The organism is Aeromicrobium sp. HA (genome assembly GCF_027171405.1).
GTDB lineage: Bacteria > Actinomycetota > Actinomycetes > Propionibacteriales > Nocardioidaceae > Aeromicrobium > Aeromicrobium tamlense.
Genome location: NZ_CP114372.1, coordinates 843,674 through 901,344 on the forward strand (window position 1 = coordinate 843,674; position 57,671 = coordinate 901,344).

A 57,671-nucleotide genomic window follows, 5' to 3' on the forward strand; every position below is an offset into this window, starting at 1 on the left:
CTCGGGTACGTGCTGTTCGAATCAGACGCTGTCCCGCCCATCCAAGAGGCAGTGGGACGCAAGTTTGTCTCGCGGCGCTCGTGTCACCGCACGTTTCGGCCAGGAGCCCGTCGGCCGAAATCTCGAGTATGGGCTCGCTCGGCGCACAGGTTTGCCATCATCTGATGTCGACGACAGTTCATCGAGGCGGACGGATCGCGCATGAGAGTAGAAGAGGCGAATCGAATCTGGGCCTCCATTGAGCGTCGCGCCGAAAAGGCAGAAGGTGCAGGCGCTCTTGCGAACCTTGTTGAACTCGATGATGTGAACCCAATCTTCGATCCAGCCTCGATGGTTGTATTCGGCCGACGCGGTGCGGGCAAGACCCACACGCTTCTTCATCTGCGACGGAAGGTCGAGGACCTGGAGGACGTTGGAGTTTACGTTGACATGCGGAAAATTTCCTCCAACGCAGGGATCTACGACGACGACGAAATCGCGTTCGGAACTAGAGCCACGAATATGCTCGTCGACGTCATCGGCGAAGTGCACGAGGAGCTCTATCGATTGGCGGTGCTGGGTGAGAGCGAACTCCTGAGTGCAAATCTCCATCGATTTGGACCTGCCCTCGATAAGCTCGCCGAAGCCGTGACCAAAGTGCGGGTTGTGGGCGAGACAACTCTCCAGATCGAAACGCGATCGAGAACGCGAGATGAGTCTTCGAGCGGTGCCGAAATTGAGGCCGGGAAAACGCTGGGTGCAAGGGCTCACAGTTCGAGGAAGTCGGGACGAGATGCCGAGTTTGGAACAACCGAGACACGATCGGGAAGACCAAAAATCTACGTCCACCTCGGCGAACTCGATGCCGCTCTGTCAGCGATCGTCCAAGCACTGGATGGACACAAGCTGTGGCTATTGATCGACGAGTGGTCCGCCGGTGTGCCTTACGAGCTTCAGCCAGTCCTCGCTGACATGCTGCGTCGTACGTTCGTTTCGACTCCCGGAATCATAGTGAAGATTGCGGCAATCGAGCACCGTGCAAAGTTCATAACGTCAGCAGACAATGTCGAATACGTCGGTCTCGAACTCGGCTCGGATACGGCTGAGACCCTCAGCCTCGACTCACGGCTCGTCATAGGTACGAACCCGCGCCCCGCGCAGACGTTCATCCGTCACCTACTCGCGGAACACTTCCGATCCGCCGCCGGTCAATTAGCGGTAGAGGACGTGGCCGACCCAGTAGCTCTCTCGTTCCACGCAAACGCCTTCCCGCTCCTCGTCCTAGCCTCAGAGGGGAACCCGAGGGACGCCATCAATCTTGTTTCGAAAGCAGCGCGGAAGGCTCGCGCTGAAAAGGTGTCTGCCGATGACGTGCTGAGTACCGCGGAAGACTACTTCTGGAACACGAAGTACAAGAACGTAGAGGGCGACCGACCGCTTGAGCGCATGTTCGAGGAGTTCGTGAACACCTCACTGGAGCGCGGGCTCAGAACCATCCTCTTTGAGCGCTCCGACAAGCGTCGCCCTCTAGTTGACAAGCTGAATGACCGAAGGCTGATCCATCTTCTTCGGTCTGGGCTCCGTGCGCGCAATGGGGGCTCGCTTTACGACCTATACGCCGTCGACTTCGGGTCATATGCGGAGCGGATTCGTTTGGGTCAGATGCGTTGGGAAAACGACGGATTCGCAAACCCCATGCGTTTCCATCTCGGAGACGACACGGAGAGTTGGCGCCAAGCGGTGATTCGTCGCCGATCGAGCTGACATCACCGGTCAGCGCGGGTCAGAGCGCGCGAACCGTGCCGTCTGGCGCAGCCCGGGCGACTTCGAGAGCTGCGTCGAGTTGTCGTCGGGTGTGCTCATGCCCGTCGTCCGTGCCACTGTTGCCTCGGATCGCACGCAACTCGCTCCGCGCAAACGCAACTAGACCCGCAGGCGTGCTGGACCGGATGGGCTCGTACGTAACCGCTTGGCCTTTAATCGGTCCGCCCTTGCTAAGGTCGATTTCCGGGAGGGGAACACGCTCGAAGAAGAGCCGCTCCTGTGCGCCGAGTTCAATGATTCGGCCGATTCTGTCGTCCAGTCGCGTGAAAAGTCTCGCCAAGTCTTCGCTCGCTGGGGTCGAGTCGAGACGATCCTCGCGGGTCAGCGCGTTGGTGTACTCGGCTGCGATATGTGCCCGCGACACCGCTTCCGCGCCGCGGCCTGTCTGGCCGTAGACGTCGCGGAGTCGTTGTTGCAGCTGGCGGTAGGTTTCCTCCCGTTGCCGGCACGTGTCACGGAGGGGGTCGTTGCCGTCCGAATCGCCAGCAATTGTTCGTGAAACGGTGAGTTGCGACGCGACGATTCGACGCAGGTCCTGCGCGTTGGGGATCGAGTGGAGTGAGACGAACAGGTTGTGATGGGCCTGCAGCACGCCCGCCAGTCCTGGAGAGAGCGGTCCGGTGATCAGATGCGGTTGTGGTCGCCAACCGCGTGAATCGACTGTGGGGTCGACGCCTGCCGCGTCGGTGAGTGTGATGCACCGGTCGGCCGCGTCCGCCAACCTGCCTCGGTTCGTCAGGGGTCGCCAAGCTGGGGTGCTGGCGTAGCGGCGATCGAGGACGACTAGAGCGCGCGTGACGGTGGCGGCGTCTTTCAGTACCGTTCGGACTTGAGATGTGGTGAGCGAGCTGAAGCTGATAGTGGCGCCGAAGTCGTGCTCACCCAAGGTGGCGGCGCGGGCGGCGGTCTGCCATGCGATCAGCATCGGATAGCGCTGCGCGCCACCGAGTTCTTCGATGGAGGGACGTGGTCCTGATTCGCGGACCGCTTCGGTGAGACGTGCCTGGAGTTCGGTCGTGGGGGACCGGTCGCGCCGGTCGGCGAGAGGGATGTGGGGGCGCGGGTCGACGGCGCGTACGGCTTCGAGGGCCCAGACGAGTACTGCGTGGCGGTAGCGGCCAAGTTGGAGTCCGATGAGTCGACGTTCGACGGGCGTGCTTGTGGTCGGCAAAGTAGGGATTCCCGGCCCGCCGATCCGGTGTTGGATGCGGTGTTGGCGCAGCAGGATGGCGAGTTGCTCGCGGATGATGCGGGTGTTCTCCCCGTACATCAGTTGGCGTCCTTCTGGCGTGCGGCGTCGAGCATTGACAGCACGAGTTCGAGTTCGAGCGCGTCGACGCCGAAGTCGGAGAGTTGATCGATCGCGGTCTCGGCGATCGCAAGCAGGACGTCGCTGGGGTCGTCGAGCAGTGGCGTGATCCCGGGCGTGATGTCGTGGTGGGTCCAGTCCAGCTGCAACAGCGCACGTTCGTAGTCGACGGCAGCGTCAGGAGTGGTGGCCCGGTCCGCGAGGGCGGCGATCGCGGACCGGGCCTGTGCCAGGGCGATGGCGTGGGCGAGGAGCATGGGCGTGGACCTTTCGAGGGCTGGTGAGATCACGGTGTGCGCGGCGGACCCGTCATGTGACGTCGTTCGCATCTGGATCTGTGGAGAACTGGGGCCGGCGATGCCGCGTGGTGTCAGATGCCGGCGCGGACGCGTGCCTGCACGCGGCGCCGGGCGTCGACGTCGGCGAGGACGAATTGGACGAAGTCGGCGTCGCGGTCCTCGATCACCGTCTCGAGGGTGGTGACGGTCGCCGGTTCGCCGGGCCACGCGGTCTGGCGGGTGGGGCGGTCGCGGTCGAGTTTGGTGCCGCAGGTCGAGACCCATTCGCGTAGCCGGTACCTCGCGTCGGCGAAGTCACGGTGCCACGCCAACGGCCCGGACGGCGATCCGTCCGGGTCGTAGGAGTTCAGCCAGTGCTGGTGCAGGGCTGACAGCTCCCACACGAGTTCGTCGTGGCGGTGCCAGAACGGTGGGATGACCGTGGGGGGAAGGCCGTAGCTGGTGCGGAGCCAGTTGACCCACGCGTTGAGGTCGAGCCATTCGGCTTCGGCCTCCTCCGCTGTGAGCAGGTTCCAGTTCAACGGCCTCAGCAGACCGGGAGGGAAGGCCGCCATTGGTTCGAACGGCGGCTCGTCGAACTCGTCGTCGGTGAACAGGGGCTCCTGCCTTGCGGTGCTCATGATCGCCGGGCTCAGAGGCCCACGGCCGTGGACGTGTCGGTCACGGCCATCTGGTCGGCCGGCGGATCGGGTTGGTGGGTGGGGGAGCGGTCGACGCTGTAGCGGGTGCGGGCGCAGTCGTGGCCAATGCGACGCGCGACGAACTGCTCGACGGTGCGCTTATCGCTGTCTCGGTCGTACTGGTGGACGTAGCCGGAGGCGACGAACTGGTCGCCGACGCGAAAGCGCGAGTAGGCGCGCTCGGCCGTCTTGTTGAACATCACCAGGTCCGCGAACGCGGGCTCGAGCCTGGTGAACGTCCCGTCAGTCTCCTTGCGGAACTGCTCAATGCCGACGCGGGCATAGAACCGCGCGGCGCCAGCGCCGGTGAAGCTCAACTCGGGAGCCGTGGCGATGAACCCGTGCAGGCTCACCTGGGTGGGAATGGTCATGGCGTCCTCCTGGTCGTTGCGAGTCGTCCTCACTTCACAGGTGCGCATCTCGACCCAATCCCGAAGGCGAACAGGTGTTCGATTGCGACGTATCCTGACGCTCATGGGGGCGAATCCGGGACGGCGCGACGCATGGCCCCCGTACCGGTCCGTGCGGTTCGTGTTGATCAAGCGTCAGCGATGGCAGACGCCGGCGCGTGGGCTGGTGACGGGTTGGCGCCGCGCTCGTCGCGGCGGCTGGGAGGCCAAGGTGGTCTACGTGGTCGATGACCCGGAGCGGATCCAGACCTCGCTCGCGCTCCACGTCGACTGGATCCATGCTGAGCGCCTGGTTCCGGTGTGGGTCGACCCCAACGTCCCGCCCGTCGGCGCGACGCGTGCCGACGTCGCCAGTCAGGACTACTGACGATTCCCTCAGCGACGCCGCAGCGTCGCTTCGATGCTTGCGCGCTGCTGGGTCAGTTGGTCCGCGTCGTCCCGGTTGGTCCACGGCCGGAGCGCCGTGACCAGTGGGGGCGCGCTGCGCAGGAGCACGAGTGCGGTGCCGAACGGCAGAGTTCGAATGGTCTCCGGTGGCAGGACCGGCACACGCCGGATGGACCGCTGCATGGACCGTGAACCGTAGTCGCCGACCGAGATGGTGTCAGAGTTCTCGTCGCGTTCGCCGATCAGCGAGGACAGGTCGCGCAGGTCAGCTGCCGAGGAGCTACCGCCGAGGATGACCTTGACGATCGAGGCGTCCCAGATCGCGCCGGCGGCGTGGTCGCCCCACTTGTCCCGTGCCTGAGACAGGGACTGCAGGACCGGGATGGTGGTGATGCCGGTGCCTCCGCCTTCGGCCATCAGCACTGGCAGCGAGGGCAGTGGCGACAGGTTGCCGATTTCGTCCAAGGCCAGCAGCAGGGGAGGGTCGAGCCGTGCGCCGGGGGACGCGGCGGCGAGATGACGAGCAGTTTCGACGAGATCCTCGATGAACGCGGCCACGAGCGACCAGGACGCGCCGGCGCCAGCTCCAGTGGCCAGCAGGTACAGGGTTCCGTCGTGGGTGAGGAACTCGGTTGGGTCGAAGTGCTCGCCCGGGCCGGGTGTGACCGCGTTCAGGACGCGGGGATCGGCCAGACACGACAGGGCGAGGGACACGCCCATCCAGATCGAGTCACGGGTGCGCGGGTCCGCGTGGATCATCGATTCGAGCGTGTCGGCCCAGCCGGCTGCGGCGTTCGGGTGGCTGGCGAGGATCGCGACCGCGTCGGAGGCTGACGACGGTGACAGCGTCCAGGTGAACAGTTCTCGCGGGGTGCGGTCGTCGAGTGCGGCCGCGTGTAGCAACGCCTGGAGTGCGGTGCGGGTCTTGCCTTCCCAGAAGCCGCCTGACTCCACGCCGCCGGTCGACAGGCCGGTCGCCGAGGCGAGCCCGGTGGCGCGGATCATCGCGGTCAGCGGGTCCTCGCATCCACGGACCGGGGACCAGCGCAGCCCTGCGGGAAGACCCTCGGCGAGGCGTTGCGGATCGAAGATCGCGACGGGTCCTCGTTCCTGACGTGCCGTGAGGGTCGCCGCGACGTTGTCGGGCCGGGTGGTCGTGGTGATGACCGCGCCTGGAGCATCCAGGATCGCGTTGATCACCACGTGAAGGCCTTTGCCGGACCGGGGTGGGCCAAGGACCAGGATCGAGTCCTCCACTGAAGCCCACACGTCCTGCCCGCGAGAGCGACCGAGTCGGTACCCGACGGCGCCGGCCTCTGGCTTGCTCAGGGAGGGCCGCAGGGTGCCGGCTCGCGCGAGTAGCGCCCGCCGGGAAGCCGCTGCCTTCACCTCGCTACTGGTGGCGACTCCATCGAGCCGCCGCGGATCGTGCCGTGACCGGTGGCGCCACGAGTTGACGCGGGTCCACGTCAGCAGTGCGCAGACGGCCACCATGGCGAGCATCGCGGCGACCACGGACCAGTACGCCCACGGTGAGAGTCGCTCCGAGCCGAGGACGGTTCCGGGGTGGCGCGGATCGGTCAGCACGCCAGCGGCGCCTGCCCATCCCGCCGCCGGGGCCTCGGCGCCGGTGAGCCACGCGGCCACACCGCGCGCCGAGCGGAGTACGGCAGAGATGAGGCCGAGGACCGCGACGGCCACGAGTCCGAGGTTCACCAGCGTGTCGTCGATGCCGCGACCTCGTGGATTCACGCTGCACCTTCGGTGCTGTCCGCCGGGTCGGGCACCACGACGATCTTGTCGCCGTAGGTCGCCACGAGTGACGGGGGAAGGTGCAGTCTCACGGTCCCCGCGTCGTCGGCGACCTCGTGCGCGACGATGATCGCGACGGCCACGGTCTGGTGCGGCGTGAACCCTGCGTAGGTCAGCATGCCAGCGGGTGGCATCGACGCGGGTCGCTCCTCGGCGGCAGCCGACGGATCGGTTGAAGGCGTGATGATGTCGGTGAACACGGTCCCGTCGTGCTCGCGCACGTCGACGCGCACTGCGGATCCGAGGTCGGCGGCGATGCTGGTGACGACGCGCTCGAGGTCGGCTCGCTGGAGGTTCTCGCCTGCGAGGTGTGGCTCGGCGTCGACCTGGACGCTCAGCCCGCCGTGCACATCGACGACGACGTTGATCTGAGGAAGGACCGCCGGCACCTCCACGCCGTGCCGCGCGCCGCGCCGGTAGGGCGGGGCCATGTGAATGCTCATGGTCCGGCCACCTCCATGGGTCGGCGATCAGCGGCTTCTGCGGTGCGAGTCGGTCGAGGCGGCAGGGGTGTCCGCCGGTCGAGGCCGGGCGGTGTCCCGTCTGCGATCTGTGAGGTGGGCAGCGCATCGAGGATGGTGACGGCGGCGGCGCGGACCCGCTCGGCGGTGGACTGGACCACCTCGACCGGGGTCTTGCCTTCGACGCTGGACGCCCAAGAGATCACGTACGGGATCGTGTAGCTCCGCGTGTCCAAGTGGTGTGCTGCGCCGACCATGAGCGCGACCGATTCGGCCTCGACCTCCGCGACCCCGCGATGCAGGACGGCGTCTTCGTTGTCGGGTCCGTGCATCCTCACGTGGCCGAGCTCGTGCGCCAGCGTCTTGACCTGGGCGGCATCGTCCATGTCCATCCGGACCGACACCTCCCGGGTGGTGTAGTCCGTCAGCCCGTTCGCACCGCCGATCGCCGCAGCGGTCGAGACGAGCCGCAGACCGAACCCGCGTGCGGTGATCTGGTCGACCAGACCGTCCCACAGCCCTTCGGGCGCGAGCCCGGTGAGCAGCGTCGCGCGAGGCTGCTCGGGCAGCGGCTCGCCGCTGGTCTGCGACACGTCCCACACGTGCGCCGGCCGCAGTCCGATCATCCGGGACCGGACCGCCTCCCCAAGCCGGGGACGTTCACCGCGACCGAGCCGACGCCACGAGTTGCCGTCGCTCGGCATGGAGGAGGCGAACCGGACGGTCACCGGGGCGAGAATCGTGGACCCGGACTGCCCCTTGTCGACATGTCGGCCCAGCGAGAGCCATTGCTTGAACCCCGCGACGTAGGTCGGGGACGGGGCGGACACCCGCCCCGCGGCATACGCGGCCTGATGCTTCGCGTAGATCAACATCGTGTTGTTGAACGAGCGGGACCGGAACCGGGCCGCGAATTCCAGCGCGCGTCTCCAGTCATCGCTGGCCACCAGCGCACCGACCGCCTCGGTGAGTTGCGCATGCAGCGCCTCGAGCTTCGCTTCACGCGCCGCCGCATCGTTCCTCTGCGTCCTCATCGGTCACCATCGCCCCTACTCAAGTCCTCGCTCCTCAGGTGCTCCGGCGGCTGCGTTTGCATGCGCCCGGCGGTGTCGAACAGCTCGAGCTCGGCCGGATGCAGTTGGTGCTGCACAACGAATGAGCGGTGCTTGATCCGCCATAGTCCTTGCCCGGTCCCGAGGGTCGGCAGCAGCGACTGCTCGGTGCCGGTCAGGCCCAGTGCGGCCGCGGCGGAGCCCAGTTGGTCGGACTCTTGGCGGTAGACGATGCGCGTCTCGGCGTTCGCCAACAAGCTCGAGGCCAGGGCGCGCATCGCTGAGCCTTGGTCGCCCACGTTGTCCAGGTCAGACAGTTTGTGGAAGATCAGCATGTTCGCGATCCCGTAGTGCCGCGCGAGCCGCCAGTGAGCATCCATCCGCCGCAGCAGTGCCGGATGTGCCATCAGCCGCCACGCCTCGTCGTAGATGACCCATCGTTGCCCGCCAGCCGGGTCGAGCAGGGCGGACTCCATCCACGCCGACGCGCACGTCATCAGCACCGAGATCAGGGTCGCGTTCTCCGACACCCGCGACAGGTCGAGCGACACCATCGGCAGAGTCGGATCGAACCGGACCGTTGACGGCCCGTCGAACAGGCCTGCCAGATCCCCGGCGACCAACCGCCGCAGGGCGTGGCCGACCAAGCGACCGTCCTCAGTCAAGCGGCCAGCCGGATCGGATCGAGCGGTCGGGGCCAGCAGTCGGTCGACGACCAGCGGCAGCACCGGCACGTCCGATGATCGGACTGTGTCCTCCAGTGCCACGTCTACGGCGGTGTGCTCCAGCGGAGAGAGGCGGCGTTCGAGCACGGTCTCCGCGAGCGCGCCGAGCAGGTCACGGCGCCGCGACGCGAGTTGGGCCTTCCATTGGGCGTCGTCGACGCCGGCGGGGCGGTGCCCTTCGTCGAGCGGATTCAGTCGGGTCACCATGCCGTGTCCGAGTGCGATCGCTCTGCCGCCCACAGCCTCGGCGACGGCCGTGTGCTCGCCCTTGGGGTCACCGGGCACGTAGACGCGGCGGCCGAAGGGGATGGACCGGGTGTAGAGGCTCTTGGCCAGCGATGACTTTCCGGCGCCGACGATTCCGGCGATCACCACGTTCGGGGCGGTGATCATGCCGCGTGAGTACAGGACCCACGGGTCGTAGACGAAGGAGGTGCCGCTGTAGAGATCCTGGCCGACGAACACGCCCTCGCTGCCCGTACCGCCCTCCGCCAGGAACGGGTACGCGCCGGCCAGGGTCGCTGAGGTGTCCTGGTGACGAGGTAACCGCAGGCGTCCCGGTGTTCGGAGTGTTGCTGGTCCAGGCTCACCGGACCGGGGGAGGAACACGGTTGCGTCCTGTTCGGCCCGCAGGTCCCTTGCGACGGCACGTGCCCGAGCCTTGCTTTCGTCTCTCGCCTCCGAGATGAGACTCTTGGCGGCGGCGCGCCGAGCTTGACGCCTTCTGCGCCGCTCATGGCGAGGCGTGACGAGCACGGCGCTGTGCAGCCGGCGGTCGTCGCGGCGGCTCACAGTCCCAGCCCTTGGCCTGCTGAGCGAGTTCGTGGCGAGAGAGGCGGGGGATCGCATTTCGCGTAGGTGATTTCGGCTTCGGTGCTGTGGGCATGGTTGATCGTCGTTGACACCTGGTGCACAATCTCACCGGCCCGATGCAACTCCCAGGCCACCCGATACCCGCGATGCGGATGTCCTCGACTCGCCGCTACCGCGACCCAATCGGCGGTTACTGAAGGATGCTCGTGGCGGGCCGCGATTTGGTGCAGCGACTGTCTCAGGGACGCAACCGCCGTCGTGAGCGATCCGAGCACCGAGTAGATCTGACGCGGGTCGTCAATCGATCGCGTCGCATGGGCAAGCGCGCGCAGCGCACGCGCGGCTTCGTCGGCTTCTGCCGCCGGGTCATGGGGCGTTTCCATAGGTAGCTCCGAAACGAATCAAGGGATGATCTCGACCCACAGGTGTCTTGAGCGGTCCGTTCGCAAGGGGTGTGCAGCGTCAGTCGGCCCCGGCAGCGGTCGCGTCTAGATCTGTCGGCACAGGGGGAGGGCGGCGCTGGAGAACGCTCGCGCTTGTTGTCCCCACAGGCGCCGCGTCTCGCAGGAGGCCTGGATGGCGGCCTGTTCGACGTCGGCGACGGCGCGTTCGAGCTTGTCAGGGTCGGGTGTGCTGATGGCGATCAGTCCGGTGAGGCGTAGGACGCCGTGGCCGGCGGTGAGGTCTGCTTCCTGTTGAAGGACGTCTTGGTATTCAGCGTGCTGTTGGGCGTCTTCGATCTGCCCGATTCGCTGGCGCTGCGCGGCGTCGGAGATGTACTCGGTCTTCTTGCGGCGGATTTCGCGTGCGGCCTGATCAGTGCGCATCGGTGTGTAGAGCAAGGTGAAGGTCCGCCGGATGCCCGAGGAGAGCAGGACCGGAGCGAGGAATCCGGGATACACGAGGGAGCGTGGCCATTCGCTGATCCACAGCACGCAATGGTGCGCCGAATCGCTGCGCAGGCTGAACCAGTCCTCGCTCACCGCGACCGGTCCGGCGGTGGCGAGGTCACGGCCAAGCTCGCCGTGTCGTTCCAGCGCGGCCGCGACGCCGGGGTCATAGGCCGAGCGCAGGATCACGGCCAGGTCGCCCGGCTCGAGCCAGTCCGTCGGGGAAAGATCGGCGGACCGCAGAGCCGAGGTCAGGGTGGACATCTCCTGGCGCAGCACCGCAGCCGCGCCACGGTTGCCGCCACCGGCGGCGCGGATGGCGCGTGCGGACATCTTCAGGTCGATCGAGAGGGAGATGGTGCTCGCGTGGCGTTCTCCTGCCGGGCCGGCTCGGTCGATGAGTTCCTCATAGATCGTTGAGGTCCACGAACCGTCGTGTCGACCGTGTTGGGTCCACCAATCGCTCAGGCCACGTCCGGAGTCCGGCAAGGTTCGTTCGCTCACTTGGAGTGCCGCGATGCGCCCGGACCGGCAGGCCGTGGCGAGGACGCGTCCCCAGCTGGTGACGCGCCGGTGTTGCTCGGTCGGGTCCAGCAGGATGAACGCGGGATGGACCACGGCGACGACAGCGGTGAGTGTGCCGGTGTGCGGATCGTGAACCATCACCGCGCCGCTGTCGGGGTCGACCCATTGCCGCAGTCGTGCTGCGTCACCGGGAAGCGACAGCGTGCCGGCGGGCCGAGGACGCACAACCCGGCGCCGGAATACCAGCTGCCCGCCGACCATGCGCCACAACCAGACGGCGGCGATCGGCGCCCATTCGATGACCTTGCGGCCGCCGACTCCGACGAACGCCGCGATCGTGCACCCCAGGACCACGGGGGTCACGATCATCAGTGCTGTCGAGCCACCGGAGTAGAGCCCGATTACCAGCACGACCGCGCCGACGCCGACAGTGACGAGCTGGCTCAGGGACAGCCCGAGCAGGATGCCGCGGCGGCTGAGGCGCGAGAATTTGACCGGCTGCAGGTCCGAGGCGGGCGTTCCCGCGGTGGGGGTGCTCATGGTGGTCACCGTGTTCCGGGGGAGTCGGCGAGGGGATCCGCGAGCCTCGGGACAGGGGGCGCCGGCTGCGGGGGCGCCGCCCCGTCGGCCTGCCTGGACGCTGAACTGCCCATGGCCTGGCCAACCGTCCGCCCAGCCTTGGCCGTCTGCACCCCGGCGACAGCAGCTGCGCCGACGCCGCCCCCGGCGGCCGCCGAACCACCTGCAGCCCCGGACCCTGCAGGCTTGGGCGTGGGAGCCGGCGCCCCGGGCTTGGAGCCGGAGTTCGTTCCGCCGAGGACGGCGGGCGGGGCCTGTCCGAGACGCCGGTTCATCGGGATGGGGATGGGGCGGTTGAGTGCGGACTTGGCTTCCTGTTCGGCGGACATCGCGTGGTGCATGTCGAATCCCATGAACCCGATGGCCTTGTAGGTCAGGTACGGCGCGAACCCGGCCATCAGCATCAGAACCACGCCGGAGATGGGTTCGCTGACCGACCGAAGGTCGCTGTCGATGGGGGCCGAGACCTGCGCTGTCGCGAGCAGGAAGATCACGACCAAGACGATCTTGGACAAGATGAGCGCGAGGACGAACGCGGCCCATTTGGACACCCAGCCACGGGTCTGGTCCCAGCTCGCCCCGGCGAGCGCGACGGGAGCGAACACGATCGCGATCAAGAGCAGTGCCTTGCGGATCAGCAGGCTGAGCCAGACGATCACTGCTGCGCCGAGCGCCAGGCCGGCGACGAGGATCGTGATGATCGCGCCAGCCCCGGGCGCTGCGACCTGCAGGGAACCGATCCCGCTGGCGAGCAGGGTGATCCGTTCACCCATCGCGTCCATGTTGGTGCCCGCGGCGTGGACGATGCCGATGCTGATCCGGTCGGTGACCTCCAGCGCGGTCGCGATGAGGGCGAGCGCGACGAAGGACCCCAGGATCGACTTCGCGAGTCCGAGCGCGGCCCGCGACAGCGCCGTGGGCTCACGTCGGATCATCGCGCCGATGACCTGCAGCATGAAGAACCCGAGCATCACGAACACCGCGACCCCGAACAAGATGTTGTACACCCGGGTGAACTGGCCGGAGGTGACGTCGACCATCGTGGTGGAGTCGAAGACCGCCCAGACGGACTCGAACATCCACGCGGCCGCGTTCCCCATGCTCACGGCGAGCCAGTCGAACGGCGCGGCCACCAGACTCGCGGCACCTTCCCCCGCGGTGGCGCAGACCGCCGAGATCACGGGCACGTCACACACATCGGCCATGGCAGATCAGACGGCCTGGCCGACGTTCCAGAAGAAGTTCACGAGCGCGACCGATGCCCCGGTGACGATCGCAGCGCCCAACCCGACGAGCACGCCGAGCTTGCCGCGACCAGCCATGTGCGGGTTGGACGAGTTCGCACCGAGCGCCCACACGATCGCCGAGATGACGACCGCGAGGACCGCCAGGATCAACCCGACGGTCATCGACGCACCGACGATGGAACTGAGCTGACGGATCCCGGGAAGCCCATTGGAGTTCGGGTCGATGTCGACGTTCGCCGGCAAATGGGTTGCGAGTCGAGTCGGGTTGAGATGAAGCACGGTTGCCTCCTGGCGGGTTCGGTCCTGCTCCACAGGTGCGTGCAGCACCCACGGTGCTGGCGCTCAGAGCGTTGCGCCGAGATCGAGGAGCCAGTTCGCCCAGCTGAGCGCGCCTCCGGTGAGGACCGCTCCCGCGAGAGCGACGACGATCCCGGTCTTGGCCTTGGACGCGGCGTGCCAGTTGCCTTGCGCTGAAGCGAGTGCCCACATCGCGGCGCAGACGACCACCATCAGGACGGCGGTCAGCAGGCCGTAGGCCAGCAGGGCCCCGACGAGGTGGCGCAGGGTCGAAGACGAGCCGACGGCCCCGAAGTCCGGCCTCGCCAGTGCTACGGCGAAGGAGAGTTGATGGGTCACGACATTGAGGTGCGCGCGTTGGTCAGGAGACGGTCACGTGCAGGTGGTCGTAGTGCCCGCCGGTGACTGACCGTGGGTCAAACATTCCGCCGCCGTCATACGACCGCCACCCCTCCGCAGCACGTCGAACGGACCAGATTCGGCCCTGCCAGATGAGGTACTCGACCCCGAGCCGCCCGGCGTTCGCCTTGAGCCAGTTGGTCACCGTCCAGCCATCGTCGAGCGCGGCGCCGGTGGCGCGGGTGCCGATCGCGTTGCCGAAGGTCCCGTCACAGGCTCGGCCGGCCGCGTGGTCATTGTTGTCTGGGTTGCCCGGTCGCCAACAAGCCCAGGACGAGGTCGGGAAGCGTTGTCCGATCTGGGAGAGAACGTGCGCGGCTCGTGCCGTGATGCGGCCGGAGGTCGTGGGGTCGGCGACGAGCTGCCCAGGGTTCGCGCCGGCGAAGCTAGCGGCGTCGTCCGCCGGTGTGGCGCAGCGCGCACCCGTCTCAGTCGGGTTCGTTTCAAGTTCGGAGGCGCCACCGGCGGCGAGCCACGGATCGGGGTCGCTTGGTGCTGCGTCGGCGCCTCCGGGGCGGACTTCGAAGTGCAGATGGGCGCCGGTGGAATAGCCGGCGACGCCGACGTCGGCGATGCGCTTGCCGGCCGTCACGTGGTCGCCCACCCGCACGTGAATGCCGTCGGCATACATGTGCGCATACCCGGTCGCGACGAGTTGGCCGGTGACGGTGTGCTCGATCAGGATCAGGTTTCCGTATCCCGCAGCGGTGCCAGCGAAGGCGACGCGGCCGTCGGCAGCGGCGAGGATCGCCGTCCCGGCAGGGGCGGCGTAGTCCGCGCCGGTGTGGAGCTTGTGGACCCCGGTGATCGGGTGGCGACGCATCCCGAACCCGCTGGTGCGCGTCCATGAACCGCGGGGGAGCGGGAACACCACCCGGCTGGACTCGGGTTCGGTTCCGTCCGCGGGACCGGCGTCGTCGGTGAGTGCGGTGATGATCCGGGTCGCGACAGGTTGCCAATTCGCGTAGCGGTCCGGAAATCTCGAGACCTCGACCGCTTGGGCTGCTGCCCCCTTGGACATGGTCTTCCATCCGGGGATGTCGAGAAGGCCGCGCGGTGATCCGCGGTTCGGTCCGGTCGGTCCGCCGAAGAATGCTCGTGCCTGATAGGTCGGGTCCATCAGCTCGGAGACCCGTCCCCAGCCGGCGCTGGGGCGCATCTGGAACAGCCCGAGGCTGTCGTGATCGCCGCCGTCGCCGTCGTTTGGGAACGCCGGCGAGCTGGGGTGGGCGCTGGAGTTCGCGAGCATCCGCAGCCGTGACTCAGTCAGCGCGGCCATCAAGGCGATGGTGATCCCGTCGCGGCCGACGTCGTCCAGGAGGCTGCCGACCTGGACGATCGTCGCTGCGTGGGTGAGTTGCTGGCGGTTCAGTCGGACTCGCGTACCGCCCGAGCTCCTGGTGTCGAGATGATCCGGGACCGGGCCAACGCTCAGCGTTGATTCGCCTGGCAGGCAGGAGGCCCGAGCAGCCGGGTTGACGAGCAGGCCGACGCTCAGCAGGACGGCCGCTGGTCCGAGCAGGACCGAGACTAGTGCGCCGCTGAGCAGGACTCGCATCCCAGCGTCCTACTCGAGCGGGTCGTCGAGACGCGACAACCGCAGTAGGTGGCAGGTGGGATACGTCGGGGCGCAGGCGACGAAGACCGTGAACGCGACCCCGTGCTCCGATGCGACCGGCTGGCCTTCCCACATGCCGATGCGATGTCGTGTGCCCTCGACGGTGAACGCGGCGGTCCCCGGTGCGAGTTCAGGGTCGGCTTGCTCGAGTGCGGTGGCCCACAGCTCCGGTACCGAGACCGTTGTGACCTCGAGACGCTGCTGGGTTTGGTAGCGGCGCAGGTCCACCCAGGCGTCGTGGGTCGGGAGGTAGCCGGCCAGGTCTGAGACGAGCCCGGGGGAGGACTCACCGGTCGGGTCCGCGATCGTCAGGAACGGCTCGATGAGCTCCGCGGGTCCCGACGCGGTCCGGGTGTCCCACGCGAAGATCGCGATGGCGACGGCGCGCACGAACTGCCGCGGATCGGCACTGCGCGGGACGGCCGCTGCGGCCGGGCGGATGCCGGCGTCTCCGGGCACCGCGGGGGACGTGGGGACTGCAGAACCTTCGGGACGGCCGGTCTGCTCAGCCGGCCGCGAGTCGAAGACGATCGCGATGGCGCCGAGCATCAACACAACAGACAAACCGCCGGCTGCCACGACGAGCAGCCGGCGGGGATGACGAGTCACAGACGAACTGAGCATGGTGTGGCCTTCGGTAGAAGTAACACCACTCAGGTGGACGCTTCGGCCCGGAGAGCCTCGACCTCGCTCGCAAAGGCAGTCGACTCGTCCAGGACGTTCCGGAACAGCTCCCAGTCGTCGTCCTTGAGCTCGCGGGCGAGCTGTTCTGGGTCGTACCGGCCGGTCCAGCCCAGCATCTCGGCCCACAACAGAGTGAAGGACCGCGGGCTCCGCTTGATCGACGCGAGACTTGCGGCGCGCCGGGCCTTGTTCTCACGGGCACGTCGCCGGTCCTCGTCCTTCGCTCGTGCCAGAGCCGCAGCGGCGATCTCATCGAAATCGTCAGCCGGCGTGGGTCGTTGCTCCGCCGACCTCACCACAGCACGCACCCGCTGGTAGCTCGGATCGACTGCACCACCGTTGCGGATCCGTTCGAGCTCGTCCTCGGCGACCTTGCGGACATCCGCCGGTCGGTCACGATCGGCCGCCACGCGCTCCATCTGAAGGATCTGCTCCAGCTGGTTGTAGGACGCCCGGTGCGTAATGAGTTCGGCGGCTTGTCGGCGCACGTCCCCGTGGCCGCGCCCCGGCGCCGCCGATTCGGCATCACCGGGCTGACCTGCGCAAACGTTGTTTTCGCCGCCGAACCTCGTGGCCTCTTGGCGACGGGCGGCGTCTTCGCGCAACAGTTTCTTGACTTCGTCGTAGAGCATGGCCGCTTCCAGCGCGGTGAGCGGCTTGTGGGTGGTGTTCTCATCTCGCTCCGCCAGCAAGCGCGCGAGGTCGTCAGACAAGCCGGGTCGCACCCACACCCGAAGGGTGCGCCAACCCAGTTGCTTCACCGCCTCCAGGCGGCGGTACCCGCAGATCAGCAGACCATCGGGGGTGATCGTGATGGGTTGCAGCAGACCGACACGCCCGATCGACGTCAAGAGGGAAGTGAGGTCGCCGGCATTGCGACGATGCCGGACCCCGACGCGGATCGAGTCGGTCCGGCGCTCGAGCTCGATGTGTCCTGCCGTCTCAGACATGAGCGTCTCCTGTAGCCGTCGGCGACGAGTCCCAGATGATCGCAGTGACCTCGTTGTCACAGCACAACTCGGTGAGCTCTTCGCCCAAACACAGGCGGAGCAGGATCCCGCGTCCCAGACGGGTGCCGGCGAAGTCTCGGCGCGGATCACCAAGCACCACCCGTAGCAAGCGGATCCACGACCGTTGATCCAGGTCCAGCTGGCTGCGGCCTTTGGTGTCGCGGCGAAGGTATTCGTAGGCATGCTGACGGTCACCACAGCTACTCAACTGAGAGCAGACGTACTCCAGCGCCATCCGAGCCGCTGCCGGCGGCCAGCCGTTCTCCGTGAACAGCTCGACCGCTCGATCCAGTGCGACGAAGGAGTTGGTCGACTCCTCGGCACGATCGTCGTCGGTCTCGGGACAGGTCTCGGTGTCGTGGACGTGGAACGCGGGATGGAACTCGGCCAGAGCTCGCTCGCGGTCGCTGAACCGCTCCGCGTCATGACAGTCCGCCAGCTCGGGACGACGAGCCGCTTGATTCGAACACAGCAGTCCTTGCGCCCGTGCCTCGTAGATCAGCGTCAGCTGCACGGCACGAGTGATGACCGCCCACGTGTCGTCCGCGACCCGGGCCGACCTGGTGCGCATGACGTCGAACGCGGCAGCCGCTGCGTCAGCCGGCTCCAACCCGTACTTGCGGGCCAGCGCGCCGTACTTGGTCGTCAGGAAGTCGACCAGCTCGGTCGCCTCGGCCTCGTCCTGCCACGCGCGTGGCCCGGAGTAGGCGAGCCGCAGCAACAGGAACCGCAGTCCCTCGGTGGACTCGAGATCTGTACGGGCAGTCATAGCGACCGACCCTCCGTCCGGTCACTCGGAGGAGCCGATTCGCCCGGCGCGGCCGATGGCCACGGGTGCCCCAACGCCGAGACTCGCGACGCGGCTGCGCTGGGAGCCCGGCGTGCCCGACGCGCCAGTTCGCTCTGCAAATCGATGCCCCGCCCGGCGACGCGCGACCCCAGCACCGCGTGCAGTTCACTGACGCGCACCCACTCGACGGTCCGGCGCTGCCCGTTCCTCGAGGACGAGTGGCCCGGCGTGCCCGGCATCGACCGTTCGGTAGGGGTGGCCGAGTCCGTGCTTCCATCCGGCACCGGGGTGGTGTCGAGTTCACGGGTGGCACGGTCGACTCGACGTCGGTACGGCTGCTGCGTGTTCATCGTCCGACCGCCTCAACGGTGATCGCTCGGTCTGCAGACGGCCGGCCGGCTGGGTTCGCGACCCGGTAGGCCGAGCGGATGGTGGTGATCGATTCGCGTTCGGACAAACCCGCCTCGCAGCCGGCTCGACTCAGTAACGCTGCTGTGGTGGGGAAGTCGCGACCCTGCTCGACCATCCGGCACGCCGCCCAGAACAAGCCAGCATTCCGTCCACCCTCGGGACGACTCGCGACCCACGCCGCGAGTCGCTCCGGCCTAGCGTCAACGGCCGGCGCGTCAATCGGCCTGGCCATCGGCCTCGGTGGCTCCAAGAACGCCCGCAGCGCGCGCGCGTCCACCGGAGCCGGCTCGTGATGGGCGGCGACAGCGATCGACCGGTACACGCCGCCACACCCGTCAGCATCAGCGACCGCCGACGGCGGCACGACGATGTAGCCACCATCGCCGCGAAAGTCGATGTGCTTGGCCGGCACCTGCCACGACCGCTGCTCACGACCCGGCTCAACCGGGTAGTAGGCGTGGACCCCGCCCGACGGCGTCCGCACCAGCCACGACCACCCATCGACCAGACCCTCGGCGCGCGCACGCTCGAAGGCGGCGAACCCGGACCCGACCGGGTGAACATCCACGTCCACCACGTCGATGCCCGACCGCGCCCCGGTCGGTACGCCGATATTGGCCTCAGGCCACCGGGTCCACCACGGGCCAACCTGCGAGATATCGGCGGTCGCGTCCTGGAACCCATGCGCCGTGAGTGGAGTCTTTCCCCCCGGCACGCAGGGGAACACGGGAATGTGCCGACTCAGAAGCAGACTCACCGCGTCCAAGTGCGTCGAGGCCATAGCGAGCGCGTCGTGCAGTTCCGGTCCCCAGCGATACGCCGGCGCTCCCGGCATCTGGACTGTGCTCATGCCCCGAATGTGCACCCACGTCCGGCCTATCACGGTGCGAACACCCCCGAACACCCCCACGTTGTCGGGGGCGTTCGCAAAGTGTTTCCGCAGGTCAGAGGCCGTTCGGAAAAAAATCGAGAAAGTTCAGAACCCTCGCCACGCGAACACCCCCGAACACCCCCTGTTCGGAAATTCGAGGCGACGCTGACGGGGAGCCGGAGACATCAACGAGGGATCGGGGGAGACTCAGCAACAACGAGGGGCGTCCATGCGCCGTGACGGCGCGCCAGCGAAACCAAGTGTGATCCACGTCCAGGTTGACCGCGATCGGGTCCCCGTCGTGCGCCCGGCCTCCGCGACGTCAAGCACGGTTCCGCATCTTCGCTTCACGCGACATGCCGCCTTCCGCCCACTAGGACGCGAATGCGCGAGGAGTGAGCACATGCGAATCCCCGGAACATACATTGCTCGACGACACAATTACGACCCCTTAGCAGGGGTCGTCAAAGTCGTTCGAAAGTCCTGACTCCCCGTCGGACCCTGTCAGGAGGCGAATCGCTGCGGTCGGCTCGATGTCCCATTGCGCTGAGATCATGTGGCAGAGGTTGTACGTGGTCCAGGTGTCGCTCGCCACGCCGCGGATGCCTTCTGCGACGGCGCCCGCCAGTGTGTCGGACAATGCAACGTTGGGGTCCGCGGACGGCGATGCCTCGTTTTCGACTCTGCCAGCAAACTCTTCGATGACGGAGATCACATCTTCGATTACCGCATCCCGCCCCAACGCGTGGATTGATGACAAGCATTTCTTGAGCACGATCATTTGGTTGTCCGCGAACTCTTGAACTCCGCCAGAATCATCGCGAGTTCTTGACACTACGACGGCCGCCGAGAGTGACCTGAGTGCTTCAAGGCAGTCCTTGACCGCCACGTGAAGCGCCGGGACTACGTGAGCGGAAAAGCTATCGACCCACCTGTCGAACTGCTCTTCCGCAGGGAGCATCCGTCCGGTCCATTGGTGGACGAACGCCTTGCAGGGTCGCCCCTCAAAGGTTGGAACGAGAAGCACTGGCGGAGGGATGCCATTGCGCCAGTCCAGGCTAGCCAGCGCCGCGCCCACCTCCGACAGGTTGGTGTCAATATCTAGAACCGACTCACACGGAATCCCGATGCAGACCCGCGCTCCGGGCCAAGTGAGTGCTCCCACCTCTTGATCGCTGTGCACAAAGACGGTGGCGTCGAGGTTCAGAGCGGCGACCACCTCTCGCAGGCTTTGGTCGAACTCAGTTTCAGCCGATTGCAGTCTCCCTTCGGCTCTCGAAACTGCTCTGGCCAGCGCGCCCTCGTAAGGGCCACTTGACGCCGCGTCTCGGATGACCGGTAAGGAAACTGCCCCGAAATTGACCGCACGAAGGATGATTAACAGATCCTTGAGGACCGACGTGATTACTTCAATGCGTTCGCTGGGGTCTGCGTCGACGAGGTCCCACCTCTCATGGCTGTTGCTCTGCGTGACGGCGGGAAGGAGAGTGTCGTGAATGAACGCGGCTAACTGGGCAGGGGTACGTTCATCTCTACCCAGACCCGCGGTTAGATTTCCTGTGATACCGGCGGCGAGGGTATGGAGGGGGTCCTCCGAGGCGACCGTGTCTACATCCGACTCGAAGATGGGTAGATCCGACGAGACAAAAGTCGACAAGCTGTTCGCACGTTCAGTCAAGCTCTCGGCCACTTCGTTCGCTGTGGCCAGTTCCTTCGCCCGGAATCTTCCCAGGACGTACCGCCGAGCGAGAAGGTTGAGATATACCTCCACCTGGGAAAGAACCTCGTCGGCCGTCCTGACGCGTTCGGTTCCGCCTGTCCGCCAAGCCGATGAGGCCACCGAAGCGCGGATACGATTCCACCGCACCTCCCCGGTTGAGATTGCGTACCGCCGCAGGAGTTCGCTCGATCCAAGCTCGTGATCGCCGAAGCTGGCTGGTTGTCCATCGGGCCAGAGGAGCTTCACGTCAGCGCGGTCCGCCTCGGGAAAACAGCCGAGTACCAGTCTCGCGATGTTGACCGCATCCTCGTGATAGTCCGTAATCGTCTCCTCAGACACGACGACCATGCGGCATCGCGCAACCGACAGCACGTCCTCATTGATGACGTCTACCTCGGTGATCCAAGGGTTCGAGTGAAAGATGCGTTCACGGATACTCACTCCATTGTCTGCGTGGTTGCGCAGCCCTACGGCGAGATCCGGCGTAACGGTGCGGGCTGCGCTGAGCGTGTCCGCGAGCTCGTCGGCAGAGCAGGTCCGAAGAGATCTTTCCAGCGGGGTCCCTGACAACATCAACTCGCCCGTGACCGCGTCTTCGGTGTCCTTCAGGGCGTTCAGTAGGTCGGCGACTTCGTTGAGTGACCCGGACGATGTAAGAACTCGTGCGGCCCAGCCATTGTCGAGAGCCTCGAGGAATGAAGAGCGCAAGGGTCCGGCCGCGCCGACCGCGCCGTCGAGTTTGGGAAGTGCCGAGACAATCTCTGGGCGCAGGAAATCCACGTCGGTGTTACCGGCCATCGCAAGCTGGACCGTGATGGCGCGGAACGCGACGGCGACATTCTCCGCCTCGAGTTTCTCGTTCCATTCGGACGAGGTGCGCTTGAAGTCCACCAACCGGAGGGCCTCGAGAGTCTCTGTAAGGAGATGGATGTCGTTCTCCATCACATTGCGCTCCCGTAAGGCAGCAAGCACGACTTCGTCGAGTGCTGGGCTTTCGATCAGTGCGGCTATAACGAACGAGCGGATTTGAGGGACTTCCAGCCAGCTGACAAGCTGGGCAACCGTATGCGCCATCAGCGGCGGCGGGAACTCGTGTGTTGCCACCGACAACGCTGTGGACCTGAGTTGGTGGCGACCGGTGAGGATGCCGTCAACCTCGTACAGAAGGTGCTCGTTGCGGAGCCTTCGGAGAACGTGCGCGAGGTCAGAAGGTTTCAGTTCTAGGTGTTGCTGAAGGCCCTGAACGTCAACATGCGCCCGCCATCGGTGGGCCGTGGACGCGAGCCGTAGAACATCGAGCTCGGTGTCGCGTCGTTCCTCAACCCGGCGTCGGACCTGGTCCGCGATGACCTCCCTAAGTCGAGCGCCTTGGGTGAGCAGGTATGTGTACTCGAGCGTCAATCCGTGCGCTAGCTCGAACGGTTCGCGCCAGTGCGGGGCCTCCGTCCGGCCGAGCGCCGCAAGTTGCTGATGGATTCGCAAAGCAGTGCCCTCGTCAAGCTCGACCTCGACCAGGCTGCACTCAGCCAAGGACGTGATCGCGACGAGGTCTTCCGTTCGGCACGTGCCAACGAGCAGCACGTTCGGAACTCGCGCCACCTGGCCTCGGAGCTCATCCCATGCATCGATTCCAGCCCGACCAATCCCGTCGACGACGAGCCCGATGGGAGATCTTTCGGTCGGAGCGGACGACTTAACGAACCGCATGATCTTTGCAACATCTGAACTGTTCAGACGATTGATGCGAACCCAATGGATATTCCGGGACGAGTAAGCTGCGGCCCATAGGACCGTCGATTTACCTACGCCCGATGGGCCAGTGATGACAACCGCCGATCCCTCATGCGCTGCGGTGAGAACAGCTTCAGTTTCGAGAGGGCGCGGTGTCGGAAGGCCCGCGGCGACATGTCCTGGCTGGGCTTCCACTCCTTCGAAGAAGCGGCTTTCGGCCAACGGCGTGTCTAGATCGAGCGTGTCACAAACACCCTCTCGGAACGCGTCACTGAGATGCTCGAACGAGAGCCCAGAGAGCGCTTCGAGCAGGGTCCCGGTCATGGCGGCTGCCGTGGTTCCGCGCCGCCCTACGGCAGAACTTTGGGCATTGTGATCCTGGCACTCTGAGATGAGATCACGCAGGACTAGGCCAAGGTGCGCGGCGACGACTGGCGGCACCCTGAATCGCTGGGCGAGAAGATCTCTCGTTTCTTCTGCCGCTACGTTCCAAGGCAGCACGTAGACAGACAGACCGTCAATGAATTCAGCGGAGAGCTCGGTCGCGCCAAGTGTTGTCGCGCGCTCATTGGCGGCCTCGATGAGTTCCGGTCCGCCGTCTAATTCAACAAGGCGTTGGCCAAAAGTTCCCCGGGCCAACCCCTGCACGTCTCGCTCCAAGATGAGCATGAGCGGCCCACTTGTTCTCACCTGTTCTTGATGGTCACGGACCTCCAGAAGCAACTTCGCCGCGTAGGCACGGGGAAAGACGCCAACTCGCTGCTGTCGCGACTTGACCTGGACATTCCAGTTGGATCCGCCCTCGCAGACGAGATCTTCCAGATGCTCTGGCACCACTCGATCCGCAACGATTGTCTCGGTCAGCAGTTGCGCGCTGAGCCAAGCTCCAACGACGTCTTGGAAGTGAAACCCGCGCGCGGCAATCCCGCCTGAGCGCGCGCGCGACCATATGTCCTCATCGATCGGCTCAGGGTCTTGTGGCCCGGACTCAGGCGGGGGCGCCAAGTGCTCCCCAACGGGACGCGGCGTTCTTCTCGAACGAGCGGGACTCTTCTTGCGCTTCCCGTTATGGGACTTGGCCATTGCCCAATGTTGTCATCCGCCGACGACGGAATGACGCAACTTGGATGTCCTGCCCTTGATGCCCCGTTCGGAACGTCTTGGCACGGTGGTCCAGATGCTCGTCCTGAGACCCAGCACGGGGAATCTGATCGACCGCCGAGACGTCAATCGAATGGTTGTGACGATCGCCAAGTGTCGCGGGCACCCGCCGACACATGAGCCCGCACTCGCTGCGTCACGCCAAGATCACGAACGCACTCGACGCCGGCGTCCCGCTCCGCGACGCGCAGATCTTGGCGCGCCACGCGGACCCGCCCACGACCGAGCACAACGACCGAGCCGCGGAAACCTCGACCGACACGGCGTCTACTTCCTCACCGCCTACGTCGCTGGAGTGTGAACGTCCTGCGTCCCATCGCGCAGAAGACCGTAAGAGCCCTGGATCGCGACGTGGGTGGAGTGCGCGCTTGCTGGCGTGGGGGCTGGTCACATCTTCCTGTGTGGCGAGTCGCCGGTCTGGAGCCGCCACTATGGTCAACCATTATTCCGACGGACAAGACCCAGACGAACGATGACGAGGATTTGGGTGACTATCGATACCGAGACCATGGGAGCGTTGACTGCCGCCGTGGCGTCGCTCTTGGGAGCGGCAGTAGCTCTCAATCAATTCACACTTCCGACCCGTCTTCGGCGACTTGAGCAGTGGGCACGGGAGGCGAGCGATGGATTGCCGCGCGGCTCACACGCGGAAGCACTCACTTCGATCCGGCTATGGGCCGCCGCTCGACTAGTGGGAGGGACGTACGTGCCTGCCCGCTACTTCGCTGAGGCGGCGCTCTGGATTGGGTTGGGCCCGACACTCGCCGCGCTGTTCGTTATTTCCGGGGAAACGCAGTGGCTCTTGCTTGGCCTACCTTTCACCGTCGCAGTGCCTGCGAGGCGCGGCATTCGTGTCTTCCTCGAGCGGCAACGAATAATCCGGCAGTTTCTGGCGGGTGAAGTCCTCGACCCTCCCCGGTTGAGGATGATCGATCAGATGGAGGGCGGCTATCGCCGTGAATTCGGGTTCGCCACACTCATCTCGGTTGGAGTATGTCTCATCGGCGGAGCTGCAGGCTGGCTGATCGAGGGCGAGCGGGACGGATGGTTTCTCCTGCCAGGCATTGTCGGTCTCGCGATGCTCTCTATTGCGCAGACGTGGCTCATGGCTCAGGCCGTCCGACCGCCCTCTCGGCTGCCGCAAGGGTCAAGCGAGCCGGCCACCGGTTCATAGCGGACAAAATTCGAGCGCACACGGTGCGTCACTCCGCTAAGCAGTCATTGCGACGCGATGAGGGCCAGACGAGGACGATGACACCGCCCACAAGTCCCAGGAAGGCGCCCCAGCTTTTGTATCCGCGAGGTCGCGGTGAGTTCGAGCTATGGGACGGCGAGGTGTCGAAGACTCATAAGTGTCGGACCTTCACTCGAGCCACAACTCGGGAAGATGTGCACGCAAGGAGGCCAAACCTCAGCCACTCTGAGTTAGGTTCCTGACCCACCGACCGGCACGAAGGCGGATTCCGATGACATCGATTCAGATTGGCTCCAACGCGTTCAATGGCGTTCCATTTCCGCTCGTGCTCGTAGATCGCTACTTCCACATCTACGAGCTTGACGGCTCGCTGAAAGTGGACGTCTTCCGGTGGATCCCAGCGTTCAAGACCGCCGTCTACGAGGTGGTTTCGAGCGTTCCAGTCGCAGAACGGATCGAGTCCAACCCCAACGGGGATGTCCTCTTCACGAGCGAAAACGGGAGCTTTGCCTACAAGTTCCGACCAGATCCCGAGAAGACTCAGCTATTCGGGAAGATCCCCGTCACCGACGAGCTCAGCGTTGAACTGAAGGATCACGCCCTGCGGGTGTACCGGGACGGCGCGCTGATGGTAGACGCTTCGAACAACTCCTTTGTTGGGAGCGCGATCGGGATCCTCATCGATGCCGAGGGCAACGTGGCATTCGGCGTATCGGCTCTGCCTGACGGGATGGACCTCACGGTGCGCGGGAACGGGCACCCGTAACGTCCAACCCAACGGACCGACGCGGCCCGCGGCCCGCGTCCCGGTACCCGGCACGCGGGCTCGGGTGTTCTCCAACGTCGTCGGGCCACCTTTGCTGTGCCAAACGATATGGGCACCGCCGAGATCTCCCACCCAAAGGCGATTTGCACTTCGAGCACGTCTCAATCGATCCCACAAGATCCGACTCTTGCCATCTCGCACGAGGTCAACCTGCCATTGGTGGCGGAGGTAGTGCCTGGCGCCGGGTGAGCCAGCCGCGTTTACGTGCTGATCGGTACGTCTTTCCACCGCGAGAGTGGACGTCCGACTACAAGCCTCGCTTGAGCCTTCCGTGCATCCGCTGTCCTCCGGGTGCGGCTCCCGACCGACGCCCGACGCGCCAGTTGCGTGCTCTGCGTCCCGCCGGCCTACTTCGACTTTCTCGTACTGACCCGCAAGCCTAGAAGGGCGGCTCGTCAGCCCAAGACGACGGATCTGGTGGGCCCCACGCCTCGGCAGCAGCGGACTGCTCATCGAGATCGTCATTGTGAGTAAGGGCCAGGGCGCGTTCAGCACCCTCGATCAATTCGGCGTAGTGCCGCAGTTGGATTCGTGCGTGATGACTGTTGAAGACGCGGATCGTCTCGTCGACCTCCTCGCGCGAGTAGCCGTCCACAAAGTCGGGGTGACCGATGAGTACGGTCGCGCTAGCTCGACGGGCGTCGACCTTGAACTTGGCGTAGATGGTGTCTCGGGATTCGTCTAAGTGAGTGAGATAGCCCATTACTTGCCCGACCGCGCGATTTGCCTCGACCCCGACCACCAACGGTACGTTCTCGATTTCGCCCGTGACCACAGCACGGTCCTTCGCGCCGCGGTACTGCTCGATTAACTTGGGGATGTTCGCTCCTTTTAGTTCCACGATGTGCAGCGCTCCGTCGGGCCGAAGAAGCGGAACATCCAAGACGTCGCCGACGGTGAGCGACTTGCGACGGTTCTCGCCAAGGTAGTCCCCGCCGAAGATCCAAGTCATCTGTTTCACCAGCGGGTGGATGTCATCTCGCTCAGAACTGCTTGGGTCCTCGACGACGCGCCGCAGTTCTTCGAGTTGCTGACGGCGGCGTTCAAGCTCTACCGCCTCCGCCACTAGTACGCCGCGCGGGGAGGAGGCCAGTGCAGCGACGAGGTCTGGTTGCGATCCTGCGAGCTCAATGAGGGCGACCGCGTCGCTGCCGCTGAGCTGGCCTTGGCTGAGTTGGTCAACGAGAGCCGCCGCATCGGTTCCTGCCGGGATGATCTTGTACTTGCCCGCCTCGGTGAACTCGTTGTTCAAGAGCATGCGGATACCCTCGATCTCCTCGTCACCCTCGCAATGCCAGCGATTTGTCGCTTTTTCGAAGTCGTATCCGCCGCCTTCGCTCAGAGACTTCGCCGACCATGTCTGCGCACGGAACTCGCGGCTTCGGATCTCGCCGGTACTCGCATCACCAATGGTCACCAGACTGACGGTCTTCCAAGCTTTGGGACCGGGATGCACGGTGACGGATTGGACATCCATCACCGTCGCGTCATCTCGATAATGCTGGGTTACCCTGACCAGCAGCTCGCGTGAGATGTTGTCCGTCTCCTCGGGAGTCAGCGAAGGCACGTCGTTCTCTCTCTCGAACGGGGCGACAGCGACAGCGACAGGCTACCCACGCTTGTTCGCAGACGCCGACATCCCGGCACGGCGCGCCGCCGTAGGTGCAAGAGGCGCAGAGGCCGTCGACCGATGTTCTGACCTGCGGTGAAGCTGCCCCAGGCGATGGCGTGAACTCTGACTCCACTCCCCACCCATCACTGGGTGCGTCATTCCGGGTTTGTTCGCGATTGAAGTCATCCTGCGCTCTCACAACGTTGATCGAACAGACTCCACCCGCGGCGAGCAAGGCGAACGCAGGCACCGAAGGACTCAGCGATTTCCCACAGGTCTCCGCCAGAGGTGTACTCAGCCATGCGGTCGGGATATCCGGGAACTCGACCCGTGCGCACGGCCTGCGTTGATGAGCGGGTGAACATAGGCCAAGGGAATCCGTGAGCGTCGCCACTATGGGTCCGCCACATCGCTTTGATGGAGGCCTGTTGACGGGCGTCTTGGAAAGCCACTTCGGCTGCTGCGTCAACGATGTCCGTTTCTGTCGGAGCTTGGGACGCGGTCAAGTCCGATGAAGCTAACCAGAGTGCGCGGACTGCATCGCGACGACGCCTGACTCGACCTATCGCGGTGGCGAGTTCGGCGGCGTCGACGTCTGGGGGATTTGATTCGAGATACTGGAGGTACCGACGGTGGACTTCGTGGACCGCTCGCAGGCCTCTCTGTTGTCGATCGTGGCGTAGATCGGGTGCTAGCAGCCAGACGCCTCGGGCTGCTCCGAGCAGTGCGCCCCTGAGTGCGGTCGGCATGGCGATCGGGAAGAGTTCCTTCGCTTCCACAGAAGCCCGAACCATGTTGAGGTGTTGGACGGCCGAGACAAGGGCGACCCGTGCCACTTGGTGCGACGCGAAGCCGGGCCATATCTGCGCATCCACATGTAGTTCACTTCCGCTCTGCGGCTCCTCGATCTGCGCAGATCGTGCACGCCACCGGTCAAGGTCCGGGTACGTATTGCGCATGCTTTGCAGCGCTACGCCTGCACGAATCTGTTCGGCGGTGAATTCGCTCATCGGGATCCGTTCTTTCCGCGTTAGTCCCGCGCCAGTGTGTCACCAACTCCGCCCGCCCCTGTCCGTGCAGCCTCGCGTCGAGGTGCGTCATGTAGCCGCCATTGACCCACCGCTGGCTTCATACGGGCGAGTTGACATGGCGGGTGGTCGAGTCCCCTCAGGAGGTGCGGCGCTTCTTCCATTCCGGCGTGCTGGTGATCGTTTTGGTTCGATCCGGCGGCTCGACCGTGCCGGTGTACTCGTCGGTGCGTTCGAGCACGTCGCGGTCGAGCATTTCGTTGGCGGTTTGGGTGTTTCCCTCGGTGAACGCGATCTTCAGGAGGTCCAGGTGGCATACCTCGTCGAAGGGGATTGAGGAGCACGCGATTTGCGCAGCCGTCCTGGCCGTTTCGAGGTCGCCGTCGGTCATGGATCGCGTGACCACGAGGTGGGCGACGTCGGCTAGTGCGGTTGCTGCGGTCTCGTGGATGCGGTTGTCGTCGTAGAGCCAGCTCCATCCGTGACCGGTCGGGATGGTGAACGGCGGACCGGTGACGAGTTGGAGCGCGACGAGTAGGTCGTTTAGTCCTTCGGCGCCGCGGGCGTGGCCGCGCGCTCTGAGGCGGCGAAACAGATCAAAGTCAGTGAGGAGGTCATCGATCTGATAGCCGGGTGTCCCGGTCTCGACGTAGAGGCGGGATGCGTCGCCGGCGGGTAGGTGGGGCAGTCCTGTGATCGGACTTGACCCGAGCCAGGCACGCAGGTCCCTGACGTCGTTGCGCATCCGGGACTCGCTGCGTCGGAACACTTCCGCGAGTTCTCGGGACACAACTCCTTCGGGATGCAGCGCGATGTATGCGGCGAGTTCGAGGAGCGCCGGCCGGCGCCGATCAGAGGGAGCGGTCGGCCCATGAGCAGAGAGGGCCACCGAACCAAGGACGGCGAGTTTCGGGAGACGGGATTCAGGGTCGAGCCACGCGGCGAGGTCACGGTCCAGATCAGGGTCGGCTTCGATCAGCTTGTCCGCCACGTGCTCCGGGACGACCGGCGCGAGTTCGGCGACGTCCTCGGCGGTGGTGGCGGCAGCGGCCACGTAGTCCCCAGTTGTCTCGGGCATGAGTGAGCGGTCACCCGCCGTCCCCAGCGGACGTGGTTGGACGAGGTCCTCGCGGATCGCTCCTGCTTGATCGATGAGGGACTGAAGGTCGTTCGCGGGGTGCTCGAAGACCGGGCTGGGCACGGTGGGGGTCTCGCGGGCAGCGTCGACGATGGCAGCGCAGGTTGTCGCCTCGGACTTCGTCAGTCCTGCTGCCTGCAGCTCCCGGTCCCCTTCTCTGATGCGGAGTCGGCCCGCCGGGTCCACCTCGACGGTCAGGGCGGCGGACGCCGCGGATGAGTCCACCGCGACCACGGCGACGCCGAGTCGTCGGGCGGGAGCAGCGACGAGGTCGCTCAGTTCAGCGTGATCGATGCCGCTGGCGGCGATGATGACGCGGAAGGGGTCGGGGTCTCCGGAGTTGGCGGCGTGGGAGGCGCGGATCTGATCGACCAGCGGTCTGATCTCTGCGGGCTCGGGGTGGTGGTGCAGGCGGAGGTCGTCGAGTCCGTGTAGTTCGGAGGCGACTCCGATGGTGTGGACCTCCACGAGGACGGACCAGGGACTGAGCGCGAGCTCTGCAGCGAGGTGGCGTGCGAGGGCGTCCACCCGCTCGGTGTCACCGGTCAGGTCGATGGTGCCGAAGCGCTCGAGGTTGAACAGCTCGAGTGCGCCGGTGTCGCTCTGGCCGATGCTCACGAGCAGGGGGTAGGGAGGCAGCGCGTCGATGTCCGGGAGGTCGGTGTCGGTAGTGAGAGTCCACCGCCTCCCGCTGCCAGACCACGGCGCCGGCAGGACGGCCGGCTCAGCCAGATGGATGTCCAGCGTGCCGGGGGTCAGCGAAACTTGCTCGACCTTCGGATGTGGTTCGGCCCGGGCATCGAACTCAGCGGCCAGATGCCGTAGGGCGCGGTCGAGGAGGTCCAGAGTCCCCGCGACTGCCACACCCACTTCGACCACGGTCTTTTCGGTCGGCTGAAGCTCGGTCGGGGTCGGGGCCAGGACCTCTCCAGGACGGCGGTAGCGCAGTTGGGTGCGCCGATGTGCTCGCAGCGCCAGGAAGAGGCAGCCGGCGAGCACGGTTCCGCCTGCCGCCAGGCCCGGGACGAGCCACCCCGGCGAGACGACGTCGTCGACTTCGGAGGATGCCGGAGTGGTCGTCGGTGTCGCGGAGTTGTCGGTCTCGGTGGTCTGCTCGATTGATCGCGGTGCTCGGGGCGAGATCGCTTCTTGCGGGGAGTGATCGGGGCGGGAGGATGTGACGCCGCTCTGGGCCGCCGGCTTGCGCGCAGTGAGGTCACCGGCGACCGGGATGGTGAGGCTCCATCCGGGGACGATCAGGTCCGGGTCAGTCAGACGGCCACCATCGGGTTGGTCGATGTGGGTGGAGGCGTCGAAGATCTCGCCATAACGTTCCGGTTCGCCGAGTTCGCGGTCGGCGATGTCCCAGAGGGTGTCGCCCTCCTTGACCACGTAGCTCGCAACTGAACTGTCGGCCTGGGTGTCCTCGATCGTGGGGACACGTAGCGCGAGTCCGATGGGGAGGAAGTCGGGTCGGTCCCCGAGGACGTCGCGGTTGAGGTCGGCCAGTTCGGTGTACCGGGTGCCGTCGCCAAGCACCCGCTGGGCGATCTTCCACAGGCTGTCACCGCGTCGGGTCGTGTAGGTCGTGGTGGCGGGTGTGGCCGGTTCGATTTGTTCTGCCGCAGGCAGGTCGGCCTCGCGGGGCACTGGCGCAGTAGGTGAGGCCGCGTGAAGGTCGTTGTTGAGTCGCGGGACCGGTACGGCGGCGTGAGTGGCCGGGACCGGGATCGAGGGAACGGACCCGGGTGTGGCGATGAAGGCCAGGGCGGCGACGGTCACGAGTTGACTGGCGGCGTGTTGGGGGAGCGCGAGTCCGGGGAGTGCCGGGATCCGGAGTCCGCGAATCTGGGCGATAATCTCGGCCACGAGGGTTGCAGTGACCACGGCCCAGGCGATCCAGACGGCGATGGTGAGCAGCAGCAGGGCCAGGGTGCCGTCGTCGCGGCGGGTGAGGATGCTGGGCAAGCCGGTGATGTCGTCTCCCGATGGAGTGGCTCCGATCGCCAGCAGGAGGACGGGGACGCCGGCAATGAAGGCGACGATGGCGAGGGTCGCGGCAATACCGTGGAGGCGTTGATGGGTCATTGTTCGGTCCCTCTCATGGTGCGGACGAGGCGCGCTGACGCGTGGCCGGTGACGGGTAGGTCACCGATGCCGACGAGGCTCAGGAACTTGGGCCGGTACGTGTCGGTGACGCGAACGGTGATGGTGTCGCCGCCCTGAATCGACACCGACCCGGTCACGCCGGCAGCGGAGAGGAAATCGCGGGCTGCTGTTCGACCGGCGGAGGTGTCGACGGCGAGGTAGCGGCCTTCGGCGGCCGGTGCGGCGGACACGTGTTGGCCGCCGGCTCGGGCTGCTTGGGCGGCGAGGTTGTGGGCGCGTTGTTTGGCGTGGACTTGGCCGCCGAGGTCGACGGCCAGCCCGACCAGGATGGTCATCACGATGGTGGTGGTGACGAGCCACAGGCTGATCGAGCCGCGCTCGCGCCCGCAGCAGGTCATGAGCGTTCCGTCCAGGTGTCGATCGGGCTGGAGGTGTGTGCCCGGATGGTCCGGGCTCCAGGGACGCCGGGGACGGCCAGGTCCGACAGGTCGACGCGGCACGTGACGGTCACGTCGACGGAGCCGGGTTCACCGACTCGTGTGGCGAAGCCGGAGACGTCGACCTCGACCGTGATCCGGGTGCAGTTGATCTGCTGGTTGGCCAGGCTGGCGCGGGCAGCGGCGGTTGCGTCGGTGCGGGCGTGGTCGCTGGTGCGGGCGATCGATGCGGAGCGGGCGGCGTCAGCGGCGGCGGACTCGACGGCTCCGTGGGCGATGGCGGTGCGGCCGCCGAAGATGATCAGCCCGACGAACAGGATGAAGGCGGGCAGCCCGATGACGGCCTCGATCGTGGCCGAGCCACGCTGTAGGCGGTTCATGGTGCGGTCAGCCGTTCGACGGGCAGCGATGCCGATTGGGTGACGGTGGGCGACCAGCCGGGGATGACGCTGAGGCTTCGCCCTTGGACGGTCACCGAGACCGTGGTGGCCGTGCGGGTGGCGGTCGCCCGCGACGAGGTGAGGACGTCGCGACCGCCGGCGTCGGCGATGAACGCGGTGGCGGCCGTCACGCCGTCGGATGCGCGGCCGGTCTCGCTGGCGGCGGCGTGGGCGCCTTCTTGGGCAGCGGCGATCGCCACGGCGCGGGCGTGGTGGAACAGGGCGGCCTGCATGCCGAGGAACATCACTGTGAACAGGGTGGGCAGCAGGATGATCAGTTCGACTGTGACCGAGCCGCGCTCGGCTTGCCGGTCAGCTGATCTGTCCGGCTTGTGACTGGACATAGGCCCGGATGGCGGCGACGGCGATGGCGACGATCGCGATCACGGCGACCGCCCACAGGACGTGCTCGGTGGTGACCGATCCGCGGCTTCGCCTGTGGTTGTGGTCCAGGGCGAGTTGAAGCATGAGCAGAAGACTGGTGAGTCGACTCATGGTGGGTGTTCCTTCCGTTGAGGGTTAGGTGTTGGTGAACATTCGCAGCAGGGCTGGGGTGACTAGTAGGGCCATGAAGATGACGCCGAGCAGGGAGCCGGGGATGGTCATGCGCTCGCCGATGGCGTTGGCTTCGGCGATCTCGTCGCCGAGCATGGCGGTGCGCATGGCCGCGGATCGGGCGCGCAGGTTCGTGTAGACGGAGGCGCCTTCTTCGCCGGACAGGCGCATGATGTCGGCGAAGTCGTCCAGTTCGGGGAGCCCGAGTTCGTCGGCCAGCGCATGGAGGGCGTCCCACGGGGGTTGGCCGGACCACCGGGATCGGGTGAGTTCTTCGCTGAGGCGGCGGAACACCCACGAGTCGCCGACGTTCGCGGCCGCTTCCATGGCTTGGCGCACCCCGGCGCCGTTGTTGCGCTCGAGGGCGACCAGGTCGATGTAGGCGCCCAGTGCGCGGGAGAATTCGATGCGGGCCTTGCGGGCGTCGTCGACGGCGTTGTAGTTCGGCAGGAAGAACATCACGCCCGCCAGGGCCAAGGATCCGAGGGCGGGGATCACGAACGGCAGGCCGAGCCCGAGCAGGTCGAACAGCAAGGCCAGCAGTGGCGCGATGAGCAGGCCGAGGCCGGCGAAGGCGAGCTTGTCGCCGTAGAACCGGGCGACAGGGATCCGCAGCAACGCGAGCTCACGGGTCGGTGTCCTGATCCACAGCGCCGGGGGGAGGTGTTTGATCGCCCACACGCCGATGCGTTCCTTGCCGCGAGGTGCTCCGCCGGCGTCGTCGCCGGCGCTGACCCGTCGTTGCGGTGAGAGCCGGTTGAGTGCGTCGACCAGATCGGGTTCGGCGGGAAGCGACCGCACGGCTAGCAGCACGAGTCCGAGGCTGATCAGCACGCCGGCGGTGAGCATCAGCTGCAGTCCGGTGGTCATGGTGCAACCCCGTCGGCGGCGGCAAGGAAGCGGGGCATCGGTCGGCCGATCGCCATGCGTTTCATCCACACGAGGGTGGCGACGTAGGTGACGAGCAGCAGGACGAGGATGACTTGCCCGAGCGGCGAGCGGTACGGCTCGACGTAGGTGCCCGAGATCGCCAGGACCACCAGCACGCCGACGCTGATGAGGGTGACCCAGCGGGCGGTGGCGCGGGGTTTGGCGCGGTCGGCTTCGATTTGGCGGCGTGCGCGCACGTCGGCGGCGACGGACTCGGCGAGTCCTTCCAGGACGCTGGCCAGTCCGGCGCCGCGGTGTTGCGCGCCGAGGATGAGGTTCGCGGCGACGAGGTCGCCGGTGGCGTCGTCGAGCTCGTCGGCGAACGCGCGCAGGGCGTCCTCGGTCTTCCACCGTGCCCGCAGCCGTGACACCAGACGGGTGACCTCGGGCTTGATCGCTGCCGGGGTCGAGCGCAGTGATGTGACCAGCGCCTGCTCAAGTCCGACGCCCACGGTGAGTACGCCGGCGAGTGTGCGGGTCCATTCCTCCATCGCCTCGAGCCGCACGATCCGCTGCTGCGCAGATGACGATGAGAGCAGGACCGGGAGACCGACGAATGCGACTGGCGTCGCGACCAGCGCCAGCACCCACCCGGTGATCGCGAACGCCAAGACGCCGGCGGCAGCGCCCGCGAGCAGCAGTCGCCGTGTGGGCTTGGACAGTCGCAGGGTTCGATGCGGTCGGGCCGGCCGGTCACCGTGCTCGCTCGGTTGTAGGCCGATGACCAGGCCCATCACGCCAGCGACGACGAGGGCACCCGCGAGAGTGGGGATGAGCACGATCATGCCCGCGCCTCCTGCTGCGCCAGGTAGGTCGCGAGATCGAACCCGTGGGCAGCCAGTGCCCGGTACCGGTCGGGCAGAACGGATGGGACGGCGACACCGTCCGGGCCGGGGGCGAAGACGTGGGTGGCGGCGTAGCCGGTTTCGCGTTCTCCGGGGTCGACGGCGATGATCTCGGCCACCCGGCGCCGGCGCCTGGGGGTGCCGTCGAGCGTGTCGGTGGTCATGTCCAGGTGGACGACGAGGTCGATGGTGGCGGCGAGTTTGCTGGTGGCCAGGTCGTGGGTGACGTGTGAGCCGGCTTCCATCGCGCAGGTCACGAGCTTGCGCAGTGCCGCGATGGCGTCGGTGGCGTGGGTGGTGGAGATCGAGCCGGTGCCGGACTCCATCGCCTTGATCATGGCCCAGATCTCGCGGCCGCGGACCTCGCCGACGATCTGGCGCTGCAGGTTGAATCGGAACGAATCCACCAAGGCCTCGTCGAGGGTGAACTCGCCTGCTTGGCGTCCGTCCACGCCTCGTTCGCCGGACCCGGGTCGGGCTTCCCAGGGGTGCACGATGCGGTGTCGGTCGGGGAGTTCGTGCAGGTGCAGCTCGTACTCGGTTTCGAAGGTGCCGATGGCTTCCAGCGGGTCGATCTCGGCGCACAGCGCGCGCACCAGGGTGGTCTTGCCGGCGCCTTGGCTTCCGGAGACGACGATGCTCTTGCGTGCTCGGACCGCGGCACGTAGAAACGACGCCGCCACGGGCGGGAGCATGTCCCGGCCGACGAGGTCGTCCAGGGTGACCTGCATCAGCCGATGTCGGCGGATCACCACGGAGGGTCGAGGTGTCACCCACGCCGCCGCGGCGAGTCGCGAGCCGCCGTCGAGGCGCAGGTGCAGGCGCGGTTGGGCTTCGGAGAAGCCGCGTGCGTTGACCTCGCTACGAGACGCGAGGAAGACGAGGAAATCGATCAGCTCCTCATCGGAGTCCGCGACGGGTGGACCCTCGAGGAGACTGCCATCGATGAGTTCGAGCAGGACCCGGTCGTGACCGGTGATGATGATGTTCTCGACCCGGTCGTCGTCCACCAGCGGCTGCAGCCGGCCGAGCCTGAAGAGGGAGTCGAACACGGCGCGGGCTGTCGCGTCCTGCTCGATCGGGGTCAGCGTCGCGGCGCCGTCGTTGACCCGATCGGTCAGCGTCGATTCGATCAGGTCGAGCACGATCGCTCGGCCGAGTTCCTGCTGCGCTGCCTGAGGCAGCCGGCCGCGGTCGGACGCCACGGTCTGGCTGAGTCGATCGGATGCCTGGGCCCGCAGCGTCGCGACGAGCGGCCAGTCGACGGGGACGGCGCTCGCCGCGTCGGAGGTGTGCAGTGGCAGGGTCTGGTGGAGGCTCCGTCCGGTCGGCACACTCAGCAGGGGCAGTGGGGTGGCGAACAGCGGCAAGTCGAGAAGCTCGGCGGCCAGACCGTCGGTGGGTTCAGTCGTCATCGCGCTGCTCCTTCGACGAGGTCGAGACGCTGGGCGCGGACGGCCGCATGGATCGCGGCGATCGCCGCGTTCAAGCTGCGCACGAGGGGAGCGGAGTCGAACTTGGTCGATGGCGGTGCCCCACGGTGGAGGACCGCCGCGGACTCCGGGTCGTCGGGGAGCGTTGCGAGGACCGGGAGTTTCACTGCCGCGGTGACCTCGCGCGCGCGGTAGGGGTTGCCCTCGCCGACGAGGAGCAGTTGAGGTTCGCGCCAGTGGACGAGCGACCGGGCGACGGCGTCGCCCCACGACCGGGTGGCCGACAGTGCGGGCAGTGACGTCCTGGTCGCGATGAGGACGAGGTCGGCGTTGTCCAGCAGGGGCGTGGGGGAGCCGGTCAGTCCGAGCCGTCCGACGTCGATGATGACGTCCTGGCCTGTCGACTCGAGGTCTCCGAGGACGACCGCCAGGGGCTCCCAGAGGTCCCGCAAGGCGGGGGCTTGGGTGTGAGATCTGGTGCCGGCGACGAACGAGACCTGGGTGTCGTCGATCGGTTCGGCGACCTCGGCGAGGGTGTCGGCGAGATCCGTGCCGGTGAGTGCCAGCTCGACGACGCCCGCCCGGTACTCGCGGGTTCCCCGGAAATAGCCGGCCAGCAGCCCGGACCCGCCGGTGGGGTCGGCCTCCACCAGCAGCACCGGGCGGGGCCAGCACAACGCCAACCCCAGGCAGGTCGTCGTCACGCCGGGAGATCCGGACGCGGAGGCGAGCGTGATGACGGCCATCTCAGCGCTCCCGACTGTCGAGAACGATGGCGACATTGCCGGTGGCCGCTCGTGCAGCGAGAGTGGCCGCTTCACCTTCGGCGACTTGCACGTCCACGACCAGCTGGCCGGTCTCCTCGGAGTATCGGGTGCCCACAACCTCGGCCCTACTGAAGGCGGGGGTCTGAGCGGGCGCCGCCTCCCCGGCCGGGGATGTGACCACAATTCGAACGTTGTCGCCGACCCGCAGCGGTTCCGACGGCGCCTGGGCCGGCGTGACCGCGACACCGACGACCGATGCACCGTCGGCCGGGACGACGGTCACAGCCATCGCGCTTCGGGTGACCAGGCCGCCTTCGGCGATGTCGAGTGCGGCGCGTTTGCCGACCACCGTGTCCAGTGCCGAGCCCGGCAGCGGGTCCAGCGCCGGGTCGGTACTGATCTGTACGCGGGCCAGATCATCAACCTCGATCACCGAACCCCGAGTGATCTCGGTTCGCGCCACCAGCACCTCAGTGCTGTTCGTGGTGGCGGTCCAGGCCCACGCTCCAAGGAGCCCGCCCAGGCCGATCAAGATGACTGCCGCCGCGACCAGACCAGGTCTGCGCCTGAGCTTGGGCGGGGGAGCGAGCGGGGGTCCGGCCGGACCCCCTGACCCGTGGTCGATGGTCCTGTCGTCACGAACGGCTGTACTCATGTTCACTGCCCTTCACCCCGGAGGCTCGCTACTGCACGAGCACCTGCGCTTCGCCGACGGCCACGCGGACCGACCTGACCAACCCGTCCAGGCGGATCACTCCGCTCTGGCCGGCGCCTTCCCACGACACCACCCACTCCGACGTCGCGGTGACCGTGAACCGGTCGTCCGGCAGACCACCGCTCGACGTCTCATAGGTGTGACCGCACGTCGGCGACTTCGACCTCCCGAATGCGGCCTTGTAGACCGTGCCCTTGTTCCGGCACGTGATCTTCGTGCCGTCGCCCATGTCCCAGCGGATGGTTTCCACGCGCGCGGTCGCCGTGATCGTGATACCGCCAGCGGATGCTGACGCCGCGATCGGCCCCCACGTGTGCTGGCTCGGCGAGGCGACCCACATCCACACGGGCATTCCTACGATTCCGATGCGGTCCGGGCCGGGTTCGGGCACGATCCCGATGTCGATCGCCCGCAGTCCCATTCGGTCGACGGCGATCTGGGCGACTTCTCTCGGTGTGGGACCGGCGCCTGAGTTCACCGGCGGAGTCGCCGACCAGATCTGGATCTGCAGATCAGTTTGCGGCTGCCAGCACTCATAGACGTTGCCGTCGCCCGGCTCATGCCCCTGCCACGCAGGATCACCGGCGACGGGTTGAGGGTCAGCGAGACGGACGTAGCAGTTCAGGGCGTTCGACCAGTACCCAAAATCGGTGCTGCACGGCACCGGACCCGGGGGAGGCTTCGGGATCCCGCTCTTCGTCCCATCCCAGTAGCAACTCGCTCCGGTCCCCGTGTCTTTTGGCCCGTCGCCTGGATCCGAAGCTTCTCCTTCGCCGCCCGGGACTTCGACCGTTACGAGGCAGGTCCCGTCCGAGGGGTCGATCTGGGCGCACTCTGGCTCCGCGAAGGCGCGGGCGCTCACGACGCATGTGAGGACGATGACGGCAGCGATGGTCGGCGTCAGGCCGCGGGCGTACACGGGGACTTCTCAAGGTCTTCGCCCCCGGCGACGCGCCACGCGCCGTCGGGGTCCTTTGACCACTCGTAGTTCGCGACTGTGTAGCGCGTCCAACCGGTGTCGGGCCGGGTAGGTGCGACGACGGATTTGCCGTCCTTGTCCACTACGTCAACGTTGCTGACGTCCCAGCACACATCGATGAAGACGGTCGGAACCTTGCCTGCTTTCGGATCTGAGTTGTCGAGGCTGACGGTCTGAACCTCGGAGTCCGCGATCATGGTTGAGCCTGTCTGGTGCTCGCCATCGCGACGTCGATTCGAGATCGACCGCTGGAGCGCGGTCAGCTGAACGCTTGTCGCTACCTTCTTCAAGCTCCGAATGGGTGTCGATGGATCTTGATTCAACTGATCGACGGTCGCGAAGTACGTCACCATGAGTTCCGTCGCGGTCGTCGCAGCGACGTCCGAGTCCGTCGGTGGGCGTGTGGTCGCAGCCGTCATAGGAGTCGGGGTAGATGGGCTGGCCGAAGGGGCTGCCTCGTCCTCGGAACACGCCGCCAGAACGACGAGCAGTACTACCGCCGTCGCCAGAACCCGCGTACCTCGTGTGGTCGTCATCGCCCCCGATGCCTGCCTTCCTCCACGGGTGACCCGGGGAGGACGCGGACGGCGCGACCACCGAAAACCGGTGAAGACGCCGTCACGACCTATTGAGCCACCGGAGGAACGAGAAGCGCAACTGTCTTTCATGGCTGATCTGCTCCTTCCGAATTCGTAGTCATGTACCGAAGGTGTGCCGTCGGTTCCGAACACCCCCTGCCGCCTGGGTGTTCGCGGCCGGTGTTTGGAGGGTTACACGTCTGGCAATTGAGGCGGGCTCAGTGAGAAGCAATCTGTGGATAACTCGGCCAGAACCGGGGCTGGGGTTCGCGGGACACCTTCACATTCGGGGAGGTGCGCACGACGATGACGGTGTCGATGAAGGTCATGTCGGCCGGTGACGGCTACAGGTACCTGCTCAAGAGCGTTGTCGCCGGAGACGGCGACCGGAGCTTGTCGACTCCCATGACCCGCTATTACGCGGAAGCTGGCACACCGCCGGGGCGATGGATGGGTTCAGGTGTCCGTTCGCTCGGCGATGACAGTTTGGCTTGCGGGGACCCGGTCTCCGAGGTGCAGCTCGCTCTGCTGATAGGGATGGGGCGACACCCCATCTCCGGCGAGCCGCTCGGTCGCCCCTTCCGTCAGTTCGCGTCGGTCAGCGATCGAGTCACGCTTCGGACCATGGAACTCAGCTCCAACCTCAATGCGGGGCAGCGCGCCGATGCCGTTGCGCGCATCCAGGCCGAAGAGCGAGAGTTGGGGGACCGTCGGGCGGTGGCCGGGTTCGACTTCACCTTCTCGGTGCCGAAGTCGGTTTCGGTGTTGTGGGGTGTGGCTGACGCCGGCACTCAAGCACTCATCGTGGACGCCCATCACCGAGCTGTGGCCGAGGTGATGGATTTGCTCGAACGCGAGATGGCCACGACGCGCACGGGCCGTAGTGCCGGGGACGGAGCGGTCGTCCAGGCTGACGTCGTTGGCGTCATCGCCGCGGCATTCGATCATTGGGACTCGCGTCTTGGTGACCCCCAGTTGCACACCCACGTGGTGGTCTCGAACAAGGTCAAGACGCTCGGGGACGGACACTGGCGGGCTCTGGACAGTCGGTCACTGCATGCCGGTGTCGTGGCCATCTCTGAGCACTACAACGCTGTTCTGGCTGACCGGATCACCCGATTGTTCGGGACCGAGTGGGTGCAGCGCGACCGGGGCAAGGACCGGAAACCAGGATGGGAACTTGAGCTGGTTCCGGACCGGCTAGTGCGAGAGTTCTCGGGCCGGGCAAGGGCGATCGAAGTCGAGAAGAATCGGCTCATCGAGGAGTATGGCGCCACTCACGGGAGAGCCCCGTCGAGCACCACGGTGATCCGGCTGCGCGCCCGAGCCACGTTGGCGACCCGTCCTGCGAAGCACATGAGTTCCCTGGCCGACCTGACCGACGCTTGGCGGACCCGAGCGGCCGCGATCCTCCAAGTCGACTCCACAGCGTGGGCGCGACGACTGACCGCCGCTTTACCGGTACGTCCGGCTCTGCGGGTCGATGACATCGATCTCGACGTCATCGCCCGGGTGGCACAGACGGTGATGGAGGTCGTCAGTGAGAAGCGAGCGACCTGGCGGCACTGGAACCTGTGGGCGGAGGCTTCCCGTCAGACGATGGGGTGGCGGTTCGCCGCCGCCGAGGATCGCGAGCGTGTTCTCGGATTTATTGTCGACGAGGGCAAACGACGGTCGCTGCAATTGACGCCTCCGGAGCTCGCGTCGAGTCCCGCAGACTTCACTCGGTCCGATGGGACGTCCCGGCTTCGACCCCGGCACGGCGTGGTCTACAGCTCGAGCGAGCTGTTGGCGGCGGAGGATCGGCTGCTCGCCCGGGCAGAAGATCGAGGCGGACCGGTCGTGGACGCGAACGTCATCGAGCAGGCGACTCGACCGAAGAGATACGAGAAGGCGTTCAGCGATGAACAGATCGATGCGCTCGCACGGATTGCGGGATCAGGACGCCGGGTCGATCTGCTCATAGGTCCGGCGGGCGCAGGCAAGACCACCGCGATGCGGGCGTTGCGTCGGGCATGGCAGACGACGCACGGCCCCGACAGCGTGGTCGGTCTCGCACCCAGCGCCGCGGCGGCGCACGTCCTGGCTGAAGACCTGGGCATGGCGTGTGAGAACACGACCAAGTGGCTGCACGAGTTCAGCCAGGGACGGGCCGCGTTCCCTGCCGGTGAACTCGTCATCATCGACGAAGCCACCCTTGCGGGGACCCTCTCGCTGGATCGGCTGACCGGGCTCGCCGAGGCCTCCGGCGCGAAAGTCCTGCTCGTCGGTGACTGGGCTCAGCTGCAGTCCGTTGATGCCGGGGGAGCGTTCAGCCTGCTCGCGCACGCTCGGCACGACGTTCCCGAACTCACCGAAGTCCACCGCTTCACCCATGAGTGGGAGAAGGCTGCCTCACTGGACCTGCGCGCTGGGCGACCCCGCGTCTTGAAGGTCTACCAGCGTCATGACCGCATCCACGAGGGCCCGACCGCCCAGATGATCGATGGGGCCTACCTCGCGTGGCGCGACGACGTCCGTGCCGGTCGCGCGAGCGTCCTCGTCACCGACTCGTCGCACTCCGTGACCGAGTTGAACACGCGAGCCCGCGCTGAACGTATCCTCAGCGGCGAGACCGAAGCCGACAGCGAAGTCCGGCTCGGAGACGGCACCCACGTTTCCGCGGGCGACCTGGTCATCACGAGGAACAACGACCGACGCATTCGACCGCAGCGAGGAGGCTGGGTCCGCAACGGCGACCGATGGCAGGTCGACGCTGTGCGTAACGACGGCTCGCTACAGGTCCGGCGGTCGGGGGCACCAAACGAAGGATCGGTCAGCTTGCCGGGTCCGTATGTCCGCGAGCACGTGGAACTCGGCTACGCCGTCACCGCGCACCGCGCCCAGGGCGTAACAGTCGATACGGCCCACGTGGTGGTGTCCTCATCGACCACCCGCGAGAACCTCTACGTCGCCATGACACGGGGTCGCGAATCCAACGAGGCCTACGTCGCCTTGGACCAGCCAGACGACACCCACACGGCGCCCCAGGACTCGGACCTGTCCGCCATGAGCGTCCTGAGCGGGGTGCTTCGGAACGTCGGTGCCGAACTGTCAGGGCACCAGATGATCGAATCTGAACAGGAGCGATGGTCTTCCATCGCCCAGATCGCAGCCGAATACGAGACCATCGCCGCTGCCGCCCAACACGATCGTTGGGTGAGAGTCCTCGAAGCCTGCGGCCTCACTTCTGAGCAGTTCGAGCACGTCCTCAACTCCGAGTCCTTCGGACCGCTCACCGCAGAACTTCGTCGAGCCGAAGCTCATCACCTCGACGTGGAAGCCGAACTGCCGCTACTCGTGAATCAACACACCCTCGTTGACGCCGACGATATTGGAGCCGTCCTGGCGAGCCGCTTGCGACGTGCGACGTCCCGCCGTCGATCGGGTCGCCAACCCGTACCCAACATGATCGTGGGACTCATCCCCATCGCCGGGGGACCAATGGCCGCCGATATGGCCACCGCGCTGAAGCAACGGCAAGAGCTTCTTGAGACACGCGCCGCAGCGCTAAGCGAAACGGCCCTCGCGAGGAACGCTCGCTGGACACGGAAGTTGGGTCGTCCACCGACGAGCAGTACTCTCCACGACCAGTGGCTCCGCGAGCTCAGGACCGTGGCCGCATACCAGGACCGCTACGCAATTGACCCCGCCTCGCTCTTGGGTGATGTCGACTCTGACGCACAGGCTGCGGACCGCGCACGGGCGCAAGCGGCAGTCGACAGAGCGCGCAGGCTCGGTGCTAAGAACGTCGACAGTTTGGATCGGCGGACCACGCAGAGCGAACCCGAGGTGCGTCGGCTCTGAGAACCCTGGGTACGGTGGGCCGGCCATTGTCGACGAGGTCGACCAGCGTATTCATGGCGAGGCGCTCGGCCCCGACGAACGGCCCGGCGATCCGCATGCCGCGCTTAGCCGCTCTGTCCGCGACTTCCCCGAGGGTCGCAGGCGGAGTGGAGACGAGGATGTCGCCGGGTTTCGCACCTTTGGATTTTGGCCGGATAATCACCACCGATGACTTCGAAGAAAGCGTCGACGTCTTGGACCGCCTCAGTGAAGTCAGTGGTGGTGGTCACTCCTGATTGAGAAACGGTGGTGTGGAAGGTTCGGACGCTGCTGGCTCACTTTGGCCAGTTGGACCTCACCGCGGCCGAAGGAGAAATTCTCCTTCGGGACCGGCACCAGTGCGAGGAACACGTCAGCGGCGCTGATGCCCAAGGCGCCGACCGTGTTGTTCCGGATGACCTGACCGACCACTCGCTTGTCGGGCAACGGTCGTTCCGCTCAGGGTCGGGCAGCCGGTGTATCCGGCGGCCCCGCCTCCGTAGATCGTGACCGGGTCGACGTCGTTGAACCCGGTTCCCTCGCGCAATCTGTCGTCGATGTCGGGGGTTCCGTTGTCTCGTGATGGTTCGGGAACGGGTTGATCAGCTCGGGATGGACCCCGGTAGCGGCACGTTCTGCAGCCGCACCTGTCCGCGTGCCAGCACCTTGGACGTTGCATCGTCGGTGATGACGACCTGCCACAACTGCTGGGTGCGCCCCTGCTGAAGGGCCTCGGCCTCAACCGAGGCGCGTCCACCCCTGGAGGGGCGGAGGAAGTCGGTGGCGTTGTGCACGCCGACGGCGAACTGACCGCGCTCCGCGACAGCCTGGCTGGCGGCGACACCACCTGCGGATTCGACAATGGTGGTGTAAAGACCGCCGTGGACCACTCCCCAGGGATTGAGGTGGTCCTCGCCGAGGTCGACATGGCCGGTCAACCGGGCTTCCGAGATCTCGTCGATCACGAATCCCGATGCAGCGACGAAGCGGCTCGCCGCCCCCGATGAGACATCAGACACGCTGGCGGGTCTGGCAGTCATGTCAGGCCTCCTCGATCTTGGCTTCTGATTATGAAGTTAGAGTGGGATGGAGGTGCTGTCAAACGTACATTTCGAGAACGAGGCGGGTAGCGCATGCACTGGCTGGAGATCGAGACTGACAACTGCTCAATCCAGCGCGCGCTGTCCGTGATCGGGGAAAAGTGGACGATTCTCATTCTGCGGGAGGCGTTTAACGGTGTCCGGCGCTTCGACCAGATCCGCGGTCACATCGGAATGTCGGACTCGCTGCTGGCTGACCGGCTGCGCAAGTTGGTTGCGGCCGGGGTGCTTGATGCGGTGCCTTACCAAGACCCCGGACGCCGGCGCAGGAACGAGTACCGATTGACGGAAAAGGGGCTCGACCTCTATCCGGTGATGATTGCGCTGATGCGGTGGGGGGACCGCTACTATGCGGACCCCGAGGGCCCGGCGCTGATCGTCGCGCACGCCGGTTGCGATGAACCTGTCGAGGCGGTCGTGGAATGCGAGCGTGGGCACCGTCTCGCCTCCGCCGCCGAGGGGCGTGCCGATCCAGGCCCTGGCGCCCGCGCGCGAACGCCTGCGGGTGCCGGAACCGCAGATGGGCACAGCCCGTGACGGCAATTCCTCGTTGGTCATCCTCCCCGATCGCGAAGATTCGTGCCGGACGTTGCCGGTCATCTCGCGCATCGTTCGCATCGTGAACTCCGCCGATTCAGCCGCACGACTTCCCGCCGGAGCCGGCGCGCGCCTCTACTTCTAGGTCGCTACGACTTCCGTTCCCTTTGGGGCCCCGCGAGTTGCTTCGGTGCGAGCTGATCCTCGCCACCGTCGTGCGGCACGTGAATAGCCGGAGCCGCGACCTGATGAGCGCGCGGCGTGGCACTAGACGAGATGGTCTAGTCTGTAGCCTCAGCCCTTCCTACGGATCGAGGAGATCCCATGAGCAGTGAATCGAACCATCCCGACGGCACCGTCCGGACCGAGGTCCGAGGCAACGTTCTTGTCGTCACCTTGTCTCGCCCGGAGAAGCTCAATGCGCTCAATGCGAACCTGTTCGATGGGATCTCGGCTGCGTACGCGCGGTACGAGGCCGACCCGGATCTGCGATGTGCGCTGCTGTGTGGCGAGGGTTCCTCGTTCTCGGTGGGGGCGGACCTGACGGTCCTCCCGGCGATGGTCGAGGCGGCCGACGAGGCGCCTGACCCCGATCGGTTCGATCCGTTCGGCCTGGAGGGCCGACGATTGAGCAAGCCTGTCGTCGCCGCGGTCCACGGCATGTGCCTGGCTGGTGGCCTGGAGATCGCCTTGGCAGCAGACATCATCATCGCGGCCGAAGGCACCAAGCTCGGACAGCCCGAACCCGTGCGCGGGCTCTTCGCCTTCGGCGGAGCGGTGATCCGTTGGCAGCAGCGCGTCGGCTGGGGCAACGCCCAGCGCTACCTGCTCACCGGTGACCTGCTCGGCGTGGACGAGGGTCACCGCATCGGCCTGGTCCAGGAGGTCGTGCCCAAGGACCAGCTCTTCGACACCGCCTTCGGAATCGCCCAGCGCATCGCCGAGGCAGCGCCCCTTGGTGTGCAGTACGGGCTCGAGGTGAGTCGGGCCGCGGCGGACCAGGGATTTGAGGTCGCGGTGCAGGTCCTGGCGGCGCGCCGTGGGGAGATCGTGCGAACGAAGGATGTCGCCGAAGGGCTGCGGTCATTCATCGAGCGCCGCCCGGGTCGCTACGTCGGTCGCTGAAGCGGACACAGGAGGTGAACCGTTTGACCATGTCGTCTAGACGATCTAGTCTAACGTCATCAATCGCGCCGAGCCTCCTCGGCCAGAAGGAGAGAACATGAGCCCCGAGACTGCTCCCGGCGAGGTCACCCTGCGCACCGAAGGCCACATCGCCGTCATCACCGTCGCGAACGAAGCAAAGAAGAACAGTTACTCGCCGGACATGATGCGCCAGCTGGCGGGGCACCTCACGACGTTCGACGAGGACAACGACCTGTGGGTCGCCGTCTTCAACTCCGCCGGGGACCACACGACGGCAGGGCTGGACATGCCGAAGTTCTTCGGGCCTGATGCTGATGCTGACATCGATCCCGCACTGGTCGATCCCTTCGCGATGGGTCGCCGGACCACGAAGCCCGTCGTCGCGGCCGTCCAGGGCATCACCTTTACGATCGGCATCGAGATGATGCTGGCGGCCGACATCGTCGTCGCGGCCGACTCGGCGGTCTTCCAGCAGCTCGAGGTCGCGCGCGGCATCGCGCCGCTCGGTGGCGCACACTTCCGATACCTCACCCGCACCGGTTGGGGCAATGCGATGTACCACCTGATGCGGGCCGACCGCTTCGACGCAAAGCGCGCCCTGGAGCTGGGCTTCGTGCAGGAGGTCGTCCCGCACGGTCAGCAGCTGGACCGGGCGCTCGAGCTCGCGAACGAGATCGCTGCCAATGCTCCGCTGGGCGTGCGCGCGACCAAGGAGGCTGCGCTGCGGTACATCGAGCATGGCGAGCAGGCCGCGGTCGCGGCCATCGACGATGTCCGGGCGAGCGTGTTCGACAGCGAGGACTTCAAGGAGGGCATCCAGTCCTTCATCGAGCGCCGCCCCGCCAACTTCCAGGGCTACTGAGCAGGTCTCACGGCGTCACCCCGGGCGGTCACGCACCTGCCCGGGGTCACGAACCGGGCCTCATGATGAGGCAGCTGGCGATGGCGCGGGCGGTGGGATCGGTGTGATCTCGGCCCCGGCGGTCGCCGTGCGCCGGCCCATAGAGACGACGCGTCCCTCGCATCGCAGCAGGCCGCTGACGTTGGTCGCGGGGCGCGTGAACTTGATCGTCAGGTCCAGTGAGGTGTTGGCGGCGCCCTGGGCAGGTTGGAGTGAACGGCGCAGCCGAGCGCGGAGTCTGCGAGCGTGGCCAGGATGCCGCCGTGGACCGTGCCGATGAGAATGAAGTGCCATTCCATCGGCTCGAGCTCGAAGACCGAGCGGCCGTCGACGGCCTCGACCAGCGGCATTCCCACTGTCGCGTTGATCGGTGGTGCGGGCGGCTCTTCCTTGACGAGTCGTGCGAAGAAGTCGCGGCCGTTATGCTGCTGGGCAGCCTCCGCCAGCTCCGTCGGGTCAGTCCAGACGTAGGCGCTCGCGGCTCGTCGTGCTCCCCGGATTTCGTGGGTTCTGTCGGTTGAGACGAGGTCGACCCGAGCGACAGGGACTGCGCCGAGTTCGAGGAGACGACGCCGGGGTGGAGCGACGCGGTGCGTCACTCCACCCCGGCGTGGGCCCGTGGCGGCTCGAGCGGTCAGGTGATCCCGTTCAGGTGCGCGACCGCGTGTAGAGCTCGTCGATCTCGTCGCTGAACACCTGGTGGATCGCGCCCCGCTTGACCTTGAGGGTGGGCGTGAGGGTCCCTTCCTCGACCGAGAAACCGCGGGGGAGCAACTGCCAGGATTTCACCTGCTCGGGGCGGGAGAGCTTGGAGTTCGCGTAGTGGACCTCGGCGGCCACGGCCGCCTCGACGACCGGATGGGTGAGGAGCTCCTCGAAGGTGCCCTCCAGACCGCGGGTCTTGGCGAACATCGTCAGTAGGTCCGGATCCGGAACGATCAACGCGACGATGTAGGGACGGGCGTCGCCCACGGCGAGTGCCTGGCCGATGAAAGACCGCCCCACCAGCAGGTTCTCGATCGACTGCGGCGGGACGTTCTTTCCCGTGGCAGTCACGATGATCTCCTTCTTGCGATCAGTGATCCTGAGTCGCCCGGCTTCGTCGATCCGCCCGATGTCGCCCGTGCGCAACCACCCATCCTCCGTGTACAGTTCAGCCGACTTCTCAGGAAGGTGGAGGTAGCCGGGGGTGTTCCCGGGGGATCGGAGGAGGATCTCGCCGTCGTCGGCGATCTTCATCTCTCCGCCCGGCAGGGGGGTCCCGACCGTTCCGAGGGCGGGGACGGTGTCGGGACGCTCGGTGATGACCGGTCCGCTCGTCTCGGTGAGTCCATAGCCCTGGATGACACGGATGCCGATGGATGCGTAGAACTCGATGGTCTCGTCACGCAGTCCGGCGGCGCCGGAGCAGCAGAATGCTCGTTCGAGCCCGAGGAACTCGCGCACCTGACGCAGTGAGCCACTCCGGGCGAGTGAGGCTCGTTGCGCGAGCTCGGCCGAGATGGGCTCCTCGTTGAGCTGCTTCCGCCAGTGCTCCGAGGCGACCTCCCGGTCAGCGGCGATCTCGTCGGCGCGGTCGGCCATGCTCGTGGACATGAAGACCTGCGCGGCGGTCGCGAACTTCTCCCAGATGCGCGGGACGGCCATGAAGAAGCTCGGTCGGAACACCTTCAGCGTGGGCAGGAGTTGTGCGGCGTCCGGGCAGCAGAGCACCTCTCCGCCGGTCCGCAGCGCCAGGTAGATGGACCAGACCCTCTCGGTGATGTGCGCGAGCGGCAGGAAGCACACGGACTTCTGGGGGTAGTCGACGATGCCGGACTGGATCAATGCGTCGACGTCCCACAGGAGGTTGCGGTGCGTGACGATCGTCCCCTTGGGCATTCCCGTCGTGCCTGAGGTGTAGATCAGGGTGGCGGGGTCATCGAGGTCGACCGCGAGCGCACGTCGAGCGATCTCCGATGCCGCTTCGTCCCGGTGCGCGTGGCCCCGTTCGAGCAGCTCACCCCAGCTGGAGGAGGAGGAGGCGGTCGTCGCGTCGGCATCGATGGTGATCACGGCCGGCTCGGACTCGATGAACCAGCGAAGGCCGCTGAAGCGCTCGACGACCGCGTCATCCTCGAGAATCAACAGACTCGGCGAACAGTCACTGAGGATGTGCTGGGCCTGTTCGGTCGACATCGTCACGTAGAGACTCACCGGTACCGCGCCACAGAGGCGAATCGCGTGGTCGGCGATCAGGTGCTCGGGTCGGTTGGAGGCGAGGATGCCGACGCGCTCGCCGGCTTGGACACCGGTCGCGACCAGGCCGGCGGCCACGTCCTGGACCAGCTCGTGGAGTTCGTGCCAGGTGTGACTGCGTCGCGCGCCCCCCTCGAGCCAGCTCAGCGCGGGATCGTTGCCGACCCTCTCGGCGTTGGTTGCCAGCATCGCGGTGAAACCCGTCAGCGCTGCGGTGCTCTCCGCGGTCATGGTGCTCATCGGGCACCGCCAGGTGTGACGCGGTTGCAGATTGATTCGAGCATGAGAATTCCTTCCTGTCGGCGAGGTGTGGTCGCCCTCACACCGGACTAGACTAGTTCGTCTAGGGGGAATCGTCTAGACGGGCTCCCTGATGGCATTAGTGCTGGACATCTGTGATCCCCGTCTCTAGACTGTCTCGTCTAGACGGAAGCGTCCATTCGGAGTTGGGCCGAAACCACAGTGATATATGACAGCGCTCCGTCGGCGAGTTCTTAACCCGTCGTCGCGGCTGATCGATTGGTTGAGCAAAGAGAGAGAGGGAAACATGCACTTCCACCCCATGGGCATCCCGTCACGGTGCGCCGAGTGGCGCCCCTGCGGTGTCGCTGCCGGGAGGTTCGGGTGCTGACCATCAAGAACCTTGACGTCATCTATGGACGCAGCATCTGCGCGCTCGAGGGTGTCGACCTGGAGGCGAGGTCCGGTCGTGTCACCGCGATCCTCGGCACGAACGGTGCCGGCAAGTCAACGCTGATGCGTGCCATCACCGGCGTGCTGGGCGCGAACGGGGGATCGGTCCGGTCCGGCAACATCGTCTTCGAGGGGCAGGACATCACGTCCTCACGTCCCGGCGCCATCGCCGCGGCGGGCATCTCGCTCTCGCCCGAAGGCAGACGAGTCTTCGCCGGCCTCACCGTCGAGGAGAATCTCCGGGTCGGCGGACGCCTGGTCGACCGGAAGAGGCGTGCGGAGAACCACGACCGAGTCGTCAGTCTCTTTCCTGTCCTGGGCGAGCGCCGGAAGCAACCAGCGGTGCTGCTCTCGGGCGGCGAGCAGCAGATGCTGGCCATCGGTCGAGCGCTCATGTCCTCGCCCCAACTCCTGCTCCTGGATGAGCCATCGCTCGGGCTGGCCCCGGTGGTCGTTCAACGGATCGCCAACCTGATCGTCGAGATCAATCGCCAGGGTACGGCGGTCCTGCTGGTCGAGCAGAACTCCAGGATGGCGCTCGCGGTCTCCGATGATGCCGTGGTCCTGGAGACGGGAAAGGTCCAGATGTCGGGGTCCGCAGCGGACCTCGCCTCCGATCCGGCCATCCAGTCGCTCTACCTCGGCGACGCGGCCGCCGACTCCGACGCCTGGGGGGCGACTCATGCGTGAACACCTTCGTCAACCATCGGTCCTTCACGTCGATGGAGTCACCGTCAGGTTCGGTGCGGTCACCGCGCTCAACGACGTGAGCTTCGCCGTGGAGCCTGGCACCATTCACGCGGTCATCGGACCCAACGGCGCGGGGAAGTCGACGCTCTTCAACGTCCTGACCAGCGTCTACCGGGTCAGCGAGGGGAGCGTGCGTTACGCCGATCACGAACTCACCGGGATGCGTCCTCACGCCGTGGCCGGGCTCGGGATCGCGCGGACCTTCCAGAACATCGAGCTGTCCCACACGACCGTGGCGGGGAACTTCCTACTGGGCCGCCATCAGCAGATGCGGCAGGGCACGGTGGCCGCGGCTCTGCGACTCCCGGGTGTGCGGCGAGAAGAGCGTGAACAACGTCGTGCCATCGAGGAGATTGCCGAGTTCGTCGGCCTCCGGGATCGCATGGACGTGCTCGCCAGTGAGCTGCCTTACGGCGACCAGAAGCGCGTCGACCTGGGCCGTGCCCTGGCGGCAGATCCCTCCGTCCTGCTCCTGGACGAGCCCGTAGCAGGGATGACGCGCAGTGAGCGGAGCGACATCTCCGCGCTGATTCGCCGCACGCACGAGGAGTTCGGGCTGACGGTCGTGCTCGTGGAGCACGACATGCCGTTGGTCATGGGGCTCGCGCAGGTGTGCACCGTCCTGGACTTCGGGACGGTCGTCGCGACCGGAGAGCCCCGCGCCATCAGATCGAACCCGGCCGTGATCGAGGCCTACCTCGGCGGAGTCCCCAACACCGCCCCTACCGACAAGGCGACGACGTGAACCAATTCCTCTCCTTCCTCATCAACGGGGTGTCATTGGGCGCCATCTACGGATTGGTCGCCATCGGCATCGTGCTCATCTACAAGGCCAGCCACGTGGTCACGTTCTCGCACGGTGCGCTCGTGCTGCTGGGCGCATTCGTGACAGCTCGGGTCAGTCAGGAGACATCGTTCGGCCTCGCGGTCGTGGCCGCTATCACCGTGACGGCACTCGTGGCGTTGCTGGCCGAACGCCTGGTGATCCGCGGGATGCGGGGGTCACCCGTGATCAACCTCAGCATCGCCACGATCGGCATCGATCTGCTTCTCGTCACCTACTTGACCGGAAGCATCGGGTCCACGGTCTTGAACATCAAGCACCCGTGGGGAGCGTCCAACCTCTCGCTCTGGGGCGTCGGCGTCGGATGGAACCGTGTGCTGGCGTTGGTGGTGGCATTGGCGCTGATCGGTGCACTGCTGGCGTTGTTCAAGTTCTCGACGTGGGGCGTCGCGATGCGTGCCGCCGCGCAGGACGGTGAGATCGCGTCCTTGATGGGCATCAGCCTCTCCAAGGTCAGCGCGCTCACGTGGATGGTGGCCGGTGCCCTGGCTTGCGTGGCCGGGATCTTCCTGGCCGGCGCGCCGACTCCGGGGGTGACGGTCTCGTTGGCCGCCATCGCCTTCCGCGCATTTCCCGCGGCGATCCTGGGCGGACTCGACTCCGTCGGGGGAGCGCTGGTCGGGGGCCTGGTGATCGGCATCCTCGAGGCGCTCGTCGCCGGCTACCAGGACCAACTGGCGTTCCTGGGTCATGGTGCGAGCCAGGTCGTGCCCTACGTCGTGATGTTGGCCGTGCTGCTGATCCGGCCGTCCGGACTCTTCGGAAGCAAGGAGCTGACCCGTGTCTGACACACTCGAGAAGGTCGACGTCGCCAAGGCGGTTCCTCGTCGCCGAGGCATGCATCTTCGCTCGGCCGCCATCGTCGTGGTGGGGATTCTCCTGATCCTCGCACCGCTCAGTCTCTCGTCGTTCTGGTTGCAGATCGGACTCGCGATCGCCGGGGCCGCACTCGGGGCCATTGGCCTGAACCTCCTGGTCGGCTCGACCGGTCAGCTGTCCTTTGCGCATCCGGTCTTCGTCGCCCTCGGTGCTGTGGGCTACGCCTGGCTCGCCGGCTCGGCTGATGACGGGGCAGGGCTGGGTGGACTGGGTCTTCCTCCCGTGCTGGCCGCGATCCTCGCGGTGGTCGCCGCAGGCGTGGTCGGGATCGCGATCAGCCCGCTGGCCTCGCGACTCAAGGGCATCTATCTGGGTGTGGCCACGATCGCGTTGATCTTCGTCGCCCAGCACGTGCTCGACAACTGGCGGTCGGCATCGGGCGGCTACAACGGACGGATCGCACCGGAGCTGTCGATCTTCGGCTTCTCGTTCGCTGACGGCATGTCCGAGCTCACCATCGCTGGAGTGCCCTTCGGTCGTGACGAGAAGCTCTGGTACGTCGGCCTCGTCATCTTGTTCGCCGGGATCCTCGTGGCGCGCAACATGCTCGACAGTCGGCTGGGTCGCTCCATGGCGGCCGTCCGTGACAGCGAGGTGCTGGCCGCCATGAACGGCATCGACGTCCGACGCTGCAAGCGTCACGTCTTCGCGATCTCGGCGATCTACGCGGGCACCGCCGGCGTCATCTACGCGTTGGCGGTCGGCAGCGTGTCCCCGGAGGCGTTCGACCTGCCGATGTCCATCAACTACCTCGCGATGATCGTGATCGGGGGCCTCGGGTCGGTCTGGGGGAGCGTGCTCGGCGCCGCACTGGTGACGGCCCTGCCCCTGCTGCTGCAGCAGCACGCGGCATCCCTTCCCCTCATCACCGCCACCGGTGAGTCCGGTGGCGTCGATGCTGCCGCGGCCGCCAGGTACATCTTCGCGCTGACGATCATCGTCGTCCTGCTCCTCCAGCCCCGGGGGCTGGCCGGGCTGGTCCAGGACCTCGGTCTGCGAATCCGTCGGTTCAGCTCCCGCTGAGCGACGTCAACCCCCCTGTAGGAAAGGCACCACCATGTCCAGAAGCAAGAAGCTCGCCGCGGTGTCCACCGCGGCACTCGTCCTCGCGATGGGAGCCTGTGGCAAGTCCGGAGGCGACACCGAGACGGCCGACGGAGTGAAGCTCGGGCCGGGCGTCAAGGACGGCACGATCACCCTTGGGGTCCTCACCGACCTGTCTGGCGTGTTCGCCCCCTTGGGCAAGGACAGCTCGTCGGGCTACAAGCTGTACTTCGATCAGGTCAATGCCGACGGTGGCGTGTGCGACGCGTACGACGTCAAGCTGAACGTCCAGGACAGCGGCTACGTGGTCCAGAAGACGGTGCAGCAGTACGGGGCCGTTCATGACGACGTCGCCGGACTGATCGGAACGATGGGCTCGCCCGCGAACGTGGCCCTGCTGCCGAAGGTCGAAGCGGATGAGATGACCAACCTGGCGATCTCGTGGGATCGGAAGGTGACGGGCTGGAAGGGCAATCTCATCATGGGAGGGGCCTTCGACGTGGACATCGCCAACGGTGTCGACTACCTCGTCCAGGAGTCGATCATCGGCTCCGGCGACACGGTCGGGCACATCTACTTCCAGGGGGACTACGGTGAGTCGGCGCTGGTGGGCACGGAACTGGCAGCGAAGAAGCACGACCTGAAGGTCGTCAAGGCGCAGATCGACCCGACGGACTCAGACATGTCGGCGCAGGTCACCCGGCTGAAGTCCCAGGACGTCGATGCGATCGTGCTGAGCGCGAGCCCCACGCAGACCGCCTCCGTCATGACGGCGGCGAGCGGCCAAGGGTGGGACGTTCCCGTTCTCTCGAGCATGCCCGGATTCGCGCCGGGTCTCATGGACAGCCCGGCTGCAAATGCCCTGAAGAAGAGCTTCTACCTCGCGAGCCCGCTGGCCACGACGCTGCCGGCCGACTCGGAGATGGGGAAGAAGTTCGCGGAGGCCAACGAGGGCGCGGAGGCCACCAACTCGCTCGCAGGCGGCGTGGCCAGTGCTCAGATCATCCACGCGGTCCTGGAGAAGGCATGCGAGAAGAAGGATCTGAGCCGCAAGGGCATCCTCGACGCGAAGCTCTCGCTCGGCGAGTTCGACACCGACGGGCTCCTTGTCCCGCTGGATCTGTCGAAGGTCGGGGCGTCGCCCACGTTGAAGACGAACATCCAGCGTCCGTCCGACGAGCCCGGCGGTTTGACAGAGGTCGCCACGGCGTTCCAGGGCGAGTCCGCAGTCGAGTGAACTGATGGCGGGTGGTGCCGGGGCGACTCCCGGCACCACCCGTCACACGCTTCCGATCTCTTGACGAGATCGTCTAGACGAAATAGTCTAACGATGTACACCCGAGAGTGCCGAACGAAGGAAATGAAGCATGACCACTGACCTGTTCTCCGTCGCGGGAAAGACCGTCGTCATCACGGGAGGCACGCGCGGCATCGGCTACATGACCGCCGAGGGCTTCCTCAAGGCCGGCGCCAAGGTCTACGTCACCTCGCGCAAGGCAGATGCCGTGGAGGCGGCGGTCGCGTCGCTGTCGCAGTTCGGCGACGTCTTCGGCCTCCCCTGTGACGTGAGCGACCCGGAGCAGTCGGCCGCGCTCATCGAGCAGATCGGCTCCCGCGAGTCGTCCGTCCACGTGCTTGTCAACAATGCCGGCGCCACCTGGGGTGCCACGTTCGACGAGTTTCCCCCGTCGGCTTGGGACAAAGTCATGGGCCTGAACGTCAAGGCTCCCTTCATCCTGACGCAGCAGCTGAGGCCGCTACTCGAGGCAGGCAGCGCCGACGGCGACCCGTCCCGAGTCATCAACATCGGCTCCATCGACGGCCTCGCCGTCCCGGGGTACGACAACTACTCCTACGGTGCCTCGAAAGCGGCGATTCACCATCTCACGAAGCACATGGCCTCGGAGCTGAGCCCGTCGATTCTCGTCAACGCGATCGCTCCCGGTCCGTTCCCGACCAAGATGATGGCCGCATCGCTGGCCGAGCAGGGCGACGAGATCGTGGGTGCGAACCCGGTGGGGCGCATCGGCACGCCGGAGGATGCCGCGGGGCTCGCGATCTTCCTGTCGTCGCGCGCATCGACCTACATCACCGGTGCGACGATCCCGCTCGACGGCGGCCTGAGCACGACGATGAAGGTGATGTGAGTGGCGTACAAGGCGCCGATCGCGGACTACGACTTCTTGTGGCGGCACGTCCTCGATGCGGAGCGGCACCTCCTGGACATGACCGACGGGGCGCTTGGCGTCGACGATGCGGCCGCGGTGTTCGCCGCGGCGGCGGACTTCGCCGTCAGTGAGCTCCACCCCCTGAACGCGTCCGGGGACCGCGAAGGGTCCGTCCTCCGGGACGGCCGGGTCGTCACGCCGACAGGATTCGACGAGGCCTTCCGTGGCTACGGGCGCGGGGGCTGGATGGGCGTGGAAGTTCCCACCGAGCTCGGTGGCGAGGGGATGCCTCACCTGCTGACTGCCCCGATGAACGAGCTGTGGTCGGCGGCCAACTCGGCGTTCGGGTTGTGCACCGGCCTGACGGTGGGTGCCATCCATGCGATCGGGGCGGTCGGGTCGCCGGAGCAGAAGGCGACGTTCCTGCGGCCCATGGTCGAGGGCCGCTGGACCGGGACAATGAACCTTACGGAGCCACAGGCAGGCACGAACCTTGCCGCCATCCGCACGACGGCGACGCCGAACGAGGACGGTTCGTGGCGGGTCAAGGGTCAGAAGATCTTCATCACCTGGGGCGATCACGACCTGAGCGAGAACATCGTGCACCTGGTGCTGGCTCGCACGCCCGGGGCCCCCGAGGGTCTGGCGGGGCTGTCGCTGTTCATCGTGCCGAAGTTCCGGCTCGACGACGTCGGAGGGGTGGACGAGCCCAATGACATCACGACCGTGGCGTTGGAGCACAAGCTGGGCATCCATGCCAGTCCGACCTGCGTCCTGGAGTACGAGGACGCCACGGGCTACCTGCTCGGTGATCTCCATCGAGGCCTCGCCTCGATGTTCGTCATGATGAATGTCAGCCGGATGGGCATCGGCGTCCAAGGGTTGGGCATCGCGGACCGTGCCCATCAGCAGGCGCGCGACTATGCGCAGGAACGTGTGCAGGGGACGCCCGTCGGGCGGGAGGTTGGCACTCCGATCGCCGGGCATCCTGACGTGGCGCGGCTCCTGACGTCCAGCGCGAGTCTGATCAGCGCGTCTCGTGGCGTGCTGGTCCAAGTGGCGTTGTGGCAGGACCTCGCCGACCGCGGCGACGAGACCGCCCGCGCTGCGGCCGACTTCTTCTCACCGATCGTCAAGGGATGGTTCACCGAGGAGTCCGTCCGTATCACCTCCGATGCCGTGCAGGTGCATGGCGGAGCCGGGTTCATCGAGGAGACGGGCGCCGCCCAGCACTACCGCGACGCACGCATCACCCCGATCTATGAAGGGACCACGGCGATTCAGGCCAACGATCTGGTCGGCCGCAAGGTGGTCCGCGATTCAGGGACCGTGGCATCGACGCTGCTCGACGCCATCGACAAGGACATCGTCGGCCTGCGTGCGGTCGACCACGAGGTCGTCGACCGCACGGTCGAGCGGTTGGAGCGGGCTGTCGGCCACGTCCGTGAAGCCACCGCGACCTTGGTCTCGCGATCCGCGGAACGTCCGCGGGACGTGCAGGCCGCCGGCGTCAACTACCTCACGATGTGGGGCCTGCTCGCCGGCGGATGGATGTTGGCCAGATCCGTCGCCGCCGCCATCCGCGTCGACGATGTCGACACACGGCGGCGCACGGTCGAAGCCGACTTCTACGGAGCTCATCACCTCAGCCGAATCGCCTCCCTCCACGAGGCCTTGATCGCAGGAGAAATCGCATGACCGAACTCACCATCGACGTCTACACGTCACCGTCCTTCGAGCTGGCGAACGGGGGGTTGTTCTCGCCGACCACGTCGACGCTGGTCCTCGGACCGACCGAAGCCCTGCTGGTCGATACGCAGTACCTTCCCGAGCACGTCGAGGAGGTGCGTCGCCGCATCGAGGCCTCGGGCCGCACGCTGACGACGATCTTCATCACCCACGCTCACTACGACCACTTCTTCGGCCTCGAGACGCTCCTGAAGTCGTTCCCGGGCGCCAAGGCGATCGCCACCGTCGCCGTGGCGTCCGCAGCCGCGGCCGAGCTGGAGGAGAGCCGCGAGACGTCGAGGGACATGTTCTCAGGCGCTGCCCTTGACACGACCGTCGTGCCCGCGGCGTTCGAAGGTGACTCCTTCACCATCGACGGCGAGGAGGTCCGGATCGTCGAGCTGCCCCAGGCCGACATCCATCCCACCGCCGCGCTGCACATCCCCAGCATCGGGGCCGTCATCGCCGGCGACGCGATCTACAACGGAGTGAATCCGTTCCTTGCAGT

Annotated in this window: 53 protein-coding genes (1 of these 53 cut by a window edge); 17 read left to right on the forward strand and 36 right to left on the reverse strand. The window is 66.3% G+C overall.

The annotated features are described in order from the left end of the window. Positions 1-201: 201 nt before the first annotated feature. Positions 202-1,743 carry a hypothetical protein gene (locus O3S82_RS04115; protein ID WP_269305717.1) on the forward strand — a complete coding sequence of 514 codons (1,542 nt, stop codon included), beginning with the start codon at positions 202-204 and terminating at the stop codon, positions 1,741-1,743. A gap of 19 nt (positions 1,744-1,762) precedes the next feature. Here the strand turns inward: O3S82_RS04115 and O3S82_RS04120 are convergent, their stop codons facing one another. The 4 genes from O3S82_RS04120 to O3S82_RS04135 all read right to left on the reverse strand — a co-directional run bounded on the left by O3S82_RS04120 (position 1,763) and on the right by O3S82_RS04135 (position 4,462). Further along, positions 1,763-3,073, reverse strand: a complete 1,311-nt coding sequence (locus O3S82_RS04120; RefSeq protein ID WP_269305719.1) for a hypothetical protein — start codon at positions 3,071-3,073, stop codon at positions 1,763-1,765. Next, a complete protein-coding gene (locus O3S82_RS04125) occupies positions 3,073-3,369 on the reverse strand; it encodes a hypothetical protein (RefSeq protein WP_269305721.1) in 297 nt (98 codons plus the stop codon). Before O3S82_RS04125 ends, O3S82_RS04120 begins: the two co-directional genes overlap by 1 nt. A 113-nt stretch (positions 3,370-3,482) precedes the next feature. Further along, positions 3,483-4,031, reverse strand: a complete 549-nt coding sequence (locus O3S82_RS04130) for a hypothetical protein (RefSeq protein ID WP_442864693.1) — start codon at positions 4,029-4,031, stop codon at positions 3,483-3,485. An 11-nt stretch (positions 4,032-4,042) separates the two neighbouring features. Continuing rightward, a complete protein-coding gene (locus O3S82_RS04135) occupies positions 4,043-4,462 on the reverse strand; it encodes a single-stranded DNA-binding protein (RefSeq protein WP_269305723.1) in 420 nt (139 codons plus the stop codon). A gap of 205 nt (positions 4,463-4,667) precedes the next feature. On the opposite strand from O3S82_RS04135, the gene O3S82_RS04140 reads away from it, so the two are divergent. Then, the gene (locus O3S82_RS04140; protein WP_269305725.1) at positions 4,668-4,868 is read left to right on the forward strand and encodes a hypothetical protein; all 201 of its coding nucleotides are present in this window, start codon (positions 4,668-4,670) and stop codon (positions 4,866-4,868) included. Positions 4,869-4,876: 8 nt separating this feature from the next. On the opposite strand, the gene O3S82_RS04145 is transcribed toward O3S82_RS04140, so the two are convergent. From O3S82_RS04145 to O3S82_RS04210, 14 genes are all read right to left on the reverse strand, one after another. Next, positions 4,877-6,640, reverse strand: a complete 1,764-nt coding sequence (locus tag O3S82_RS04145; protein WP_269305727.1) for a type IV secretory system conjugative DNA transfer family protein — start codon at positions 6,638-6,640, stop codon at positions 4,877-4,879. Next, a complete protein-coding gene (locus O3S82_RS04150; protein WP_269305729.1) occupies positions 6,637-7,143 on the reverse strand; it encodes a hypothetical protein in 507 nt (168 codons plus the stop codon). Before O3S82_RS04150 ends, O3S82_RS04145 begins: the two co-directional genes overlap by 4 nt. After that, positions 7,140-8,195: an ArdC family protein gene (locus O3S82_RS04155; protein ID WP_269305731.1), complete on the reverse strand. Its 1,056-nt coding sequence runs from the start codon at positions 8,193-8,195 to the stop codon at positions 7,140-7,142. The genes O3S82_RS04150 and O3S82_RS04155 overlap by 4 nt, the downstream gene beginning before the upstream one ends. Next, on the reverse strand, positions 8,192-9,403 hold the full coding sequence (locus tag O3S82_RS04160) for an ATP-binding protein (RefSeq protein WP_331283483.1): 1,212 nt from the start codon (positions 9,401-9,403) through the stop codon (positions 8,192-8,194). Before O3S82_RS04160 ends, O3S82_RS04155 begins: the two co-directional genes overlap by 4 nt. A gap of 836 nt (positions 9,404-10,239) precedes the next feature. Continuing rightward, positions 10,240-11,706: an SCO6880 family protein gene (locus O3S82_RS04165; protein WP_269305735.1), complete on the reverse strand. Its 1,467-nt coding sequence runs from the start codon at positions 11,704-11,706 to the stop codon at positions 10,240-10,242. Positions 11,707-11,711: 5 nt separating this feature from the next. Beyond that, positions 11,712-12,932: a conjugal transfer protein TrbL gene (locus tag O3S82_RS04170; RefSeq protein ID WP_269305737.1), complete on the reverse strand. Its 1,221-nt coding sequence runs from the start codon at positions 12,930-12,932 to the stop codon at positions 11,712-11,714. 24 nt (positions 12,933-12,956) lie between these two features. After that, positions 12,957-13,319 carry a DUF6112 family protein gene (locus O3S82_RS04175; RefSeq protein ID WP_442864694.1) on the reverse strand — a complete coding sequence of 121 codons (363 nt, stop codon included), beginning with the start codon at positions 13,317-13,319 and terminating at the stop codon, positions 12,957-12,959. Positions 13,320-13,334: 15 nt separating this feature from the next. Beyond that, positions 13,335-13,628, reverse strand: a complete 294-nt coding sequence (locus O3S82_RS04180) for a DUF6112 family protein (protein ID WP_269305739.1) — start codon at positions 13,626-13,628, stop codon at positions 13,335-13,337. 22 nt (positions 13,629-13,650) lie between these two features. Next, positions 13,651-15,246 (reverse strand): M23 family metallopeptidase, encoded by a 1,596-nt coding sequence (locus O3S82_RS04185; protein WP_269305742.1) that lies wholly within the window; start codon positions 15,244-15,246, stop codon positions 13,651-13,653. A gap of 9 nt (positions 15,247-15,255) precedes the next feature. Next, positions 15,256-15,930, reverse strand: a complete 675-nt coding sequence (locus tag O3S82_RS04190; RefSeq protein WP_269305744.1) for a hypothetical protein — start codon at positions 15,928-15,930, stop codon at positions 15,256-15,258. 29 nt (positions 15,931-15,959) lie between these two features. Continuing rightward, on the reverse strand, positions 15,960-16,940 hold the full coding sequence (locus O3S82_RS04195) for a ParB N-terminal domain-containing protein (RefSeq protein WP_269305746.1): 981 nt from the start codon (positions 16,938-16,940) through the stop codon (positions 15,960-15,962). After that, entirely contained in the window at positions 16,933-17,721 is a 789-nt protein-coding gene (locus O3S82_RS04200; protein WP_269305749.1) for a hypothetical protein, read from the reverse strand. Before O3S82_RS04200 ends, O3S82_RS04195 begins: the two co-directional genes overlap by 8 nt. A gap of 415 nt (positions 17,722-18,136) precedes the next feature. Then, entirely contained in the window at positions 18,137-19,051 is a 915-nt protein-coding gene (locus O3S82_RS04205; RefSeq protein ID WP_269305751.1) for a bifunctional DNA primase/polymerase, read from the reverse strand. Between the two features lie 472 nt (positions 19,052-19,523). Next, positions 19,524-23,192, reverse strand: a complete 3,669-nt coding sequence (locus O3S82_RS04210; RefSeq protein ID WP_269305753.1) for a hypothetical protein — start codon at positions 23,190-23,192, stop codon at positions 19,524-19,526. Between the two features lie 30 nt (positions 23,193-23,222). Between O3S82_RS04210 and O3S82_RS04215 the strand changes: the two genes are divergently transcribed. The 3 genes from O3S82_RS04215 (at position 23,223) to O3S82_RS04225 (ending at position 25,645) form a co-directional block, all read left to right on the forward strand. Beyond that, positions 23,223-23,456 carry a hypothetical protein gene (locus O3S82_RS04215; RefSeq protein ID WP_269305755.1) on the forward strand — a complete coding sequence of 78 codons (234 nt, stop codon included), beginning with the start codon at positions 23,223-23,225 and terminating at the stop codon, positions 23,454-23,456. A 934-nt stretch (positions 23,457-24,390) separates the two neighbouring features. Beyond that, positions 24,391-24,858 (forward strand): hypothetical protein, encoded by a 468-nt coding sequence (locus tag O3S82_RS04220; RefSeq protein WP_269305757.1) that lies wholly within the window; start codon positions 24,391-24,393, stop codon positions 24,856-24,858. Positions 24,859-25,150: 292 nt separating this feature from the next. Beyond that, on the forward strand, positions 25,151-25,645 hold the full coding sequence (locus O3S82_RS04225; protein WP_269305758.1) for a hypothetical protein: 495 nt from the start codon (positions 25,151-25,153) through the stop codon (positions 25,643-25,645). Positions 25,646-26,084: 439 nt separating this feature from the next. On the opposite strand, the gene O3S82_RS04230 is transcribed toward O3S82_RS04225, so the two are convergent. The 13 genes from O3S82_RS04230 to O3S82_RS04290 all read right to left on the reverse strand — a co-directional run bounded on the left by O3S82_RS04230 (position 26,085) and on the right by O3S82_RS04290 (position 39,112). Then, complete coding sequence (locus O3S82_RS04230) at positions 26,085-27,272, reverse strand: hypothetical protein (RefSeq protein WP_269305760.1); 1,188 nt, start codon at positions 27,270-27,272, stop codon at positions 26,085-26,087. A gap of 1,212 nt (positions 27,273-28,484) precedes the next feature. Next, complete coding sequence (locus tag O3S82_RS04235) at positions 28,485-31,571, reverse strand: LysM peptidoglycan-binding domain-containing protein (RefSeq protein ID WP_269305762.1); 3,087 nt, start codon at positions 31,569-31,571, stop codon at positions 28,485-28,487. Further along, complete coding sequence (locus O3S82_RS04240) at positions 31,568-31,990, reverse strand: pilus assembly protein TadG-related protein (protein WP_269305764.1); 423 nt, start codon at positions 31,988-31,990, stop codon at positions 31,568-31,570. Before O3S82_RS04240 ends, O3S82_RS04235 begins: the two co-directional genes overlap by 4 nt. Beyond that, complete coding sequence (locus O3S82_RS04245; protein ID WP_269305766.1) at positions 31,987-32,409, reverse strand: TadE family protein; 423 nt, start codon at positions 32,407-32,409, stop codon at positions 31,987-31,989. The genes O3S82_RS04240 and O3S82_RS04245 overlap by 4 nt, the downstream gene beginning before the upstream one ends. After that, positions 32,406-32,813: a TadE/TadG family type IV pilus assembly protein gene (locus O3S82_RS04250; RefSeq protein ID WP_269305767.1), complete on the reverse strand. Its 408-nt coding sequence runs from the start codon at positions 32,811-32,813 to the stop codon at positions 32,406-32,408. The genes O3S82_RS04245 and O3S82_RS04250 overlap by 4 nt, the downstream gene beginning before the upstream one ends. Further along, positions 32,782-32,964: a hypothetical protein gene (locus tag O3S82_RS04255; protein ID WP_269305770.1), complete on the reverse strand. Its 183-nt coding sequence runs from the start codon at positions 32,962-32,964 to the stop codon at positions 32,782-32,784. The genes O3S82_RS04250 and O3S82_RS04255 overlap by 32 nt, the downstream gene beginning before the upstream one ends. 24 nt (positions 32,965-32,988) lie before the next feature. Then, positions 32,989-33,894: a type II secretion system F family protein gene (locus tag O3S82_RS04260; RefSeq protein ID WP_269305771.1), complete on the reverse strand. Its 906-nt coding sequence runs from the start codon at positions 33,892-33,894 to the stop codon at positions 32,989-32,991. Beyond that, complete coding sequence (locus O3S82_RS04265) at positions 33,891-34,739, reverse strand: type II secretion system F family protein (RefSeq protein ID WP_269305773.1); 849 nt, start codon at positions 34,737-34,739, stop codon at positions 33,891-33,893. Before O3S82_RS04265 ends, O3S82_RS04260 begins: the two co-directional genes overlap by 4 nt. Next, positions 34,736-36,214, reverse strand: coding sequence for a CpaF family protein (locus tag O3S82_RS04270; protein ID WP_269305775.1), 1,479 nt, complete (start codon positions 36,212-36,214; stop codon positions 34,736-34,738). Before O3S82_RS04270 ends, O3S82_RS04265 begins: the two co-directional genes overlap by 4 nt. After that, positions 36,211-36,978: a hypothetical protein gene (locus O3S82_RS04275; RefSeq protein ID WP_269305777.1), complete on the reverse strand. Its 768-nt coding sequence runs from the start codon at positions 36,976-36,978 to the stop codon at positions 36,211-36,213. The genes O3S82_RS04270 and O3S82_RS04275 overlap by 4 nt, the downstream gene beginning before the upstream one ends. 1 nt (position 36,979) lies before the next feature. Further along, positions 36,980-37,531: an SAF domain-containing protein gene (locus O3S82_RS04280; protein ID WP_269305779.1), complete on the reverse strand. Its 552-nt coding sequence runs from the start codon at positions 37,529-37,531 to the stop codon at positions 36,980-36,982. A gap of 151 nt (positions 37,532-37,682) precedes the next feature. Next, entirely contained in the window at positions 37,683-38,633 is a 951-nt protein-coding gene (locus tag O3S82_RS04285) for a hypothetical protein (RefSeq protein ID WP_269305781.1), read from the reverse strand. Beyond that, positions 38,615-39,112, reverse strand: a complete 498-nt coding sequence (locus O3S82_RS04290) for a hypothetical protein (RefSeq protein ID WP_269305783.1) — start codon at positions 39,110-39,112, stop codon at positions 38,615-38,617. The genes O3S82_RS04285 and O3S82_RS04290 overlap by 19 nt, the downstream gene beginning before the upstream one ends. 453 nt (positions 39,113-39,565) lie before the next feature. Between O3S82_RS04290 and mobF the strand changes: the two genes are divergently transcribed. Then, positions 39,566-43,117: a MobF family relaxase gene (gene mobF / locus O3S82_RS04295; protein ID WP_269305785.1), complete on the forward strand. Its 3,552-nt coding sequence runs from the start codon at positions 39,566-39,568 to the stop codon at positions 43,115-43,117. A 252-nt stretch (positions 43,118-43,369) separates the two neighbouring features. On the opposite strand, the gene O3S82_RS04300 is transcribed toward mobF, so the two are convergent. Together O3S82_RS04300 and O3S82_RS04305 are read right to left on the reverse strand one after the other, a co-directional pair. Next, positions 43,370-43,582 carry a hypothetical protein gene (locus O3S82_RS04300; protein ID WP_269305786.1) on the reverse strand — a complete coding sequence of 71 codons (213 nt, stop codon included), beginning with the start codon at positions 43,580-43,582 and terminating at the stop codon, positions 43,370-43,372. A 155-nt stretch (positions 43,583-43,737) separates the two neighbouring features. Next, positions 43,738-44,175 carry a PaaI family thioesterase gene (locus O3S82_RS04305; protein ID WP_269305788.1) on the reverse strand — a complete coding sequence of 146 codons (438 nt, stop codon included), beginning with the start codon at positions 44,173-44,175 and terminating at the stop codon, positions 43,738-43,740. A 93-nt stretch (positions 44,176-44,268) separates the two neighbouring features. On the opposite strand from O3S82_RS04305, the gene O3S82_RS04310 reads away from it, so the two are divergent. The 3 genes from O3S82_RS04310 (at position 44,269) to O3S82_RS04320 (ending at position 46,780) form a co-directional block, all read left to right on the forward strand. Then, positions 44,269-44,772, forward strand: coding sequence for a winged helix-turn-helix transcriptional regulator (locus O3S82_RS04310; RefSeq protein ID WP_269305790.1), 504 nt, complete (start codon positions 44,269-44,271; stop codon positions 44,770-44,772). 324 nt (positions 44,773-45,096) lie between these two features. Then, positions 45,097-45,897 (forward strand): crotonase/enoyl-CoA hydratase family protein, encoded by an 801-nt coding sequence (locus O3S82_RS04315; protein ID WP_269305791.1) that lies wholly within the window; start codon positions 45,097-45,099, stop codon positions 45,895-45,897. Positions 45,898-45,994: 97 nt separating this feature from the next. Further along, on the forward strand, positions 45,995-46,780 hold the full coding sequence (locus O3S82_RS04320) for a crotonase/enoyl-CoA hydratase family protein (protein ID WP_269305793.1): 786 nt from the start codon (positions 45,995-45,997) through the stop codon (positions 46,778-46,780). 60 nt (positions 46,781-46,840) lie between these two features. Here the strand turns inward: O3S82_RS04320 and O3S82_RS17335 are convergent, their stop codons facing one another. Genes O3S82_RS17335 through O3S82_RS04330 form a run of 3 tightly spaced genes read right to left on the reverse strand, consistent with a single transcriptional unit; the run spans position 46,841 to position 49,297 of the window. Next, complete coding sequence (locus O3S82_RS17335) at positions 46,841-47,044, reverse strand: hotdog domain-containing protein (protein WP_442864727.1); 204 nt, start codon at positions 47,042-47,044, stop codon at positions 46,841-46,843. After that, positions 46,990-47,418, reverse strand: a complete 429-nt coding sequence (locus tag O3S82_RS04325; RefSeq protein ID WP_269305795.1) for a PaaI family thioesterase — start codon at positions 47,416-47,418, stop codon at positions 46,990-46,992. Before O3S82_RS04325 ends, O3S82_RS17335 begins: the two co-directional genes overlap by 55 nt. 49 nt (positions 47,419-47,467) lie before the next feature. After that, entirely contained in the window at positions 47,468-49,297 is a 1,830-nt protein-coding gene (locus tag O3S82_RS04330; protein ID WP_269305796.1) for an AMP-dependent synthetase/ligase, read from the reverse strand. Between the two features lie 384 nt (positions 49,298-49,681). On the opposite strand from O3S82_RS04330, the gene O3S82_RS04335 reads away from it, so the two are divergent. The 8 genes from O3S82_RS04335 to O3S82_RS04370 all read left to right on the forward strand — a co-directional run. Continuing rightward, positions 49,682-50,440 (forward strand): ABC transporter ATP-binding protein, encoded by a 759-nt coding sequence (locus O3S82_RS04335; RefSeq protein ID WP_269305797.1) that lies wholly within the window; start codon positions 49,682-49,684, stop codon positions 50,438-50,440. After that, a complete protein-coding gene (locus tag O3S82_RS04340) occupies positions 50,433-51,245 on the forward strand; it encodes an ABC transporter ATP-binding protein (RefSeq protein WP_269305799.1) in 813 nt (270 codons plus the stop codon). The genes O3S82_RS04335 and O3S82_RS04340 overlap by 8 nt, the downstream gene beginning before the upstream one ends. Continuing rightward, positions 51,242-52,132 carry a branched-chain amino acid ABC transporter permease gene (locus O3S82_RS04345; RefSeq protein ID WP_269305801.1) on the forward strand — a complete coding sequence of 297 codons (891 nt, stop codon included), beginning with the start codon at positions 51,242-51,244 and terminating at the stop codon, positions 52,130-52,132. The genes O3S82_RS04340 and O3S82_RS04345 overlap by 4 nt, the downstream gene beginning before the upstream one ends. Further along, positions 52,125-53,246, forward strand: a complete 1,122-nt coding sequence (locus O3S82_RS04350) for a branched-chain amino acid ABC transporter permease (RefSeq protein ID WP_269305802.1) — start codon at positions 52,125-52,127, stop codon at positions 53,244-53,246. Before O3S82_RS04345 ends, O3S82_RS04350 begins: the two co-directional genes overlap by 8 nt. 34 nt (positions 53,247-53,280) lie before the next feature. Then, on the forward strand, positions 53,281-54,504 hold the full coding sequence (locus O3S82_RS04355; RefSeq protein ID WP_269305804.1) for an ABC transporter substrate-binding protein: 1,224 nt from the start codon (positions 53,281-53,283) through the stop codon (positions 54,502-54,504). A gap of 130 nt (positions 54,505-54,634) precedes the next feature. Further along, a complete protein-coding gene (locus O3S82_RS04360; RefSeq protein WP_269305806.1) occupies positions 54,635-55,414 on the forward strand; it encodes an SDR family oxidoreductase in 780 nt (259 codons plus the stop codon). Beyond that, on the forward strand, positions 55,415-57,133 hold the full coding sequence (locus O3S82_RS04365; protein ID WP_269305807.1) for an acyl-CoA dehydrogenase: 1,719 nt from the start codon (positions 55,415-55,417) through the stop codon (positions 57,131-57,133). It begins immediately after the preceding gene. Continuing rightward, positions 57,130-57,671: the 5' portion of an MBL fold metallo-hydrolase gene (locus O3S82_RS04370; RefSeq protein WP_269305809.1), read on the forward strand. It continues 295 nt past the right edge of the window; only the first 542 of its 837 coding nucleotides appear in the window; its start codon is at positions 57,130-57,132; the stop codon falls past the right edge of the window. The genes O3S82_RS04365 and O3S82_RS04370 overlap by 4 nt, the downstream gene beginning before the upstream one ends.

Bases quoted from the DNA above. Each gene is read 5' to 3' on its own strand.
- O3S82_RS04115 (WP_269305717.1), top strand. From the start codon at position 202: ATGAGAGTAGAAGAGGCGAATCGAATCTGGGCCTCCATTGAGCGTCGC.
- O3S82_RS04120 (WP_269305719.1), bottom strand. From the start codon at position 3,073: ATGTACGGGGAGAACACCCGCATCATCCGCGAGCAACTCGCCATCCTG.
- O3S82_RS04125 (WP_269305721.1), bottom strand. From the start codon at position 3,369: ATGCTCCTCGCCCACGCCATCGCCCTGGCACAGGCCCGGTCCGCGATC.
- O3S82_RS04130 (WP_442864693.1), bottom strand. From the start codon at position 4,031: ATGAGCACCGCAAGGCAGGAGCCCCTGTTCACCGACGACGAGTTCGAC.
- O3S82_RS04135 (WP_269305723.1), bottom strand. From the start codon at position 4,462: ATGACCATTCCCACCCAGGTGAGCCTGCACGGGTTCATCGCCACGGCT.
- O3S82_RS04150 (WP_269305729.1), bottom strand. From the start codon at position 7,143: ATGAGCATTCACATGGCCCCGCCCTACCGGCGCGGCGCGCGGCACGGC.
- O3S82_RS04155 (WP_269305731.1), bottom strand. From the start codon at position 8,195: ATGAGGACGCAGAGGAACGATGCGGCGGCGCGTGAAGCGAAGCTCGAG.
- O3S82_RS04165 (WP_269305735.1), bottom strand. From the start codon at position 11,706: ATGAGCACCCCCACCGCGGGAACGCCCGCCTCGGACCTGCAGCCGGTC.
- O3S82_RS04185 (WP_269305742.1), bottom strand. From the start codon at position 15,246: ATGCGAGTCCTGCTCAGCGGCGCACTAGTCTCGGTCCTGCTCGGACCA.
- O3S82_RS04190 (WP_269305744.1), bottom strand. From the start codon at position 15,930: ATGCTCAGTTCGTCTGTGACTCGTCATCCCCGCCGGCTGCTCGTCGTG.
- O3S82_RS04195 (WP_269305746.1), bottom strand. From the start codon at position 16,940: ATGTCTGAGACGGCAGGACACATCGAGCTCGAGCGCCGGACCGACTCG.
- O3S82_RS04205 (WP_269305751.1), bottom strand. From the start codon at position 19,051: ATGAGCACAGTCCAGATGCCGGGAGCGCCGGCGTATCGCTGGGGACCG.
- O3S82_RS04210 (WP_269305753.1), bottom strand. From the start codon at position 23,192: ATGCTCATCTTGGAGCGAGACGTGCAGGGGTTGGCCCGGGGAACTTTT.
- O3S82_RS04215 (WP_269305755.1), top strand. From the start codon at position 23,223: ATGGTCACGGACCTCCAGAAGCAACTTCGCCGCGTAGGCACGGGGAAA.
- O3S82_RS04225 (WP_269305758.1), top strand. From the start codon at position 25,151: ATGACATCGATTCAGATTGGCTCCAACGCGTTCAATGGCGTTCCATTT.
- O3S82_RS04235 (WP_269305762.1), bottom strand. From the start codon at position 31,571: ATGACCCATCAACGCCTCCACGGTATTGCCGCGACCCTCGCCATCGTC.
- O3S82_RS04240 (WP_269305764.1), bottom strand. From the start codon at position 31,990: ATGACCTGCTGCGGGCGCGAGCGCGGCTCGATCAGCCTGTGGCTCGTC.
- O3S82_RS04245 (WP_269305766.1), bottom strand. From the start codon at position 32,409: ATGAACCGCCTACAGCGTGGCTCGGCCACGATCGAGGCCGTCATCGGG.
- O3S82_RS04250 (WP_269305767.1), bottom strand. From the start codon at position 32,813: ATGTCCAGTCACAAGCCGGACAGATCAGCTGACCGGCAAGCCGAGCGC.
- O3S82_RS04255 (WP_269305770.1), bottom strand. From the start codon at position 32,964: ATGAGTCGACTCACCAGTCTTCTGCTCATGCTTCAACTCGCCCTGGAC.
- O3S82_RS04260 (WP_269305771.1), bottom strand. From the start codon at position 33,894: ATGACCACCGGACTGCAGCTGATGCTCACCGCCGGCGTGCTGATCAGC.
- O3S82_RS04265 (WP_269305773.1), bottom strand. From the start codon at position 34,739: ATGATCGTGCTCATCCCCACTCTCGCGGGTGCCCTCGTCGTCGCTGGC.
- O3S82_RS04270 (WP_269305775.1), bottom strand. From the start codon at position 36,214: ATGACGACTGAACCCACCGACGGTCTGGCCGCCGAGCTTCTCGACTTG.
- O3S82_RS04275 (WP_269305777.1), bottom strand. From the start codon at position 36,978: ATGGCCGTCATCACGCTCGCCTCCGCGTCCGGATCTCCCGGCGTGACG.
- O3S82_RS04290 (WP_269305783.1), bottom strand. From the start codon at position 39,112: ATGACGGCTGCGACCACACGCCCACCGACGGACTCGGACGTCGCTGCG.
- O3S82_RS04305 (WP_269305788.1), bottom strand. From the start codon at position 44,175: ATGACTGCCAGACCCGCCAGCGTGTCTGATGTCTCATCGGGGGCGGCG.
- O3S82_RS04310 (WP_269305790.1), top strand. From the start codon at position 44,269: ATGCACTGGCTGGAGATCGAGACTGACAACTGCTCAATCCAGCGCGCG.
- O3S82_RS04315 (WP_269305791.1), top strand. From the start codon at position 45,097: ATGAGCAGTGAATCGAACCATCCCGACGGCACCGTCCGGACCGAGGTC.
- O3S82_RS04320 (WP_269305793.1), top strand. From the start codon at position 45,995: ATGAGCCCCGAGACTGCTCCCGGCGAGGTCACCCTGCGCACCGAAGGC.
- O3S82_RS04330 (WP_269305796.1), bottom strand. From the start codon at position 49,297: ATGAGCACCATGACCGCGGAGAGCACCGCAGCGCTGACGGGTTTCACC.
- O3S82_RS04340 (WP_269305799.1), top strand. From the start codon at position 50,433: ATGCGTGAACACCTTCGTCAACCATCGGTCCTTCACGTCGATGGAGTC.
- O3S82_RS04355 (WP_269305804.1), top strand. From the start codon at position 53,281: ATGTCCAGAAGCAAGAAGCTCGCCGCGGTGTCCACCGCGGCACTCGTC.
- O3S82_RS04360 (WP_269305806.1), top strand. From the start codon at position 54,635: ATGACCACTGACCTGTTCTCCGTCGCGGGAAAGACCGTCGTCATCACG.